The following is a 56,585-nucleotide window of genomic DNA, read 5'->3' as shown; positions in this document are numbered from 1 at the left end:
ATCAGCGTCAGCTGGACGTGTTCCTCGATCCGAACGATCCGAAGGTGATCGCTCAGGCGCTGGCAGACGGCATTCCGCAGAGCGTGATTGACGCGGCGCAGCAGTCGCCGGTCTACAAAATGGCGATGGACTGGAAGCTGGCCCTGCCGCTGCATCCGGAATACCGCACTCTGCCGATGGTCTGGTACGTGCCGCCGCTGTCGCCGATTCAGTCTGCAGCGGACGCGGGCGAGCTGGGCAGCAACGGCATTCTGCCGGATGTCGAAAGCCTGCGTATCCCGGTTCAGTATCTGGCGAACCTGCTGACCGCCGGTGACACCCAGCCGGTACTGCTGGCCCTGAAACGTATGCTGGCGATGCGCCACTTCAAACGTGCGGAGACCGTTGACGGCGTCATCGACACCCGCGCGCTGGAAGAGGTGGGCTTAAGCGAAGCTCAGGCCCAGGAGATGTACCGCTACCTGGCGATTGCTAACTACGAAGACCGTTTCGTGGTGCCAAGCAGCCATCGTGAGCTGGCCCGTGAAGCCTTCCCGGAAAAAAGCGGGTGTGGCTTTACCTTCGGCGACGGTTGCCACGGTTCAGACAATAAATTCAACCTGTTCAACAGCCGTCGCATCGACGCGATGGATGTGACCAGCAAAACGGAGCCGCACCAATGATTGAACTCGTCATTGTTTCGCGTCTGCTCGAGTACCCGGATGCTGCCCTTGTGCAGCATCAACAGGAACTCTTTGATGCACTCGCGTCATCGGAAAACCTGGACAAAGAGGATGCTCAGAAACTGGGCGTTTTCCTGCGTGACCTGTTAGCGCGCGATCTTCTGGATGCACAGTCTGACTACAGCCAGCTGTTTGACCGCGGCCGCGCCACCTCGCTGCTGCTGTTTGAACACGTTCACGGCGAATCCCGCGATCGCGGTCAGGCGATGGTGGACCTGATGGCCCAGTACGAGCAGCACGGTATGCAGCTCGACAGCCGCGAGCTGCCGGATCACCTGCCGCTGTACCTGGAGTATCTGGCGCATCTGCCGAAAGAAGAGGCGCTGGGCGGCCTGCACGATATCGCGCCGATCCTGGCGTTGCTGGGCGCGCGTCTGCAGCAGCGTGAAAGCCGCTATGCGGTGCTGTTCGATCTGCTGGTGAAGCTGGCCAACGCCTCGGTCGACAGTGAAAAAGTGGCGGAGAAAATCGCGGATGAAGCCCGGGATGACACCCCACAGGCGCTGGATGCGGTCTGGGAAGAGGAGCAGGTGAAGTTCTTTGCTGACCAGAGCTGCGGCGAGTCCGAAATCTCTGCTCACCAGCGTCGTTTTGCCGGTGCTGTTGCCCCGCAATATTTGAATATCTCTAACGGAGGACAGCAATAATGCACTTCCTGAATATGTTCTTCTTCGATATCTATCCGTACATTGCGGGTTCGGTATTTCTGATTGGTAGCTGGCTGCGTTACGACTACGGTCAGTACACCTGGCGCGCCGCCTCCAGCCAGATGCTGGATCGCAAAGGGATGAACATGGCATCGAACCTGTTCCACATCGGGATTCTGGGTATTTTTGCCGGTCACTTCCTCGGGATGCTGACCCCGCACTGGATGTATGAATCCTTCCTGCCGATGGATGTGAAGCAGAAGATGGCGATGATTGCTGGGGGGGCCTGCGGCGTGATGACGCTGGTAGGCGGCCTGATGCTGCTGAAACGTCGTCTGTTCAGCCCGCGCGTGCGCGCCACCACCACCGGGGCGGATATTCTGATCCTCTCTCTATTGATGGTGCAGTGTGCGCTGGGTCTGCTGACCATTCCGTTCTCTGCGCAACACATGGACGGCAGCGAAATGCTGAAGCTGGTGGGTTGGGCGCAGTCGGTGGTCACTTTCCACGGCGGTGCGTCTGAGCATCTCGACGGCGTGGCCTTTGTCTTCCGCGTGCACCTGGTGCTGGGTATGACCCTGTTCCTGCTGTTCCCGTTCTCCCGTCTGGTGCATATCTGGAGCGCGCCGGTGGAGTACCTGACGCGCAGATATCAGATTGTGCGCGCCCGCCGCTAATCCGCAGTTTTAATCGAAACCCCGCTCTGGCGGGGTTTTTTTTCGCCCCAGCCGAGGTTGTTGCCCGCCGCGGCGAGAAGAATCAAGGCCCCGCCGGCCAGTTGAGTAAGGTTCAGCGAGTGGCCAAACACCAGATTATCGACAATCAGCGCGACCACCGGATAGATAAACGACAGCGAGCCGATAATCGGGGTAGGGAGCTTCTGAATCGCGCTGTAGAGCAGCTGATACATGATCCCGGTGTGGATAATGCCGAGCGTCAATAAAATTCCCCACGGGAAATCGGCGGAGAAGGTCGGCATCTGCGCCAGCGGCAGGAGCATCACCACGCCGGTCAGGACCTGAATAAAGGCGATATGCTGCGGCGCGATACTTTTTAACCTGCGCGTGATGATGGCGGTGAGGGCATAGAAGAACGCCGCGCCCAGCGCCAGGCCGATACCGGCCAGCCATCCCGTTTCATGTCCGCCCGTCAGTTCGCTGGAGAGCAGAATCACCACGCCACCAAAGGCGAGGAGCAACCAGCCCCATTTCACCAGGCTGACCCGTTCGCCCAGCAGCATGCCCATCAGCACCAGCATGAAAGGCTGGGTGTTGTAGACCACCGTCGAGAGGCCGATAGAGATACGCTCAAAGGCGGCGAACAGCAGCAGCCAGTTCACCACCAGCGCGACGCCGCCGAGAACGGCGAGGCCCAGCGTGACTTTGGTTAACGGGCTGAACGGCTGTTTACTGAAACGGATAAAGAGAAACAGCGCGATGGCACCGATCAGACAGCGCCAGAACACCACTTCGGTCACCGGCAAACCGGAAAGTAAAACAAACGCGCCGATAGAGCCGGAAATCAGCATCGCCAGGCTCATTTGCCAGACGCCCTGTTGAATGTCACGCATCATACACCTCCTGATTAATGACCTTATTGTTGAAAAAAAGTGTCCGGTTTTACAGCGCTGAATTAAGGTAGTAAAGGTAATTTGCTTTTTTAAATTAGGTGGAATTTATGGATTACCTTATCGATGAGATCGACCGTCGGATTCTGGCCTGTCTGGTGGAAGATGCCCGCATGTCGCTGAAGGTGCTGAGTGGCCGGGTTGGGCTTACATCTCCCAGTACGGCAGAGCGATTAAAGCGGCTGGAAGAGCGGGGCGTCGTTCAGGGATATGGCGCGCGGGTCAACCTGGCGGCGTTAGGCTATACCCTGCAGGCGCTGGTGCGCGTGCGGCCATTGCCGGGGTTATTGCATAAGGTGGATAAATATATTCAGGCGATGCCGGAGTGTATTGAAAGCGACAAAGTGACCGGCGAGGACTGTTTTGTTATCAGGCTGGTGGTGCGCTCGATCGAGCAGCTGGATACGCTGCTGGATGGGCTGGCAGAACATGCCCAGTGCAATACGTCGATTGTGAAGAGTTCACCGGTGACGCGTCGGTTGCCGCCGTTGTAGGGATTTTGCCGGGTGGCGGCTGCGCCTTACCCGGCCTACGGGTATGGTGCGGTTTTCTATTTTTGTAGTATTTTTGTAGCCCCGGTAAGCGTAGCGCCACCGGGGAAAACAGGTGCGCAGAATCGGATGAAATTGTTGTTATTTTAGAAATCGGAGATTTGAAGCGATTTGGAAGTAATGGTGGTGGGGGAAGGATTACTCGGCTGCGCCTCGCCCTTCGGGTCGTTGCCTGCGGCAACGCTTTCTCGCTACGCTCGAATCGAACCCTGGTCGAAGCTTCTCATCCTTCCCTGCATCGGAAGAATATAAGGCAAAGTCTTTTTTTTGAGAGTCAGTATGCTTTGGAAGTGATGGTGGTGGGGGAAGGATTCGAACCTTCGAAGTCGATGACGGCAGATTTACAGTCTGCTCCCTTTGGCCGCTCGGGAACCCCACCAGGGGTAATTCACATTTTGAGGTAAAGCTTGAAGATGGTGGTGGGGGAAGGATTATTCGTCGCTTCGCTCCTCACCCTTCGGGCCGTTGCCTCTGGCAACGTTGTCTCGCTTTCGCTCGACTCGAACCTTAATCGAAGGTTCTCACCCTTCCCGATAAGTGCAAACTTCGCTACATCTCATCGGTGTTACCACATCGATGTGGTGAATAATGGTGGTGGGGGAAGGATTCGAACCTTCGAAGTCGATGACGGCAGATTTACAGTCTGCTCCCTTTGGCCGCTCGGGAACCCCACCACGGGGTAATGCTTTTACTGGCCTGCTTCCTTGCGGGAAGCGGGGCGCATCATATCAAATGACGCGCCCCTGTAAAGACTTCCTTTGCTAAATTGAATCGTTTGCCTGATTTTTGCCCATAAAGCCGCAAAGCTAATCAATTCATTTTATAAAGGATTAAAGAATAATCGTTCGGTTACCGTAGACAAAGACACGCTGCGCCAGCACCTGATACAGCGCCCGGCTTAACACATTTTTCTCGACGTCACGGCCGGCGCGCATCATATCTTCTGCCGTGTAGGTGTGATCGACATGAATCACGTCCTGCATGATGATTGGACCTTCATCCAGGTTGTCATTTACGTAATGCGCCGTGGCGCCAATGATCTTCACGCCGCGCTCGTACGCCTGGTGATAAGGACGCGCACCGATAAAGGCCGGCAGGAACGAGTGGTGAATATTGATGATCTTATTCGGGAACCGCGCGACAAAAGAGGGCGTCAGAACGCGCATGTATTTCGCCAGCACTACGTAATCCGGGTTATGCGCTTCGATGGCCTGCGCCATCAAATTATCATGCTCTTCACGGGTATGGCCTTCATGGCTGACCAGCTCAAACGGAATATCAAAGCGCTCGACCAGCGTGCGCAGCGTCTCGTGGTTGCCAATGACCGCGGCGATCTCCACATCCAGACCGCCGTAGTTGGCTTTCATCAGCAGATCGCCCAGGCAGTGCGCCTCTTTGGTGACCAGAATCACCACCCGGCGACGACCGGCTGGGGTCAGCTCGCGGACGGATCCTTCCGGCAGCGCGCCGTCCAGATCGGCCAGCAGCGTCACGTCGTTGAAAATCCCTTCCAGCTCGGTACGCATAAAGAAGCGGCCGGTACGGTGATCAACAAACTCGTTGTTCTGCACGATGTTCAGTTCATGCTTATAGCAAATGTTGGTAATACGGGCGATCAGCCCTTTCTGGTCGGGACAAATGGTGCGCAGCACTTTGCGTTGTGTTGATTGCATTGCCGGAAAATCCTTTGCGTGTTTGCTGAAACGGTGTCGTCAGGCCTTATTGCCCGCAACACTTTTTAAATTTTTTACCTGAACCACAGGGGCAGGGGTCATTACGACCGAACTGCGGACGCGTACCGTCAATATAGTACCACCGACCGCCTTCCTTTAAGAAACGCGAGCGTTCGATGATGGCACCAGCTTTCCCCTGTTCGGTAAAGCGGGCCACAAAGCTGACGAACCCCTCGTTCTCATCCTTGCCTGCCGCCGTTTCGTACTGGGTCAGCCCGGCCCATTGCGTGTTTGCAAATCCGGCCTCGATCTCCTGACGAAAATCAGCAGCATGGCACGATGGGTGCCAGGTCTTAATCAGGTAGTCTGCGTCCCGCATCACAAAAGCGGCATATCGGGACCGCATAAGTGAGGCCGGGTCCGGTGCAACCTGTTCACCAGTAAGATATCGCTGGCAACATAGGCTATACTCGAGAGCGCTACCGCAGGGACAGAGTTGAGACACGATTCTCTTCCTGAAACTAAAAAATGAATGGCGCATAACGCCAGGGTGGCACTATGTTAACTGAGCGGTTGCAATGACGCTATGCCAGGAATCCAGGGGACGTTAAACAGGGCTAATGAGAAAAGTTAAAATCGGACTGGCGTTGGGCTCAGGAGCAGCCCGGGGCTGGTCGCATATTGGTGTGATCAACGCCTTACAACGTTTAGGTATCGAAATAGATATTGTCGCAGGTTGTTCAATAGGTTCTCTGGTGGGGGCCGCTTATTCGTGTGGCAAACTCCCCGAGCTGGAAACCTGGGTACGATCTTTTAGCTACTGGGATGTCCTGCGCCTGATGGATCTCTCCTGGCAACGTGGCGGGTTGTTACGCGGTGAGCGCGTCTTTAACCGTTTCCGCCAGGTCATGCCCCTGACCGAATTCTCCAGCTGCCAGATGCCTTTTGGTGCGGTTGCTACCAACCTCAGCACCGGCCGGGAAATCTGGTTCACCGAAGGCGATATTCATCTTGCCGTCCGCGCCTCCTGTAGCATGCCGGGCCTGATGGCTCCGGTTCCGCACAATGGTTACTGGCTGGTGGACGGCGGCGTTGTCAATCCTGTGCCCATTTCCCTGACCCGCGCGATGGGGGCCGATATCGTGATTGCGGTCGATCTCCAGCATGATGCCCACCTGATGCAGCAGGACCTGATGCCGGTCAATACCCAAACGGATGACGGTGCACTCGACGATCTCGCCTGGCATGAAAAGCTGCGCGGACGTCTGAGCCGTGTGGCGACGCGTAAACGGGTCGCCGCACCGACCGCCATGGAGATCATGACAACCTCGATTCAGGTGCTGGAAAATCGCCTGAAACGCAATCGAATGGCGGGTGACCCGCCGGATATATTGATTCAACCTTTTTGTCCACAAATTTCAACGCTCGATTTCCATCGCGCAGAGGCGGCGATAACCGCTGGCGCACAGGCTGTCGAAAAGAAAATGGATGAATTATTACCTTTGGTGCGGGCTTCTGCCTGAGCACGCTTTTTTTGATTACTTCAGCAAAATCTGACAGGCGATAGTACCGATAGCATGCCACTATTGATCTATTGTCAGCGCCGGGAGAGACCATGACACAGCCATTAGCCGGGAAACAAATTCTGATAGTTGAAGACGAGCCTGTTTTCCGCTCATTACTGGATTCGTGGCTTTCATCATTGGGAGCAACAACAGCACTCGCGGGGGATGGCGTCGACGCCCTCGAAAAAATGGCGGGTCTGAAGCCCGATCTGATGATTTGCGATATCGCCATGCCGCGGATGAACGGTCTGAAGCTGGTGGAGCATTTACGTAACGCGGGGGACCAGATCCCTATCCTTGTTATTTCTGCCACCGAGAATATGGCCGACATCGCCAAAGCGTTGCGTCTGGGCGTACAGGATGTCCTGCTTAAGCCGGTGAAAGATCTTAACCGTCTGCGTGAAACTGTTCTCGCCTGCCTCTACCCCAATATGTTTAATTCCCGGGTAGAAGAAGAAGAGCGACTTTTTCAGGACTGGGATGCGCTGGTTAATAACCCCACCGCGGCGGCGAAGCTTTTACAGGAGCTGCAGCCACCGGTGCAGCAGAACATCTCCGGATGTAAAGTCAATTACCGTCAGCTGATGGCCGCCGATCAACCTGGCCTGGTGCTGGATATCGCTCCGCTATCCGATAACGATCTGGCGTTTTATTGTCTGGACGTTACCCGGGCGGGAGATAACGGCGTGCTGGCTGCGTTATTATTACGCGCTCTGTTTAATGGTTTGCTCCAGGAACAACTTTCTCATCAGGGGCAACGCCTGCCAGAGTTAGGGAGTTTACTTAAACAGGTTAACCAGCTGCTTCGTCAGGCAAGTTTACCTGGCCAATTTCCGTTACTGGTCGGTTATTACCACAGCGGCCTGAAAAATTTGATTCTGGTCTCTGCCGGACTTAATGCCACGCTTAATACTGGCGAACATCATATTCAGGTCAGCAACGGCGTTCCGTTAGGAACCTTAGGCAATACCTATCTTAATCAAATAAGCCACCGCTGCACCTCATGGCAATGCCAAATTTGGGGGGCAGGAGGACGGTTGCGCTTAATGTTGTCCACGGAATAATCAGTTGGAATTTAAACGGTAGATAGCTTTACCGTCGTTTCACCGGCAATGCTACTATCGTTGCAAGTTATCATTCGTATTTATCCTAATTAAGCGGTAGCGCGTCCTTTTCAGACCCGGACTTCATCCTCCGACTGATATACTAAACGCGTTATTAATGCAGACTAAAGTTCAAAACATGAACAGTTCAGGAGAGTTTCAATGGCTGCCGTAAATTCGAAAGTGACAAAGGCCGTTATCCCGGTTGCCGGGTTGGGAACCAGGATGCTGCCCGCAACGAAGGCAATTCCAAAAGAGATGCTGCCACTCGTTGATAAGCCATTAATCCAGTATGTGGTCAACGAATGTATTGCCGCCGGCATTACTGAAATTGTGCTGGTAACGCATTCATCCAAAAACTCTATCGAAAACCATTTCGATACCAGTTTTGAACTCGAAGCCATGCTGGAAAAACGTGTTAAGCGTCAACTTCTGCAGGAAGTGCAGTCTATTTGCCCGCCACACGTCACTATTATGCAGGTCCGTCAGGGGCTGGCAAAAGGTCTGGGCCACGCAGTGCTGTGTGCCCATCCGGTTGTCGGTAACGAGCCGGTAGCGGTTATTTTACCGGACGTTATTCTCGACGAGTTTGAATCCGATCTGTCCCAGGATAACCTGGCAGAAATGATTAAACGTTTCGATGAAACGGGCAGCAGCCAGATTATGGTTGAACCGGTTGAAGACGTGACCGCATACGGCGTTGTCGACTGCAAAGGCGTGGAGATGAACCCGGGCGACAGCGTGCCTATGGTAGGCGTGGTTGAGAAGCCAAAAGCCGACGTAGCGCCGTCTAATCTGGCTGTAGTAGGGCGTTATGTCCTGAGCGCAGAGATTTGGCCGCTGCTGGCGAAAACGCCTCCAGGCGCCGGTGACGAAATCCAGCTGACCGATGGCATCGATATGCTGATCGAGAAAGAGACCGTTGAAGCCTACCATATGAAAGGTAAGAGCCATGACTGCGGTAATAAACTCGGTTACATGCAGGCCTTTGTTGAATATGGTATTCGCCACCAGTCCCTCGGTGAAGAATTTAAAGGCTGGCTGAAAGAGACGCTGGGCATTAAAAACTAACCAGGCCCTGATGCGCTAAGCAAAAAAACCGGTGATAGCCTGGCTACACCGGTTTTTTTATGTGCTTTTTCAGCGAGGCTACCAGCCGCGGCGGAATAACGGACGCTTAAACGTTATATGACAGCATGTAACTGAATGTCACGCCGTATAAAATACAGGCATAAAAAAATCCCGCATTAAGCGGGATTTTTCGGATGATTCGCTGACTTATTCCTGAATCAGGAAGTCGTCCAGTTGTTTACCTTGCTCTTCCATGGCTTTTTTGATAACAGCTGGAGTACGACCCTGGCCGGTCCAGGTTTTAGATTCGCCGTTCTCATCGATATAGCTATATTTAGCCGGGCGCGCAGCGCGTTTAGCTTTGGTGCCAGTTTTAGCGGCAGCCATGCTGTTCAGCAATTCGTTTGGATCAATACCATCAGCGATCAGCATTTCACGATATTGCTGCAGTTTACGTGTACGTTCTTCGATTTCAGCAGCCGCGGCGTTTTCTTCTTCACGACGCTCGTTAACAACGACTTCTAATTTCTCCAGCATTTCTTCAAGCGTTTCCAGAGTACATTCTCTCGCCTGGGCACGAAGAGTACGGATGTTGTTCAGAATTTTAAGTGCTTCGCTCATTGTAGTAATCTCAAACTTATAATGTGGGGGGGTTTGTTGAAGTAATAATAGAGGCATAAATTGATATATGCAATAGGTCAGAATGTAAGGAATTCAAAAAACGCCTAATATTTGGCACTATTATTATTAACGCTAACTTAAATTCCAGCAGTGAAAAGCGTGCTGCGTTATCGAAAGATGCGCTGTAAACCCGGCGGCGAACTCTTTTTTTATGGGCAATTTTCTTAGAGATTATTGTTACCCCGGATAAATATCAACCTTTCGTATTAGTAATGAAAACACGGTTGCCTGCTGAAACTGTTAATTATTCCTGCTTCATTTCTGACCCTGTTCTGGCAATAAAATAACAGATTTTTCCTGAGGTTACCGTTTTAAAACCCTAATTCATTTCACGTTGTTACCGGCTTTCATCGCCGCCAGGCGTATATCCAGGCAGGGGATAACATGCTCCGGAATGGCCGTAAGGCGCGCTACAGCACGGAAGACCAGACAAAATATGGTACAATCGCGCATCGGTTATAATACACATTGATTAGGGTTTAACGGCCAATGGCACAACTGTATTTCTACTATTCAGCAATGAACGCAGGTAAGTCGACCGCATTACTGCAATCCTCCTACAATTACCAGGAGCGTGGGATGCAGACCCTCGTTTACACCGCCGAGATTGATGACCGTTTTGGTAGCGGAAAGGTTAGCTCGCGAATTGGTCTTTCATCTCCGGCAAAGCTATATAACCCGCAAACCAATCTGCTGGAAGAGATCCGTGCAGAAGTGGCCACTCAGGCTGTGCATTGTGTGCTGGTAGATGAGAGCCAGTTTTTAACGCGTCAGCAGGTGCATGAGTTATCAGAAGTGGTCGACGAGCTGGATATTCCGGTGCTCTGTTATGGCCTGCGTACGGATTTTCGTGGTGAGTTGTTTATTGGTAGCCAGTATTTACTGGCCTGGTCGGATAAACTGGTTGAATTGAAAACCATCTGTTTCTGTGGCCGCAAAGCGAGTATGGTGCTGCGCCTGGATCAGGCAGGCAAACCCTATGCAGAAGGCGAGCAGGTAGTCATTGGCGGTAATGAGCGTTATGTCTCCGTCTGTCGTAAGCATTATAAGGAGGCGCTGGTTGTAGGCTCCCTGACGGCCATTCAGGACGCCTGTCGTCGTTAGAGGCGCTATTTCACTTCTCTTTGTTCGTCCTCTGTTACAGACATAAAAAAACCCGCCGGAGCGGGTTTTTTTATTTAGCGATTAATTAAGCGCTTTTCTTCGCTTTCTTATCCGCTTTGACTGGCACGACTACAGCAGCAGGTGCAGCTGATGCAGGAACGCCTTCAGAATATTCACGGCCGTAGTAGGTATCCAGCAGAATCTGTTTCAGCTCTGCGATCAGTGGGTAGCGCGGGTTCGCACCAGTACACTGGTCATCAAAGGCATCTTCAGACAGCTTGTCTACGTGTGCCAGGAAGTCAGCTTCCTGAACACCGGCTTCGCGGATAGACTTCGGAATACCCAGTTCAGCTTTAATGCTGTCCAGCCATCCCAGCAGCTTCTCGATCTTCGCAGCAGTGCGGTCACCAGGTGCGCTCAGGCCCAGGTGGTCAGCAATTTCTGCGTAGCGACGGCGAGCCTGTGGACGGTCATACTGGCTGAATGCAGTCTGCTTGGTCGGGTTGTCGTTAGCGTTGTAACGGATAACGTTAGAAATCAGCAGGGCGTTCGCCAGACCGTGAGGAATGTGGAACTGTGAACCCAGCTTGTGCGCCATGGAGTGACACACACCCAGGAAGGCGTTCGCAAACGCGATACCGGCGATGGTGGCAGCACTGTGCACACGCTCACGGGCAACCGGGTTTTTAGAGCCTTCGTTATAAGACGCTGGCAGGTTCTCTTTCAGGAGCTTAAGCGCCTGCAGAGCCTGACCGTCAGAGAACTCAGACGCCAGCACAGAAACGTAAGCTTCCAGGGCGTGAGTCACTGCATCCAGACCACCGAACGCACAGAGTGATTTCGGCATATCCATTACCAGGTTGGCGTCAACAATCGCCATATCCGGGGTCAGCGCGTAGTCTGCCAGTGGGTATTTCTGACCAGTTGCATCGTCGGTTACAACGGCAAACGGTGTCACTTCAGAACCGGTACCGGAAGTGGTGGTGACGGCGATCATTTTCGCTTTCACGCCCATTTTCGGGAACTTGTAGATACGTTTACGGATATCCATAAAGCGCAGCGCCAGCTCTTCGAAGTGGGTTTCCGGGTGCTCGTACATAACCCACATGATTTTGGCTGCATCCATTGGGGAGCCGCCGCCCAGCGCGATAATCACGTCTGGTTTGAAGGAGTTGGCCAGCTCTGCACCTTTGCGAACAACGGACAGGGTTGGGTCAGCTTCAACTTCGAAGAATACTTCAGTTTCCACACCAGCAGCTTTCAGCACAGAGGTGATCTGGTCTGCGTAGCCGTTGTTGAAGAGGAAACGGTCGGTCACGATGAGCGCACGTTTGTGGCCATCAGTAATCACTTCATCCAGCGCGATTGGCAGAGAGCCACGGCGGAAGTAGATAGATTTCGGAAGTTTATGCCACAACATGTTTTCAGCTCGCTTAGCAACGGTTTTCTTGTTGATCAGGTGCTTAGGACCAACGTTCTCAGAGATGGAGTTACCACCCCATGAACCACAACCCAGAGTCAGGGAAGGCGCGAGTTTAAAGTTATACAGGTCACCGATACCACCCTGAGAAGCAGGGGTGTTGATCAGGATACGTGCGGTTTTCATCATCTGGCCGAAGTGCGCGACACGTTCAGGCTGGTTATCCTGGTCGGTGTACAGGCAGGAGGTATGACCGATACCGCCCATGGCGACCAGTTTCTCCGCTTTAACGACCGCGTCTTCGAAATCTTTGGCGCGGTACATTGCCAGCGTTGGAGACAGTTTTTCGTGAGCGAACGGCTCGCTCTCGTCAACGACACTCACTTCACCAATCAGGATCTTAGTGGAGGCCGGAACGGTGAAGCCTGCCAGTTCAGCAATTTTGTACGCTGGCTGACCTACGATGGCGGCGTTCAGCGCGCCATTTTTCAGGATGATGTCCTGAACGGCTTTCAGCTCCTGGCCCTGCAGCATGTAGCCGCCGTGGCTGGCGAAACGTTCGCGGACGGCATCATATACGGAGTCAACAACCACAACGGACTGCTCGGAAGCACAGATAACGCCGTTGTCGAAGGTTTTAGACATCAGAACGGATGCAACAGCACGTTTGATATCGGCAGTTTCGTCGATAACAACCGGCGTGTTACCTGCACCTACGCCGATAGCCGGTTTACCGGAGCTATATGCGGCTTTAACCATGCCAGGTCCACCGGTCGCAAGGATCAGGTTGATGTCAGGGTGGTGCATCAGTGCGTTAGACAGCTCCACAGAAGGCTGATCGATCCAGCCGATCAGATCTTTCGGTGCACCTGCAGCGATTGCCGCTTGCAGAACGATATCGGCCGCTTTGTTGGTCGCATCTTTAGCACGTGGGTGTGGAGAGAAAATGATTGCGTTGCGCGTCTTCAGGCTGATGAGCGATTTGAAGATAGCAGTAGAAGTTGGGTTGGTTGTCGGAACGATACCGCAGATGATGCCGATTGGCTCTGCAATGGTGATGGTACCGAAAGTGTCATCTTCAGACAGGACGCCACAAGTCTTCTCATCTTTATAGGCGTTGTAGATATACTCAGAAGCAAAGTGGTTTTTAATCACTTTATCTTCAACGATACCCATACCGGATTCGGCAACGGCCATTTTAGCGAGAGGGATTCGAGCATCTGCAGCAGCCAGAGCGGCGGCGCGGAAGATTTTATCAACCTGTTCTTGGGTGAAATTGGCATATTCACGCTGGGCTTTTTTTACGCGCTCTACAAGTGCGTTAAGCTCTGCGACATTAGTAACAGCCATAATGCTCTCCTGATAATGTTAAACTCTTTTAGTAAATCAGCTGCCCGACACGAAAACAGTATAGTCAGCGCCATTGCCACTTGCTTAACTTACATAAAAACAAGGTGTTAACGTTTTTATCGTTCCCCTGATTTACTAAAAGAGCCTCCCATCAGTAGCCTACGTTCAGATACTGAATCTCCGTGGTGGCGTAATCAAGATTACTCACTTCTGAGTACGGAAAACATGATCTGTATCAATTTATCCATAAGCTGATACCTTTCAGCAGGGGTATTTTGGGGCGTTGCATCAGATGTTAAATAATTGCAAAAGCAATTGAACCACAGGAATGCATTTAGTACACAAATATTTTACAGCGTCAAACCACTATAATTCGCAATATTGTGATGAAGTGCATGCGTAAAAAGCGTATCTTCTGCGCGGTTATTGCGATTGCCATACCTTTATCTTGAGTCTTGCTTATCAGCGGAGCTAACTGTGAGCCTATCGCTCTTTGATTTTCCAACCTATTTTAAGTTTTTTATCGGTCTGTTCGCGCTGGTCAACCCGGTGGGCATTATCCCTGTCTTTATCAGCATGACCAGCTATCAGACCGCGCTGGCCAGGAATAAAACCAACCTGACCGCAAACCTGTCGGTCGCCATCATCCTGCTAACCTCTCTCTATCTTGGCGACTCTATATTGCAGATTTTTGGCATCTCTATTGATTCGTTCCGTATTGCCGGCGGGATCCTGGTGGTGACCATCGCGATGTCGATGATCAGCGGTAAGCTGGGTGAGGACAAACAAAACAAGCAGGAAAAATCAGAGACCGCCATCCGTGAAAGCATTGGCGTGGTACCCCTGGCGTTGCCTTTAATGGCCGGACCGGGTGCCATCAGTTCCACCATCGTCTGGGGAACACGCTACCACAACCTGATGCACCTGATTGGATTCTCGATCGCCATCGCGCTGTTTGCGTTTTGCTGTTGGGGCGTATTCCGACTTGCCCCCTGGCTGGTGCGACTGCTTGGCCAGACCGGTATCAACGTTATCACCCGTATTATGGGTTTGCTGCTGATGGCGCTGGGGATTGAATTTATTGTTACCGGACTGAAATCCATTTTCCCGGGTTTATTAGGTTAACCATTTCAGATGAAAGCGCGGCGCTGATGGCGCCGTTTTTTTTGTCATTATCAGCAAATCATATAATGAAAGTTGAAAATCGCTTTAACTATAATAAATTTTACTAATAATTTTGTTTTATTAACTATCAACGACTTGTCATTCATCCCCGCATCGCATTGGTCACATTCCGCGCAACAAGACTGTTATTTTACTCACACCATACTCTGGGGCTTGCTGCGGGATAACTGAGATGATATTAGTAATTTGGTGAATGATTTAGATGAATGTGCTAAATAATAGACAGTTGTTAATTTTTTGTACAAACAACCCGTCGTCTCCAGCACAGCGACGCCATCGTCGAGAATACTTTCTATATCCTATTGAATAGCGGAAATATTTCCCGCTTTTGATGCGCGGCAGGGTAGCCCACAGCGTTACGGTAACTTCCGTAAAAGAGAATTGGTTAACAAATTTGCAAAATGTATTGGCACCCGAGAAAGCCATTTGGTACTTTCCGGCCTTATATTTTCCGCAGAAATTTTTTAGATGAGAATCTTTTTCATTAACGGTTCTGACCTAAAAGAATTAAGACAGGCCTCGACAGGGGAGGCCTGTAAAGAATCGACGCAAGGCGGCCAGACGAGCCGTTAGTAATAGTAAAGTCGGTGATAGCGAGAAGTAAAAACGCCTGACAGCAGCATAAACTCCTACGTTGTCAGGGAACCCCAAAAAGGGGAATTAAACAGGCTGGTAAAAAACCAGTAATTATAAAGAGTGGAGTATCAACACAATGTCCATCATCACAAAAAAAAGTCTGGTCGCGGCGGGGATCTTAACTGCGCTAATCGCGGGCAACGTTGCAATGGCTGCTGACGTACCTGCTGGGGTCCAACTGGCGGAGAAGCAAACGCTGGTGCGTAACAACGGTGCTGAGGTTCAGTCTCTGGATCCGCACAAAATTGAAGGTGTACCGGAGTCTAACGTTAACCGCGACCTGTTCGAAGGCCTGCTGGTCACTGACGTAGACGGCCACCCGGTTGCCGGGGTTGCTGAAAAATGGGAAAACAAAGACTTTAAAGTCTGGACCTTCCACCTGCGCAAAGACGCAAAATGGTCTGACGGTTCCCCGGTTACCGCACAAGATTTCGTTTATAGCTGGCAGCGTCTGGCGGATCCAAACACCGCTTCTCCGTATGCGAGCTATCTGCAGTATGGCCATATCGCCAATATCGATGACATCATCACCGGCAAAAAACCGATTACTGACCTCGGCGTCAAAGCGATTGATGATAATACCTTCGAAGTGACCCTGAGCGAGCCAGTACCGTATTTCTACAAACTGCTGGTGCACCCGTCCGTTTCCCCTGTTCCAAAAGCAGCGGTTGAAAAATTCGGCGAGAAGTGGACTCAGCCTGCCAATATCGTCACCAACGGCGCCTATAAGCTGAAAGCCTGGGTTGTTAACGAACGTATCGACCTGGAGCGTAATACCAATTACTGGGATAACGCCAAAACCGTTATCAATCAGGTCACCTACCTGCCAATCTCTTCTGAAGTGACCGACGTTAACCGCTACCGCAGCGGCGAAATCGACATGACCTATAACAACATGCCGATCGAACTGTTCCAGAAGCTGAAAAAAGAGATCCCGACTGAAGTCCACGTTGACCCGTATCTGTGTACTTATTACTACGAGATCAACAACCAGAAAGCGCCATTCACTGACGTTCGTGTCCGTACCGCGCTGAAGCTGGCACTGGATCGCGATATCATCGTCAATAAAGTGAAAAACCAGGGCGACCTGCCGGCCTACAGCTACACCCCACCGTATACCGATGGCGCGAAGCTGACCGAGCCAGAATGGTTCAAAATGACCCAGGAACAGCGTAATGCTGAAGCGAAGAAACTGCTGGCCGAAGCCGGTTACACCGCTGACAAGCCGTTGACCTTTAGCCTGCTGTACAACACCTCCGATCTGCATAAAAAACTGGCTATCGCCGTCTCCTCCATCTGGAAGAAAAACCTGGGTGCGAACGTGAAGCTGGAGAACCAGGAGTGGAAAACCTTCCTGGACAGCCGTCATCAGGGCACCTTTGATGTGGCGCGTGCAGGCTGGTGTGCGGACTACAACGAACCGACTTCCTTCCTGAACACCATGCTGAGCGACAGCTCGAACAACACCGCGCACTATAAGAGCGCAGAGTTCGATAAGCTGATCGGCGATACCCTGAAAGTCACTGACGAAGCGCAGCGCGCTGAGCTGTATTCGAAAGCAGAACAGCAGCTCGATAAAGACTCTGCGATCGTGCCGGTTTACTACTACGTGAACGCCCGTCTGGTGAAACCGTGGGTAGGTGGTTATACCGGTAAAGACCCGATGGATAATATCTACGTTAAAAACTTGTATATCATCAAGCATTAATGGCAATGAGTGGGGCGGGCAGTGCTCGCCCCACGGTGTCTACTCATCGTAATATTATATAGGCACACGCCAGAAGGTACGGGCAATGTTGAAATTTATCCTACGTCGCTGTCTTGAAGCGATTCCAACGCTATTTATTCTCATAACGATCTCCTTCTTTATGATGCGTCTCGCACCGGGTAGTCCATTTACCGGTGAACGTACGCTGCCGCCAGAAGTGATGGCGAATATCGAAGCGAAATACCATTTAAACGATCCGATCTCCACCCAGTATTTCAATTATCTGAAGCAGCTGGCGCACGGCGATTTTGGGCCGTCATTCAAATATAAAGACTATTCCGTAAACGATCTGGTGGCGTCCAGCTTCCCCGTTTCGGCTAAATTAGGTGCCGCGGCATTTTTACTGGCCGTTATTCTTGGCGTCACGGCGGGTGTAATAGCCGCGCTGAATCAAAATACCAAATGGGATTACGCCGTTATGGGGGTGGCAATGACCGGGGTCGTCATACCGAGTTTTGTCGTCGCGCCCTTACTGGTCATGATATTTGCTATTACCCTGAAGTGGTTGCCCGGCGGCGGCTGGAATGGCGGGGCGCTGCAGTACATGATCCTGCCGATGGTGGCGCTGTCACTGGCCTATATTGCCAGCATTGCGCGTATCACCCGTGGTTCGATGATTGAAATTTTGCACTCAAACTTCATTCGTACCGCGCGCGCCAAAGGGCTGCCGATGCGTCGGATTATTTTCCGTCACGCATTAAAACCTGCGTTATTGCCGGTTCTCTCTTATTTAGGCCCGGCGTTCGTCGGTATCATTACCGGTTCAATGGTTATCGAAACCATTTATGGTCTGCCGGGTATCGGCCAGCTGTTTGTTAACGGCGCCCTGAACCGCGACTACTCCCTGGTATTGAGTCTGACCATCCTCGTCGGTGCGCTGACCATTTTCTTTAACGCGATTGTTGATGTGCTGTATGCCGTCATCGATCCGAAAATCCGCTACTGAGACTGGAGCTCGCCATGATGTTAAGTAAGAAAAATAGCGAGGCGCTGGAAAACTTCAGTGAAAAACTGGAAGTCGAAGGACGCAGTCTCTGGCAGGATGCCCGCCGTCGCTTTATGCACAACCGCGCGGCGGTTGCCAGCCTGATTGTGCTGGTGATTATCGCCCTGTTTGTGACCTTAGCGCCGATGCTGTCGCAGTTCAGCTACTTCGACACCGACTGGGGCATGATGTCCAGCGCGCCGGATACCGAATCGGGCCACTACTTTGGCACCGACTCCTCCGGGCGTGACCTGCTGGTCCGCGTGGCCATCGGCGGACGTATTTCGCTGATGGTGGGGATCGCCGCGGCCTTCGTGGCGGTGATTCTGGGTACCCTGTACGGATCGCTGTCCGGCTATCTCGGCGGCAAAGTGGATTCGGTGATGATGCGTATCCTTGAGATCCTCAACTCATTCCCGTTCATGTTCTTCGTGATCCTGCTGGTGACCTTCTTCGGTCAGAACATCCTGCTGATCTTCGTTGCCATCGGCATGGTCTCCTGGCTGGATATGGCGCGTATCGTGCGCGGCCAGACCCTGAGCCTGAAGCGCAAAGAGTTTATCGAAGCGGCGCAGGTCGGCGGGGTCTCTACCGGCAGCATTGTGGTGCGTCATATCGTGCCGAACGTGCTGGGTGTGGTGGTGGTGTATGCCTCCCTGCTGGTGCCGAGCATGATCCTGTTTGAATCCTTCCTCAGCTTCCTTGGTCTCGGAACCCAGGAGCCGCTGAGTAGCTGGGGTGCGCTGCTGAGCGATGGCGCGAACTCCATGGAAGTATCACCGTGGCTGCTGCTGTTCCCGGCAGGTTTCCTGGTCGTGACACTGTTTTGTTTCAACTTTATCGGCGATGGCCTGCGTGATGCCCTCGATCCGAAAGACCGTTAAGGAGCGCCGCCATGACCATTATTGAAACGGCATCTGCGCCACAAACCCATCAGCAGGGCAACGCTCTGCTGGATGTGAAAGATCTGCGGGTCACCTTTAAAACGCCGGATGGCGATGTAACCGCGGTAAACGATCTCAACTTTAGCCTGCGGGCGGGGGAGACGCTGGGGATCGTGGGTGAATCCGGTTCCGGTAAATCCCAGACCGCCTTTGCGCTGATGGGCCTGCTGGCGCAAAACGGCGTCATCGGGGGTTCCGCCACCTTTAACGGCAGACAGATCCTCAACCTGCCGGAGAGCGAGCTGAACAAGCTGCGTGCCGAGCAGATCTCAATGATTTTCCAGGATCCAATGACCTCCCTGAACCCCTACATGCGTGTGGGCGAGCAGCTGATGGAAGTGCTGATGCTGCATAAAGGACTGGGCAAAGCTGCTGCTTTTGAAGAGTCAGTTAAGATGCTGGATGCGGTGAAAATGCCGGAAGCGCGTAAGCGTATGCGCATGTTCCCACACGAATTTTCCGGCGGGATGCGCCAGCGTGTGATGATCGCCATGGCATTGCTGTGCCGGCCAAAACTGCTGATTGCCGATGAACCGACCACCGCGCTGGACGTAACCGTTCAGGCGCAGATCATGACCCTGCTGAACGAGCTGAAGCGCGAGTTCAACACGGCGATCATCATGATTACCCACGATCTGGGCGTGGTCGCCGGGATCTGCGACAAAGTGCTGGTGATGTATGCCGGTCGTACCATGGAGTACGGTAAAGCGCGCGATGTGTTCTACAACCCGGCGCACCCGTACTCTATCGGCCTGCTGAACGCCGTTCCGCGTCTCGATGCGGAAGGGGAGTCGCTGCTGACGATTCCGGGCAACCCGCCAAACCTGCTGCGTCTGCCAAAAGGCTGTCCGTTCCAGCCTCGTTGTCCGCATGCGATGGAGATCTGCAACAGCGCGCCACCGCTGGAAGAGTTTGCCCCAGGCCGTCTGCGTGCCTGCTTTAAGCCGTACGAGGAGCTGGTATGACTGTCATTGACGAAAAACGTAATGTCCTGCTCGAAATCGCGGATCTGAAAGTCCACTTTGACATTAAAGACGGCAAGCAGTGGTTCTGGCAGCCGGCAAAAACCCTGAAGGCCGTGGATGGCGTGACCCTGCGTCTGTATGAAGGGGAGACCCTGGGCGTGGTGGGTGAGTCCGGCTGCGGCAAATCCACCTTTGCCCGCGCGATTATTGGCCTCGTAAAAGCCACCGACGGTAAAGTGGCCTGGCTCGGTAAAGATCTGCTGGGAATGAAGCCTGACGAGTGGCGCGCCGTGCGTAGCGACATTCAGATGATTTTCCAGGATCCGCTGGCCTCCCTGAACCCGCGTATGACCATCGGCGAGATCATCGCCGAACCGCTGCGCACCTACCATCCGAAGATGCCGCGTACGGAAGTGCGCGATCGCGTCAAAGCGATGATGATGAAAGTGGGCCTGCTGCCAAACCTGATTAACCGCTATCCGCACGAGTTCTCAGGCGGCCAGTGTCAGCGTATCGGGATTGCCCGCGCGCTGATCCTCGAGCCGAAACTGATTATCTGTGACGAACCGGTCTCGGCGCTGGACGTATCCATCCAGGCGCAGGTGGTTAACCTGTTGCAAAAACTGCAGCGTGAGATGGGGCTGTCGCTGATCTTTATCGCCCACGACCTGGCGGTAGTGAAGCACATCTCCGATCGCGTGCTGGTGATGTATCTTGGTCATGCGGTAGAGCTGGGCACCTATGATGAGGTGTACCACAACCCGCTGCACCCCTACACTAAAGCCCTGATGTCTGCGGTGCCGGTGCCGGATCCGGATCTGGAGAAGAATAAACAGATCCAGCTGCTGGAAGGGGAACTGCCGTCGCCGATCAATCCGCCATCCGGCTGTGTGTTCCGTACCCGCTGCCCGATTGCCGGGCCGGAGTGCGCGAAGACGCGTCCGGTGCTGGAAGGCAGCTTCCGCCATGCGGTCTCCTGCCTGAAGGTCGATCCGCTCTGAGTGGATTACAGGTAATAAAAAAAGGCTGCATTCGCAGCCTTTTTTTTTATTCACGCCAAAGTATGTGGCACAGCTTATGGTCTTTCTCGCGACACAGCAGGACGCGGGCAAAGATGTCGTTAATCTCACCGCCGTCGGTATCCGCCAGACCAATAACGACCTCAGCGAAGAAGTCCGGGTTCAGGTCATAATCGACGTGCTCTTCCCAGTCTTCAGAGGGGTCGAACAGCTCGGCGCCGCCGCGCTCTTCAAACTGCAGATTGAAGAGGATCACATCTGCCGGGTCGAGATTATCGACGGCCAGCTCAAGAAAGATATCGTAGGCCTGCTCGAGCGTTTCGTCTTCGGTCAGGCGATTGTTCAGATCCATTTCCATGATGACTACCTGTTTAACATCGTTGGTTGGGCACGTTTTACAGCAACGGACTAAAGAAGTAAAACAGTCGTTCGGTAATTCGCTGCCACAGCGGTCTTTTCACCCACAGCCGCGCGTCCAGCAAGCGTGAGCGGGAGATATAGTCGTCCTGGACGGCGGCTAAATCGCCACCAAAACCCGCATCATCGATCACCAGGGTAATCTCAAAATTGAGCCACAGGCTGCGCATGTCCAGGTTAACCGTCCCCACCAGGCTGAGCTCGCCATCCACCAGCACGCTTTTGGTATGCAGCAGGCCACCCTCGAACTGGTAAATCTTCACCCCGGCGGCCAGCAGTTCGCTAAAGAAGGCCCGGCTGGCCCAGCCCACCAGCACCGAATCGTTCTTGCGAGGCAGGATGATGCTGACGTCCACCCCGCGCTGGGCGGCAGTACAGATGGCGTGCAGCAGATCGTCGCTCGGCACAAAGTAGGGAGTCGTCATGATCAGGTATTCGCGGGCGGAATAGGCTGCGGTGAGCAGCGCCTGATGAATGAGATCTTCCGGGAAACCGGGACCGGAGGCAATGGTGTGGATGGTATGCCCGCTGGCCTGCTCAAACGGCATGATGTTGGCATCAGGAGGCGGGGGCAGAATGCGCTTGCCGGTTTCGATCTCCCAGTCGCAGGAGTAGACCACGCCCATCGCGGTGGCGACCGGGCCCTCCATACGCGCCATCAGGTCGACCCACTGGCCCACGCCGGCGTCCTGTTTAAAGAAGCGCGGGTCGACCATGTTCATACTGCCGGTATAGGCGATGTAGTTGTCGATCAGCACCATTTTGCGGTGCTGGCGCAGGTCCATCCTGCGCAGGAACACACGCAGCAGATTGACCTTTAACGCCTCGACCACTTCCACCCCGGCATTGCGCATCATCGACGCCCAGTTGCTGCGGAAAAAGGTCACGCTGCCGGCGGAGTCGAGCATCAGACGGCAGTGAATGCCCCGGCGCGCGGCAGCCATCAGGGACTCTGCAACCTGATCGGCCATCCCACCCGGTTGCCAGATGTAGAACACCATCTCAATGTTATGCCGTGCCAGCTGAATATCGCGAATCAGCGCATTCATCACGTCGTCGGAGGTGGTCATCAACTGCAGCTGGTTGCCTTTGACCCCGGCAATGCCCTGACGGCGTTCGCAGAGCTGGAACAGGGAGGCGGCGACGTCGCTATTCTCTTCGGCAAAGATATGCTTGCAGGATTTCAGATCGTTGAGCCATTTGGCCGTCGAGGGCCACATGGCGCGGGCGCGTTCCGCCCGGCGTTTACCGAGGTGCAGCTCGCCAAAGGATAAATACGCAATAATGCCAACCAGCGGCAGGATAAAAATAATCAACAGCCATGCCATGGCGGAGGGAACCGCTCTGCGCTTCATCAGGATGCGTAATGTTACACCTGCGATGAGCAGCCAGTATCCCAGAATGAGCAGCCAACTCACCACGGTGTAGAAGGTTGTCATAATAAAAAATCCTTTTGAAAGCGTATTGTTAAGAGTTTACGCGTCAGGATTTTTCTGGCAAATAAAAACGCCAGATAAAAGCGCTGGTTTGCCGCAGGCAAGGGTCTATAATGAGCGCTCTGTTTTGGGAAGAGTTGTTAACATGAAGCGCAGTAGAACAGAAGTAGGGCGCTGGCGCATGTTGCGACAGACAGGTCGTCGCAAAGCGCGTTGGCTGGAAGCACAATCCCGCCGTAATATGCGTATCCACGCCATCAGAAAATGCAGTATGAACCGTCATCGCAATGCGTTACTGTTCGCCGTTCAGGATTACTGAATGACACAAGGGCACCCTCTGAGGTGCCCGATGTTTTTTAAAGATTCGCGATTTCGAAAAGGAGGATGAAGTGTTTGCGGATTTTGGTGTACTTAATTTCTGGACCTATGTTGTGGGAGCCATTTTCATTGTTCTGGTTCCGGGTCCCAATACCCTGTTCGTCTTAAAAACCGGTATAGGTCACGGCGTGAAGAAAGGCTATCTGGCCGCCAGCGGCGTGTTTATCGGCGATGCGGTGCTGATGTTTCTCGCCTGGGCTGGCGTCGCGGCGCTGATCCAGACCACCCCGGTGCTGTTCAATATCGTTCGCTATCTCGGGGCATTCTATCTGTTATGGCTGGGCGGCAAGATGCTCTGGTCGGTGATTCGGCATAAGCAGCAGGGCGAAGCGGGCGGTATCGAACCAGCAAAAACCATCATGAAACGCTCGCTGGTGCTGAGTATGACCAACCCGAAAGCGATTCTGTTCTATGTCTCTTTCTTTGTGCAGTTTATTGACGTTCAGGCTAACAACACCGGCGTGGCGTTTATGATCCTCGCGATCACGCTGGAGATCATCAGCTTTATCTACATGAGCTTCCTGATTTTCTCCGGGGCATTCGTCACGCGCTATCTGAAGACCAAAAAGAAACTGGCGAAGCTGGGGAACGGGTTGATAGGTTTGTTGTTTGTCGGGTTTGCGGCGCGACTCGCATCCCTGCACTGACGAGAAAAGGCTCCTGATAAGGAGCCTTTTTTTATTCTAGAAAACTTTTTTAAACGGCTTCACCACGACGTTATCATATACGCCAGCTGCCACGTACGGGTCGTCCTGCGCCCAGGCCTGTGCCGCTTCGAGCGATTCAAACTCGGCAATGACCGTCGAGCCGGTAAAGCCGGCCGCACCCGGATCGTTGCTGTCGACGGCAGGCATAGGCCCTGCGGTCAGTAATCTGCCTTCATCATGCAGCAGTTGTAAGCGCGCCAGATGGGCAGGGCGTACGGAAAGGCGTTTTTCCAGAGAATCAGCAACATCTGCAGCGAAAATCACATAAAGCACAGCGGAGCTCCTTAACCGACAAAAGTGTGAATTACGTTATGTGAAAGTGCAGGGGACTGCAATGCAAAGATGGCAACATTGTTAAAACCCTGCTCACTGCGTGCCTTTTTTCGCCTGATGAACGGTTAATTCGGGTGAAGTTTAACTGGCTTATTGAATATGATTGCTATTTGCATTTAAAATCAGGGCCTGGCTTTTTAACTGAAACGATTATGACTTCAATGACCCTTGAACACCCTCGCCGCTTTCCCTGGCCGACGCTGTTGTCCGTCGGAATTCATGGAGCCGTCGTGGCGGGTCTGCTTTACACATCGGTACATCAGGTTATTGAAATGCCAGCGCCCGCGCAGCCGATTTCTGTGACCATGGTAACACCTGCGGAGCTGGAGCCCGTGCAGGTCGCACCACCACCGGAACCTGTTGCAGAACCCGAGCCGGAACCAGAACCAGAAATCGTTCCTGAACCGCCTAAAGAAGCGCCTGTGGTGATCCCGAAACCGGAGCCCAAGCCAAAACCGAAGCCGAAACCGAAACCAAAGCCGGTGAAAAAGGTGGAAGAGCGTCCGAAGCGTGAAGAGCGCCCGGTTGAGCCTCGCCCTACCCAGTCGGTTGAGAGAGCGGCCCCGGCTCGCCCGGTAATGAACTCTTCCCCGACCACCGCTAAGCCGGTCGCTGCGGCCCCTTCAGGCCCACGTGCGCTGAGCCGCAACCAGCCGGTATACCCGGCGCGTGCGCAGGCATTACGTATCGAAGGGCGTGTCCGTGTGAAGTTTGACGTGACCGCAGACGGGCGGGTGGATAATGTCGAGATTCTTTCCGCGCAGCCATCAAATATGTTTGAGCGGGACGTGAAGACCGCGATGCGTAAATGGCGTTACGAAGCCGGTAAGCCAGGCAGCGGGCTGATCGTGAATATTGTTTTCCGCCTCAACGGCGGGGCACAGATGGAATAAATAAAAAAAGCCTCCTGACGGAGGCTTTTTTTGGCCTGAACTCAGACCTGAGGCAGTGGACGCGGTTTCCCGTCGTTGTCGACGGCGACATAGATAAACAGCGCTTCGGTCGCTTTGTAACGCTGGCCAATAGGCTCAGAAGAGACCTTTTTCACCCACACCTCAATATTGATCGACACTGAGGTATTCCCGCGCTTCACGCAGCGCGCGTAACAGCAGACGACATCCCCGACTGCGACCGGGCGCAGAAAGGTCATACCATCGACCCGGACCGTCACCACACGGCCCTGAGCAATCTCTTTGGCGAGGATCGCCCCACCCATATCCATCTGCGACATCAGCCAGCCGCCAAAAATATCGCCGTTCGCATTGGTGTCGGCGGGCATTGCAAGTGTGCGTAATACCAGTTCGCCCTGTGGGGCGTTTGTTGTTGTCATTATGGACTCTACTCATTACGGAGGACTTCAGGCGGAATGCTACTATGATTTACAGCCAGAGAGAACAGAAGAAAACGCCAGGCTGATTAAGCCTGGCGGGGGGGATTACTGCTTGTCGTCCTGCGGCATATGACGGTAGATATAGATACCGCTCAGCAGGGTGAAAATCAGCGTTAAGGCAGTCAGGCCAAAGACCTTGAAGTTGACCCAGATATTCTGCGGCAGCCAGAAGGCAATATAGATATTCGCCAGACCGCAGAGAATAAAGAACACCGCCCAGGCGATATTCAGGCGCGACCAGACGCTCTGCGGCAGGGCCAGCTCTTTACCCAGCATGCGCTGAATAAGCGGCTTTTTCATGACCCACTGGCTGAACAGCAGGGCACCGGCAAACAGCACGTAGATGACGGTCACTTTCCATTTGATGAACTCATCGTTGTGGAAAAAGATGGTCAATCCGCCGAAAAAGGCCACCAGCACAAAGGTGATCAGGGCCATCTTTTCGACCTTGCGGTAGCGCACCCAGCTGTAGATCAGCACTATCGCGGTGGCGACGATCAGGGCGGTGGTTGCCGCATAGATGTCATACAGCTTGTAGAAGGCAAAAAAGACAACCAGGGGTAAAAAATCAAGAAACTGCTTCATTCTTCGATTCCATCATCTGCGACGGCCTGCGCAGACTGCCCAGGCCATCAGAAAAATTACTGACGAATTAACGTATACAGGCGGAACAAGTAGACGAGCAATACCGCTGAGATCAGGTTGCTCACCGTATTTGCCACCACAGCACCGACGTTCGGGGTCAATACGGCCAGGTTTGGGGCAAACAGCAGCAGCAAGGTTTTCGCCAGCAGCCAGCTCATCACCGCCGGAGCAACCAGACGCATATTAGACCATGCCAGCCGAATGCTGCTACGCATGGCGACAAAAATGCCCATTCGGTCCTGCACTACCATAATCGGCGCGAAGGCGAGCACGATTGCCAGGAGCACGCCTGGCACCACGACCAGCATAATCCCTAACTGCACCAGCATGGTGGTTAAAAAGATCAGAATAAACAGCTTCGGCAGCAGCGGCGCGCTGGCACCAATCGCACGCAGGGCGCTGACGCGATGCCCGGCCGAGACCAGCTGGATCATTAACAGCACGCCACCGGCCAGAATGGCATTGCCAATCAAACCGGAAAAGGTGGTCGCGGCAGAAGCGCGCAACAGGATCTGCTGCTGCTCTGGCGTCATATTTTGCACCATCTCAAACAGGCCGACGCTGCTGGCGATCCGATCGCCCTGGCTCAGGCTGGCAATCTGCTCCTCACTCGGCGAAAAGGCATGACCAAGTACCACCGTGATTAATGCGCATAACAAGGCGATCAGTAAAAAGGTAATGAACTGATTGCGGAAGAAATTCCCCGTGTCACGGTAGACAGACTTCGCCGTGATAGACATGCACTCTCCTTGAGTATTGCAGGTATTAATTAGCGGGCAATTGTACCCTGGATAACTGCCCGGTGGCAGTATCAAGGCTTGTATGGAAAAGCATATCTTTGTAAAGCGCCCGTAATGCGTCGCTGTAAATTTGCGCGGTTGTTATCACGCTGCGCTTTGTTTGGCTTAAACGGCAAAATTGATCCAGCTCCTGACCACCAATTTTTGCCGGTTGTTGAAAAAATTAATTTAGATCAATGAATGTTAAATTGCTGAATCTAATGTGATCCGGACGAGATCACTTAGTAATCATTTGTAGGTATATTCCGTTCCTCAATAAAATCATAACGAGGGAATGGATATGAAAAAAGCAGCGATGGCAGCACTGATTCTGAGCACGCTTTCCGGCGGCGCAATGGCCCACGAAGCAGGCGAGTTCTTTTTCCGCCTGGGAACCGCCACGGTACGCCCCACCGAAGGTTCGGACAACGTTCTGGGTCTGGGCGGCTTTAACGTCAGTAACAATACTCAGGCCGGGATGACCTTTACCTGGATGGCCACCGATAACGTCGGCGTTGAACTACTGGCGGCCACGCCGTTTCGTCACAAGGTCGGTACGGGCCCAACCGGGGATATCGCCACCGTTCACCATCTGCCGCCCACTCTGATGGCCCAGTGGTATTTCGGCGATGCGGGCAGTAAGGTTCGTCCCTATGTTGGTGCCGGGGTCAACTACACCACCTTCTTTGATGAGAAGTTTAACGACACCGGTAAAGCGGCGGGCCTTTCTGACCTGAGCCTAAAAGATTCCTGGGGCGCGGCAGGACAGGTGGGGCTGGATTACCTTATCAATCGCGACTGGCTGATTAACATGTCGGTCTGGTATATGGATATCGACACCGAGGTACGCTTTAAGGCGGGGGATCAGCAGCAAAATATCAGCACTCGCCTGGATCCGTGGGTGTTTATGTTCTCGGCGGGATATCGCTTCTGAGGAGAAGAAGGCCCCGAAGGGCCTTCTTTACTTATTTACGACCCAGTAACAGGCCAAGGACAATACCAACCGCGCCTGCGGCAATGAGGCCGGTAAGAGGATTATTTTTTACCGCGTCAGTAACATCAGTTACAACGTCACTGGCCTGCGCGGCATATTTGCGCCCGGCACCTTTTAACTGATGTTTTGGCGAGTCAACAAACTCACCAAACTGCTGCTGCGCAGCACCAGCCGCCTCATTCAATGTGTTCTTCGCTTTTTCACCAGCATACTGTGCATCATTATCAAGAATTTGGTCTGACATAACGTTCTCCTTTTGTAGTCAATGTAAAGCATAGACTCCACGGAGATATCCTGAAGAAAATGGGATTAATACGTAAAAGGGGGGGCCTGTCGCCACCCTGGCATTACTTCTGGATGAGATAGCGGATGGTGGGTCCATCCTGTTGAATATCTAACACTGTATAACCGTGGTTTCTGGCATCCAGCGGAATATTGTTGATGGATTGCGGACAATCGCTTACCACCTCAAGTATCTCGCCTTTTTTCAGCTGCGGCATTGCTTCAAGGGTCGCGACGGCCGGATAGGGGCAAGGCTCACCCACCATATCGAGGCGGTAGTCAGGAACGATCTCTTTCATGCGGCGTCCTCACGTAATTCAGTTTTCAGGGCAGCGCGACGGAAGAAGCGTTTCTCCTGCGCCAGTACCAGTAAAAAGGCGATCAACAGCATCAGGTAGGTCACCAGCAGCCCACCCAGCGGACCAAAGGTGTTGAGAAGGTTGACCTTGTCCCAGTTGGTCGCCAGCGCTGGCGCAAAATCATCCCACCAGTAAGCCAGTAAGGTGGAGCCAATCACGTTACCCAGCCCGACCCACCAGTAGTGGACCTGACCTTCCACCGCGCGGTACATCCAGCCCGTCTCGCAGCCGCCCGCCAGCACAATCCCGAAGCCAAACAGCAGTCCGCCGATAATGGCGTTCGGCCCGGCCCACATGATTTTTGGCGCCACCCCAAGCTGAACGTAGCTAAAAATGCCGATGGCGCTCACCGCCATCCCGGCGATGATCGCTTTGGCCATCATGGTGCGTCCGGTGATCCACATATCGCGAAACGCTGAGGTAAAGCAGATCTGCGCCCGCTCAATCAGCAGGCCAAAGCCGACGCCGAACAGCATCGCCAGCCCGAGTTTGGGCTGATCCAGCGCGGTACAGAGCGCCCAGGCCAGCATCCCAAAGAAGACCAGCATCCCGAGACGAAAGCGGCGACGCGCCTGATCCGGCTTCTGGGTCAGCGGCGAGGCGGCGCTGACCTTTTGTATTTTGAGCGGAATACGGAACAGGGGCAGCAGCGTAAAGCGTGCGCCAAAGTACGAGCCCACGGCAGTGGCCAGGGCAAAGAACCAGGCGTGGAGAGAGAACTGCGGAATACCGGTGAAGAAAGCGGCCAGGTTACAGCCCATCGCCAGACGCGCACCAAACCCGGCGATAATACCACCAGCAACCGCCTGGGCGATGCGGATCCGGCTTTGCGGCATGCGCAGTTTGACGTTGTTGGCCCACAGCGCGGCAGCAAAACAGCCGCCGAACATGCCGATGATCATCATCCCGTCGATACGGGTGAGCGGGGTGCCTTCAAGATGGATCAGTTTGAAGTAGCCCCACTCTTCGGTGTGAACGCCCGCCAGCTGCAGCAGCTGACCGCCCCAGCGGGTGAATTCGCCGGTCACGGCCCAGAAGGTGCCGGTGATGCCGAAGTAGTAGGTGGAGAGAATACCTGCTGCAATAACCGCAGGAACGGGGGACCAGAACTTAATTAAATAAGCCTGTTTAAAGTGTTGCCACGACATAGATAAGCCTCTGAACTCAGAAGGTTTAAGGGAGAACAATTAAAAGACGGGGGGGATAATACGCCGGGAAACACATTTGAACAGCGTTAAATGCACTAAAGCTCGAAGGGATCAATTTACGTTGTACGCCGTCTGGCAAAACCAGACGGCGGATTCATTACTGCGGACGGGTCGCCGCTTTCATGGCGCTGGCGAAGGCTTTCAGCTCGCGCAGCATCTGCTCAGGCTTATCGACGTTGTTTTCGATAATTTTCACGATCGCCGAACCGGAAATCGCCCCGGCAGCACCGGCACCCAGCGCCGCAGAGACCTGTTCAGGGGCTGAAATGCCAAAGCCCTGCAGCGGCGGCGCGGCATTGTACTCCGCCAGTTTCTCGACCAGATGGTGCAACGGCAGGGCGGCTTTGTTCTCCGCACCCGTTACCCCGGCGCGGGACAGCAGGTAGGTGTACCCGCGGCCGTGGGAGGCGATCTGGCGCAGCAGTTCGTCGTCGGCGTTCGGCGGACAGATAAAGATCGGGGCGACGTTATGTCGCATCGCCGCCTGGCGGAACGGGGCTGACTCCTCGACCGGCACATCGGCCACCAGTACCGAATCCACCCCCACGCGCGCGCACTCAGCGTAGAACTCGTCGATGCCGCGGTTAAATACCAGGTTGGCGTACATCAGCAGCCCGATGGGAATGGTCGGGTATTTCTGGCGAATAGTCGCCAGCATCTCAAAGCACTGGGTCGGGGTCACGCCTGCGGCGAATGCGCGCAGGGTGGCGGCCTGGATGGTCGGGCCGTCGGCCAGCGGGTCGGAGAAGGGAATGCCCAGCTCCAGCGCATCGGCACCGGCTTCAATCAGGGTGTCGATAATTTTCAGCGACTGCTCGGGAGAGGGATCGCCCAGAGTAACGAAGGGAACAAAGGCGCCTTCCTTGCGGGCTTTCAGCTCAGCAAACACGTTATCGTAACGTTCCATCAGATTTCCCCTCGTGCTTTCAGAATATCGTGAACGGTGAAGATGTCTTTATCACCGCGACCGGAAAGGTTAACCACCAGCAGCTGCTCTTTTTCCGGGTTGTCTTTGATCATTTTCAGGGCATGGGCCAGCGCGTGGGAGGACTCCAGCGCCGGAATGATCCCCTCTTTACGGCACAGGGTTTTGAACGCTTCCAGCGCTTCGTCATCGGTAATCGACACGTACTCGGCGCGGCCGATGCTGTTCAGGTAGGCGTGCTGCGGCCCGACGGACGGGAAGTCCAGTCCGGCAGAGATGGAGTATGACTCCTCGATCTGGCCTTCGTCGGTCTGCATCATCGGGGCCTTCATACCGAAGTAGATGCCTACGCGGCCGTGCTTCAGCGGTGCACCGTGCTCGCCGGTTTCAATCCCGTGACCCGCAGGCTCAACGCCAATCAGCCCTACACTGGTGTCGTCGATGAAATCGGCAAACATACCGATGGCGTTAGAGCCGCCGCCTACACAGGCGATCACCGCATCCGGCAGGCGACCCTCTTTTTCGAGGATCTGGGCCTTGGTCTCTTCGCCGATCATGCGCTGGAATTCACGCACGATGGTCGGGAACGGGTGCGGGCCGGCAGCGGTACCTAACATATAGTGGGCATTTTCATAGTTACCGGACCAGTCGCGCAGCGCCTCGTTACAGGCATCTTTCAGGGTGGCCGAGCCGCTGTATACCGGGATCACTTCCGCGCCCATCAGACGCATACGGAAGACGTTCGGCGACTGACGCTCAACGTCTTTGGCCCCCATGTAGATACGGCATTTCAGGCCGAGCAGGGCGCTGGCCAGCGCCGAGGCGACACCGTGCTGACCGGCACCGGTTTCGGCGATGATTTCAGTTTTACCCATCCGTTTTGCCAGCAGGGCCTGACCCAGCACCTGGTTGGTCTTATGCGCGCCGCCGTGGAGCAGATCTTCACGCTTCAGATACAGCGTGGTGTTGGTGCCCTCGGTCAGGTTACGGCATTTGGTCAGGGCCGTCGGACGACCAGCGTAGTTTTTCAGCAGATCGGTAAATTCAGCCTGGAAGAGCGGATCTTTTTGCGCGCTCACGAACGCCTCTTCCAGCTGGCGCAGGGCGGGCATCAGGATCTGCGGCACATACATACCGCCGAATTCGCCAAAGTAAGGGTTTAATAATGTGGTCATCTTCTCTTCCTTAATATGCACGCAGCGTTTTAAACACCGAAGCCAGCTTGCCGGCATCTTTGATGCCCGGCTGCGACTCAACGCCTGAATTGAAATCGAGACCTGCGCAGCCTGATTTGGCGGCTTCAACGCAGTTGTCCGGGCTTAAGCCTCCGGCGAGCAGGACGTTATCCAGCGTCTCCCCGTTGAGCAGCGACCAGTCAAAACGCTGCCCGGTTCCGCCATGGCCATTATCCAGAACGTATTTATCGATATGGTGCAGCGTGCGCGGCGGCAGAGTGTCGGCCACGCTCAGTGCTTTCCAGATTTGCACCTGCGGGTTCAGGGTTTCACGCAGGGTATCGATATAGCTCTGATCTTCACTGCCGTGGAGCTGCACGGCGGCGAGAGAAAGTGCCTCTGCCGTGGCAACCACCTTTTCGATGGCGGCATTGCGGAACACGCCCACGTACTGCAGTGGCGCGGCGGCGATCACCTCGCGCGCCTGGGTTTCGCTGACGTTGCGCGGGGAGGACTCAACAAAAATCAGCCCGCCGTAAATGGCACCTGCTTCATAGGACGCAGCGGCATCCTGAGGACGGGTCAGGCCGCAGACCTTGTTCTCACCCAGCAGGACGCGACGCACCGCCGCGCTGAGATCGGCCTGTTCCATCATCGCCGAACCAATCAGGAAGCCGTTGGCGAAGTGGCTCAGCTCGCGAACCTGGGCATAGCTGTTGATGCCGGACTCGCTGATTACCGTCACGCCAGCGCCCAGACGCGGCGCCAGCTGACGGGTGCGGTTCAGGTCGATAGAGAGATCGCGCAGATCGCGGTTATTAATACCTACCACCTTCGCCTCCAGGGCGATGGCGCGCTCCAGCTCCTCTTCGTTGCTCACTTCGGTCAGCACGCCCATGTTCAGGCTATGCGCCACCGCGGCGAGCTGGCGGTACTGTTCGTCGTCCAGCACCGAGAGCATCAGCAGGCAGGCGTCGGCCTGATAAAAGCGCGCCAGCCAGATTTGATACGGATCGATAATAAAGTCTTTGCACAAAATCGGCTGCGGGGCGATCCCGCTGACGATCGGCAGAAAATCAAAGCTGCCCTGGAAATATTTCTCATCGGTCAGCACCGAAATGGCCGAAGCGTGGTGCTTATAGATGGCAGCGATCTGAGCCGGGTCGAAATCATCGCGGATCACCCCTTTTGACGGGGAGGCCTTTTTTGCACTCCAGAATAAACGCGGTGCGCGCGCCCCGGAGGGCATCATAGAAACGACGGCTGCTTGGCACCACCTCGTTCTGGAAACTGGCGAGCGGTTGCTGCTCTTTACGGGCTTCAACCCAGATGGCCTTATCGGCAACGATTTTCGCTAATACGGTCTGCATTGTTTACCCTCTTGCCGCAAGTGCGGTCACTCGGTCGTAGGCTGCGCCAGAGCGCAACACATCCATCACTTTTTGCACGTTGACCTGGAGATCTTCTTCGCCGTGCAGACGCATCAGCATGGCGACGTTAGCGGCCACAGCGGCCTCATGCGCAGGCTCACCTTTACCTTGTAACAGGCGCGTCAGAATGTCACGGTTTTCTTCCGGGGTGCCGCCTGCCAGCTGCTCCTGGTGATATGGCGTTAAGCCAAAGTCCGCCGCTTCAAGCTGATAGCTTTTGATTTCACCGTTATTCAGTTCTGCCACCAACGTTGGCGCATGCAGGGAGACTTCGTCCATCCCGCCGCTGTGCACCACCGCGGCGCGCTGATAACCGAGCACACGCAGGGTTTCGGCAATCGGCAGCACCAGCTCCGGGCTGTAGACGCCAATCAGCGCCAGCGGCGGATGCGCCGGGTTGATTAGCGGGCCCAGCACGTTAAACAGGGTGCGGGTTTTCAGCTGCTGCCGCACCGGCATTGCGTGACGGAATCCGGTGTGATACTTAGGCGCGAACAGGAAGCAGACGCCCAGTTCGTCCAGCGCATCGCGGGATTTCTCGGCGTTCATGTCCAGGTTGATGCCGAAGGCGGCCAGCAGATCCGACGAACCGGAACGGCTGGATACGCTGCGGTTGCCGTGCTTCGCCACCTTCAGCCCACAGGCCGCGGCCACAAAAGCGCTGGCGGTGGAGATATTGATGCTGTTGCTGCCGTCGCCACCGGTACCGACGATATCCGCGAACAGATAGTCCGGGCGCGGGAACGGGGCAGCGTTTTCCAGCAGGGCGGTGGCGGCACCGGCAATCTCCTGCGGCTGCTCACCGCGCACTTTCATGCTCACCAGTGCAGCGGCCAGCTGCTCGGGCTTCAGTTCGCCGCGCACCACGGCGGAGAACAGCTGGTGGCTCTCCTGCTGGCTCAGGGTCTGCGCCTGATAGAGTTTCTCCAGAATCGGCTGCAGGCTGTTGGTCTGCTCCAGCTTCTGCAGCGCCCAGTTGAGGGTCTGCTCCAGCAGGCGCGCGCCCTGGGAGGTCAGAATGGATTCCGGGTGGAACTGCATGCCGCACACCCGGTCTGCATCGTGACGCACCGCCATTACCATCCCGTTGTAATGGGCGTTGATGGTCAGGCCCGCCGGGATATTGCTGCCCACCAGCGAGTGATAGCGCGCCACCGGCAGCGGGTTCATCAGCCCGGCGAACATCGCCTGGCCGTCATGTTCAATGCTGGAGGCTTTTCCGTGCAGGATCTCACCGGCCTGGCCGACATAACCGCCGTAGGCCTCGACAATGGCCTGGTGGCCCAGACAGATGCCGATGATCGGCAGCTTGCCGCGCATGCGGGTTAACAGCTCCGGCATACAGCCCGCTTCACTTGGCGCGCCAGGGCCCGGGGAGAGCATCAGCACCGGGTTTTGCATGGTGGCCAGACGGTCAATTAAGGTCTGGGCCGGAACATGGTTACGGTAAATCACCACGTTGTGACCGTTTGCACGCAGCTGATCCGCCAGGTTGTAGGTAAAGGAGTCGATATTATCGAGCAGCAGAATGTCAGCCATCAGAAAATCTCCTGTGCGTGATGGGCAGTCGCAATCGCGCGCAGTACCGCGCGGGCCTTATTGCGGGTTTCGTCAGCTTCAGACTGCGGAACCGAGTCGAGAACGATGCCTGCGCCCGCCTGAACGGTGGCGATGCCTTCTTCAACGTAGGCGGAGCGGATCACGATGCAGGTATCCAGATCGCCGTGGGCGGTGAAGTAACCCACCGCACCGCCGTAGCTGCCGCGACGGCGACCTTCGGCCTGGGCGATAAGCTGCATGGCGCGGACTTTCGGCGCACCGCTGAGGGTGCCCATGTTCATGCAGGCGCGGTAGGCATGCAGCACATCCAGGTCCTGACGCAGCTCGCCCACCACGCGGGAAACCAGGTGCATCACGAAGGAGTAGCGGTCCACTTTGGTTAAATCAGCCACGTAACGGCTGCCCGGGGTGCAGATACGCGCCAGGTCGTTACGCGCCAGGTCCACCAGCATCAGGTGCTCGGACATCTCTTTCTGGTCGGTGCGCATCTCCAGCTCGATGCGGCTGTCGAGATCGCGATCCAGGGAACCGTCGGCGCGGCGGCCACGCGGGCGGGTACCGGCAATCGGATAGATTTCAATCTGACGGCTGGTGGCGTCGTACTTCAGGGAGCTCTCCGGCGAAGCGCCGAACAGCGTAAAATCGTTATCCTGCATAAAGAACATGTACGGGCTGGGGTTGCTCTTCTTCAGCACGTCATAGGCTGCCAGCGGCGACGGGCAGGGCAGGGAGAAGCGGCGGGAGGGCACCACCTGGAAAATCTCGCCCGCGCGAATCGCTTTCTGCATCTGGCGCACTACTACGCCGTATTCATCGTCTGTCTGGCTAACGTCACAACGCATCTGCTCCACGCGCTGCACAGGCAGTTCCGGCGGGGCTTCATTCATCTGCTCCTGCAGCTGGGCGATGCGCTGCTCCAGACGCTGTTTTTCTGCCAGTAACGGCGTAAACAGGCTGGCCTGAATGCGGGTGTATTTTTTCTGGTGGTCGATCACCAGTAAGGTCTCTGCCAGGTAGAAGCAGTAGTCCGGGCAGCGGTTTCCCTGCTCCAGCTCCGGCAATTCTTCAAAACCGGCGACCAGGTCATAAGCAAACAGCCCGCCGAAGAACATCGCTTCGCGCTCATGTTCCGGCACGTTCACCAGGCCCTGCAGCAGGCGGAAGGCATCAAACACCGACAGCGAGCAGAGGCGGGCATCTTCGTCCAGCAGCTGGCTCACCGGCGGGAAGTGCAGGATCCGCTGGTCCGGGCGGTGTTCATTCTCAATACCCGCCGGCAGCACGCCATCCAGCAAACAGAGCAGCGCTGCGCCGTTTTCGGAGAGCGCCTGCAGGGTGACGGTGTTGCCCAGCGCGGTGATGCGCAGCGCGCTGTCGACCAGCAGCAGGCTTTTCAGGTCATCCTTACTGTCGATATCCGCAGACTCCAGCAGCAGCGTGGCAGGGCGCGCGCCGCAGACCTGATGGAACAGGGCGGTCGGGTTGTGGCGATACGCCGCCTCACGGGTCAGCAGTTCGAGGGTCGGTTTGGCTGTTTGCATTTTTTGTTCTCTTTATTCTGTTCATAAAAAAGCCCGCTCAGTGGCGGGCCAGGTATCTGTTTGCATGACGCAGACGTACGACACTGCCCGATATTCAGGAAGTGCGCCACCAGCTATGCAGAGTGAAATGTGCGGTCATTTTCAGATACCTCGTTGAGTGAACTTGCGTACTAGTTAACTAGTTCGATGGCGTAATGTCAACCCCCCGATTTCAGAATTTCACCACATACCGCTATTATGGCGGCGCAGATATTGAAGATGAGTGACGGGAGCCGCTTTGAGCGACACGAATTACGCAGTGATTTACGATTTACACAGCCACACTCAGGCCTCTGACGGCCTGCTTACGCCCGAAGAGCTTGTCCATCGCGCCCATGAAATGCGCGTCGGTACGCTGGCGATCACCGATCACGATACTACCGAGGCCATTGCGGCCGCGCGGGCGGAAATTGCCCGCACTGAATTGCCGCTTACACTGATAGCAGGCGTGGAAATTTCCACCGTCTGGGAAAACCATGAGATCCATATCGTCGGGCTGAACATCGATATTGAGAACCCGGCCATGCGCGCGTTCCTGGATGAGCAGAAAACGCGTCGCGTTTTGCGGGCAGAACTGATCGCCGAGCGGCTGGATAAAGCCCATATCCCCGGTGCCTGGGAAGGGGCACTCCGCCTGGCCAAAGGCGGCGCGGTCACCCGGGCGCACTTTGCCCGTTTTCTGGTCGAAGCCGGGAAAGCGAATAACATCGCGGATGTGTTTAAAAAATACCTTGCACGGGGGAAAACCGGATACGTTCCTCCCCAGTGGTGTACAATAGAACAAGCTATTGATGTCATTCATCATTCTGGCGGTAAGGCGGTGCTGGCCCATCCCGGGCGGTATGACCTCTCCGCCAAATGGCTGAAACGTCTGCTGGCATACTTCGCCGAACACGGCGGGGACGCGATGGAAGTCGCGCAGTGTCAGCAGGCGCCCAACGAGCGCAGTCAACTGGCTGAATATGCCCGCCAGTACGGCCTCCTTGGCTCCCAGGGCTCTGATTTCCATCAGCCTTGCCCCTGGATTGAGCTGGGACGGAAGCTCTGGTTACCCGCAGGCGTCGAGCCGGTGTGGCAACTCTGGGAGCAGCCAACGCCAATTGAAGAGAGGGAAGTATGAGTCAATTTTTTTATATCCATCCTGACAATCCGCAGCCGCGTTTGATTAATCAGGCCGTGGAGATCGTGCGTAAGGGCGGCGTTATCGTCTACCCAACCGATTCGGGCTACGCGCTGGGCTGTAAAATCGAAGACAAAAGCGCCATGGAGCGCATTTGCCGGATCCGTCACATCCCGAACGGGCACAACTTTACCCTGATGTGCCGCGATCTCTCCGAGCTATCGACTTACTCCTACGTGGATAACGTGGCGTTTCGGTTGATCAAAAATAACACGCCGGGTAACTACACCTTTATTCTTAAAGGGACGAAAGAGGTGCCGCGCCGCCTGCTGCAGGAAAAACGCAAAACGATCGGGATGCGCGTGCCGTCGAACCCGATTGCCCAGGCGCTGCTTGAGACACACGGCGAGCCGATGCTCTCAACCTCTCTGATGCTGCCGGGCAGCGACTTTACCGAATCCGATCCGGATGAGATCAAAGACCGTCTGGAGAAGCAGGTGGAGCTGATTATTCATGGCGGCTATCTCGGCCAACAGCCGACCACGGTGATCGATTTAACGGAAGATGCGCCGGTTGTGCTGCGTGAAGGGGTGGGTGACGTAAAACCTTTCCTGTAACTTCCTCTATTATGGGGCCATCTTATTAGCATAAATTTTTCGCTACTATGGCCCTGTTATTAATACCTCTCTTATTTCTTCGCACGTTTAATGTTTTGATGTTATCTGAAAATTAGCCAGTGTCCGAAATAAACCCATTTCCGCATGAATTTGTAGATGTACAATAAGCGAACACATTTTCTGATTTTTCCATGATCCGCAATGCGCTAACGAATCCGTCGCTTATACAGGCTTCCTATATGCGGTCGTTGATGGCGAGAAGAAGAGGGAGGTAGTCGCTGGTGGCTATAACAACATTCGTTCGTAAGATAAGTAAAGTCATTTATTTTATTACTTTATTTATAGTTGTAGGCCGCTTGATAGGTGACCCTGAGCTCTGGTTTAACGATGGCTTAGCCACACGCATTGGTCATTTTATTTATGGACCGGACGAGATTGGCGCGGATAATTTTTATGATCTGTATTTGTACATTCATATAATTACTATCTTGCCTGGGGCTATATTTATCTATGCTATGACAATGAAGTTAATCAAAAAATTAAGAAGCAAATAAAATGCCAATTCCTCCGTATATGCGGTTGAAAGACGATGGCGACGCAGATATTAAAGGATTTGTAGACGTCAAGGATCGTAAAGGAAGTATAGAGAGAATCGGGTTAAGCCACGGTATAAACCTGCCTGTTGTATGTAGGACAATAGGTAAGCTATCCACATAACAAAGTCTGACCGCCCCGCTATGCGACAGGCACAATCCATTGGCTTTACTTCAGGTAATACTCACCAGAACGCCGCCGCACAAAACTTGTTGAATCATTTAGTCTAAAATTCATGTAGTATGTGCGGCCATGAATCACCAGGCGCGACACATTGTCCGCCATGTTGTGTGCTATGAAAGAGTTGTAGATCAGCGAGTTAAGGTGTTTTGGAGCTTAACTTGTTGTTTTCGAAAGTATACCAGACGCCTGTGAAGGCGACACCTGAAGGAAGCTCAATGAGCGAGAAATTACAGAAAGTGCTGGCCCGCGCCGGCCACGGTTCACGCCGTGAAATCGAAACCATCATCGAAGCAGGTCGTGTGAGTGTGGACGGTAAAATCGCCACCCTGGGCGATCGTGTGGAGATCGTACCAGGCCTGAAAATTCGTATCGACGGCCACCTGATCTCGGTGAAAGAGTCTGCCGAGCAAATTTGCCGCGTGCTGGCCTATTACAAACCGGAAGGCGAACTCTGCACCCGCAACGATCCGGAAGGGCGTCCGACCGTGTTCGACCGCCTGCCAAAACTGCGCGGTGCGCGCTGGATCGCTGTAGGTCGTCTGGACGTGAACACCTGCGGTCTGCTGCTGTTTACCACCGACGGTGAGCTGGCGAACCGACTGATGCACCCAAGCCGTGAAGTGGAGCGTGAATACGCGGTTCGCGTGTTTGGTGAAGTTGACGAGAACAAAATCCGCGATCTGTCTCGCGGCGTGCAGCTTGAAGACGGCCCGGCCGCCTTTAAAACCATCAAATTTACCGGTGGTGAAGGCATTAACCAGTGGTACAACGTGACCCTGACCGAAGGCCGTAACCGTGAGGTGCGTCGTCTGTGGGAAGCCGTTGGCGTGCAGGTTAGCCGCCTGATCCGTGTGCGTTACGGTGACATTCTGCTGCCGAAAGGGCTGCCGCGTGGTGGCTATACCGAGCTGGATTTAACCCAGACCAACTACCTGCGTGAGCTGGTGCAGTTGACGCCGGAAACCACCTCCAAGGTGGCGGTGGAAAAAGATCGTCGTCGCATGAAGGCGAACCAGATCCGCCGGGCTGTCAAACGTCACAGCCAGGTCAGCAGCAATAATCGCCGCTCTGGCAGCCGTAACAACAACGGCTAAAAAAACAAAACCCGGCATCGCCGGGTTTTTTTGTTAATAGTCGATACCGATTTGCGCTTTCACGCCGGCATCAAAGGCGTGTTTGACAGGGCGTAACTCGCTCACCGTATCTGCCATCTCCAGAATATCCCGATGACAGCCGCGCCCGGTGACAATCACCGTCTGGTGTGCCGGACGGTTGTTCAGCGCATCCACGACCTCCTGCAGGGGCAGGTAGTCGTAGGCCACCATATAGGTGATCTCATCCAGCAGCACCATGTTGAGCGACGGGTCGGACAGCATGCGCTTCGCCTGCTCCCAGACGGCCAGACAGGCGGCGGTGTCGGTATCGCGGTTCTGGGTATCCCAGGTAAAACCGGTCGCCATCACCTGAAACTCCACTCCGTGAGGCTCGAGCAGATTACGCTCGCCGTTCGGCCACTCTCCTTTGATGAACTGGATCACGCCGACTTTTTTGCCCGTGGCCAACGGCGCGGGTCGCCGTACCAAAGGCGGCAGTAGTTTTGCCTTTCCCGTTGCCAGTGAAGACGATAATAATTCCGCGTTCATCCTGTGCGGCGGCAACGCGGGCATCGACCTGCTCTTTCAGGCGCTGCTGGCGCTGCTGATGACGTTCATCACTCATTGCGATATTCCTGGTTTACGGCCGGGTTGGGCATCAAAGGTCATGCCGGTTTTCCGACGACTATCGTCGCCCATCAGCCACAGATAGAGCGGCATGATATCGGCAGGGGTTTTCAGTTTAAGTGGATCTTCCGTCGGGAACGCGCTGGCGCGCATGCCGGTGCGGGTACCGCCAGGATTAATACAGTTCACGCGCAGGTGGCGGCTCTGATACTCCTCCGCCAGCACCTGCATCATCCCTTCGGTGGCAAATTTCGAGGCGGCATAGGCACCCCAGTTGGCTCTCCCCTGGCGCCCGACGCTCGATGAGGTGAACACCAGCGAGCCGGAATCGGACTGCAGTAATAAAGGAAGCAGTGCCTGGGTGAGGAAAAAGGTGCCGTTGACGTTCACCTGCATAACCTGCTGCCAGATCTCCGGGGTCTGCTCATCCATCGGGCGCACTTCACCGAGGAAGCCTGCATTGTGCAATACCCCGTCAAGACGCGGATAATCTTCTGCAATACGTTGGGCAAGCTGCTGGCACTCTTCTGGGGTGCAGGTTAACAGGTCGAGAGTGTATTCATGCGTCGGCGCGCCGCCCTCGCTGGCGATCGCCTGTGCGACGTCGCGCAGTTTTTCTTCATTACGCCCCAACAGAATGACGCGTGCGCCATGGCGGGCGTAGGTCAGCGCCGCCTCACGGCCAATACCGTCGCTGGCACCGGTGACCAGAATAATACGGTTTTGCAGTAGATCTTTTTTGGGTTGATAGTGCAAGGTCACTCCTCTGGCGCGCGTTGGCGCGGCCCATGCTGTGCGGTCTCTTTTCGGCTTTATGCCCGAAAGCGCGCCTGATTACAATCAGTCTACCGGTGAGTTCGCTGTAAAATTAACAATTTGCAAATATTTCATTCATAAATAAACATTCCTGAAGACGCCTCGCAAGGGTATCGTCAGGTGCGAGACGCCTGGCGGAGGCTGTTGTACACTGGGTGAGAAAACAAGTGGTTAAACCAAGGTGGACGCGTGGAATTACTTTCTGAATACGGTTTATTTCTGGCCAAAATTGCAACGGTGGTGATTGCCATTGCGGTGATCGCAGTGCTGATTGTCAACCTGACGCAGCGCAAACGTCAGCGCGGCGAGTTGCGGATTACCCGGTTAAGCGAGCAGTACACGGAGATGCAGGAAGAGATGTCGGTGGCGCTGCTCGACGCACATCAGCAAAAACTGTGGCACAAAGCGCAGAAGAAAAAGCACAAGCTTGATGCGAAAGCCGCAAAGCAGAAAGCAAAGCTGGAGCAACGCCCGGAAGCGGCAAAGCCGCGGGTTTATGTGCTGGATTTCAAAGGCAGTATGGATGCGCATGAGGTCTCATCCCTGCGCGAAGAGATCACCGCCGTGCTGGCTGTCGCGAGAGCTGAAGACCAGGTGGTGCTGCGTCTCGAAAGCCCCGGCGGGGTGGTGCACGGTTACGGGCTGGCCTCCTCGCAGCTGCAACGCCTGCGCGACAAGCAGATCCCGCTGACGGTGGCGGTCGATAAGGTCGCCGCCAGCGGTGGCTACATGATGGCCTGCGTGGCCGATAAAATCGTCGCCGCGCCTTTCTCTATTATTGGTTCCATTGGCGTAGTGGCGCAGATCCCGAACTTCAATCGTTTCCTGAAAAACAAAGATATTGACGTTGAGTTGCACACGGCGGGGCAGTACAAGCGCACCCTGACGCTGCTCGGCGAAAATACCGAAGAGGGACGGCAGAAGTTCCGCGAGGATCTCAATGACACCCATCAGCTGTTTAAAAGCTTTGTGCATCAGATGCGGCCTTCGCTTGATATCGAGCAGGTGGCGACCGGCGAACACTGGTACGGCACCCAGGCACTGGAGAAGGGGCTGGTGGATCAGGTAGGGACCAGCGACGATCTGCTGCTGGGGCTGATGGAGGGCCGCGAGCTGGTAGGCGTGCGCTATACCCGGAAGAAAAAGCTGATGGATCGCTTTACCAACAGCGCTGCGGAGAGTGCGGACCGACTACTGCTACGCTGGGTGCAGCGCGGACAAAAACCGCTGCTGTGAATAAAAAACGCGAGGCCAGTGCCTCGCGTTTTGCATTAATCAACCAGATGGTATTTATCCGAGAGCGCATGGGCCAGGTATTTAAACATGTTGAATACCGCCGTGCTGCGTGGGGTGGGTAACCCCCTGCTCATCAAGAAAGTAATCGCCGCTGAACACCAGCACGCCGTTGCGCTGTTCCACACCGGTGGCTTCGATCCCTGCCAGGGTGTCTTCATGTTCACGAATGAGTTTATTTGCTTCGGCAAGCAAGGTTGCGCGGTCAATGGGTTGGGTAGTTTGCTGCATTATCCCCTCCTTAAACAGTGACATTAGTCTACGCCGCCGCGGTCCCCGGAGCAAATTTTCCCCGTTTTCAGGCATGCTGAGCAAGACGGACAGCGCTGGCGTGATTTGCTTTTGCATGCTAATAAAGTTGCGTAACGGATTTTATCAGGTAGAGTGTGCGCTTTCGTCATTCTGGCAATAGATTTGCTTGACATTCGACCTAAATCTCGTCGTGCAGTCACACCGGAGCGAGAAAAAGCCCGTAAACTCAACCACCTGGCTAAGGTCGTTTTTGGCGACTGGTCCGAAAGGGGGTTGATATCCACTGATGGCGTCGTTATATAGATGTCTCGTCGCCAGTGGAAGGTGAACTCACGCGACGTATTCCTGGAAGAAACAAATTAGGTAAAGGTGAATATGGGTAAAGCTCTCGTTATCGTTGAGTCCCCGGCAAAAGCCAAAACGATCAATAAGTATCTGGGTAGTGACTACGTGGTTAAGTCCAGCGTCGGTCATATCCGCGATCTGCCGACCAGTGGCTCAGCCAAGAAGAGCGCCGACTCTACCTCCACCAAAGGGGCCAAAAAGCCTAAAAAGGATGAACGTAGCGCGCTCGTAAATCGCATGGGGGTTAACCCGTGGGATAACTGGCAGGCACAGTACGAAGTGCTGCCGGGTAAAGAGAAAGTCGTCTCCGAGCTGAAACAGCTGGCGGAAAAAGCCGACCACATCTATCTCGCAACCGACCTTGACCGCGAAGGGGAGGCCATTGCATGGCACCTGCGGGAAGTGATCGGGGGGAGATGACACCCGCTACAGCCGCGTGGTGTTTAACGAAATTACTAAAAACGCGATCCGTCAGGCTTTTGAAAAGCCAGGCGAACTGAATATCGACCGCGTTAACGCTCAGCAGGCGCGCCGCTTTATGGACCGCGTCGTGGGTTACATGGTCTCTCCACTGCTGTGGAAAAAGATCGCCCGTGGCCTGTCAGCAGGCCGCGTACAGTCTGTTGCCGTGCGTCTGGTGGTTGAACGTGAACGCGAAATCAAAGCGTTTGTGCCAGAAGAGTTCTGGGAAATCGACGCCAGCGTCACCACGCCAGGTGGCGATACCTTGCCGCTGGAAGTGTCGCATCAGAACGATAAGCCGTTCCGCCCTGAAAACCGCGAACAGACGATGGCCGCGGTCGCGCTGCTGGAGAAAGCCCGTTATCAGGTGCTGGATCGTGAAGACAAACCGACCAGCAGCAAGCCGGGCGCACCCTTTATCACCTCCACGCTGCAGCAGGCGGCAAGTACCCGTCTGGGTTACGGCGTGAAGAAAACCATGATGATGGCTCAGCGTCTGTATGAAGCGGGTCACATTACCTATATGCGTACTGACTCCACCAACCTGAGCCAGGACGCAGTGAACATGGTGCGTGATTACATTGGCGATAACTTCGGTAAGAAGTATCTGCCGGAGAGCGCCAACCAGTACAACAGCAAAGAGAACTCGCAGGAAGCGCACGAGGCGATTCGTCCTTCTGACGTGGCTGTTCTGGCGGAATCCCTGAAGGATATGGAAGCCGATGCGCAGAAACTGTATCAGCTGATCTGGCGCCAGTTTGTTGCCTGTCAGATGACGCCAGCGCAGTACGACTCCACCACGCTCACCGTCGGTGCGGGTGATTTCCGCCTGAAAGCGCGTGGCCGTATTCTGCGTTTCGATGGCTGGACCAAAGTGATGCCTGCGCTGCGCAAGGGTGATGAAGACAAAACCCTGCCAGCGGTCAACGCCGGGGATGAACTCTCCCTGGTTGAACTGACCCCGGCCCAGCACTTCACCAAGCCACCGGCACGCTTTAGCGAAGCCTCGCTGGTGAAAGAGCTGGAAAAACGCGGTATCGGTCGCCCGTCCACCTATGCGTCGATCATTTCGACCATCCAGGATCGCGGCTATGTGCGTACGGAAAACCGCCGTTTTTATGCCGAGAAAATGGGTGAAATCGTCACCGATCGCCTGGAAGCTAACTTCCGCGAGCTGATGAACTACGACTTCACCGCGCAGATGGAAAACAGCCTGGACCAGGTGGCTAACCACGAAGCCGAGTGGAAGAAGGTGCTCGACAGCTTCTTCGGCGACTTCACCAACCAGCTGGAAAAAGCAGAGAAAGACCCTGAAGAGGGTGGCATGCAGCCGAACCAGATGGTGCTGACCAGCATCGACTGTCCGACCTGCGGCCGCAAGATGGGGATCCGTACCGCTACTACCGGCGTGTTCCTCGGCTGCTCAGGCTATGCCTTATCCCCGAAAGAACGCTGCAAAACCACCATCAACCTGGTGCCGGAAAACGAAGTGCTGAACGTGCTGGAAGGCGACGATGCGGAAACCAACGCATTACGCGCCAAACGCCGCTGTAATAAGTGCGGCACGGCAATGGACAGCTACCTGATCGATCCGAAACGTAAACTGCATGTCTGCGGTAACAACCCGACCTGTGACGGTTACGAGATCGAAGAGGGCGAGTTCCGCATTAAGGGCTATGACGGTCCAATCGTGGAGTGTGAAAAATGTGGTTCTGAAATGCACCTGAAGATGGGGCGTTTTGGTAAGTACATGGCCTGCACCAACGACGAGTGTAAAAACACGCGTAAAATCCTGCGTAACGGTGAAGTGGCTCCGCCGAAGGAAGATCCGGTTCCATTGCCGGAGCTGCCGTGCGAGAAGTCCGACGCCTACTTCGTCCTGCGTGACGGTGCGGCGGGCGTCTTCCTGGCGGCCAACACCTTCCCTAAATCACGTGAAACCCGTGCACCGCTGGTGGAAGAGCTGTACCGCTTCCGCGATCGCCTGGCTGAGAAGCTGCGCTATCTGGCCGATGCGCCACAGCAGGATCCTGAAGGTAATAAAACGGTTGTGCGTTTTAGCCGTAAAACCAAGCAGCAGTATGTTGCTGCTGAAAAAGACGGTAAAGCGACCGGCTGGTCAGCATTTTATGTTGACGGAAAATGGGTTGAAGGCAAGAAATAAGCCTTAATTACCGCAACTTACCTTTGCAAGGGCCGGACTTCCGGCCCTTTTTTATTGCCTGGTTATTATTTTTTGTTCCGGGCTATACAGCAATGATATAAATGATATAGTGGTTATAGTTAACCCATTTCTTATTATCAAATCGTCTTAAGCGATTGCCCGTGTGCGCTCAATCGGATGGTCCGGCATGAAACTACAGCAGCTTCGCTATATCGTTGAGGTGGTCAACCACAACCTTAACGTCTCCTCGACCGCAGAAGGTCTTTATACCTCGCAACCCGGCATCAGTAAGCAGGTCCGCATGCTTGAAGATGAGCTGGGGATCCAGATTTTTGCCCGCAGCGGGAAACATCTTACCCAGGTGACGCCGGCAGGGCAGGAGATCATCCGTATCGCCCGCGAGGTGCTGTCGAAGGTCGATGCCATCAAATCCGTGGCAGGCGAACACACCTGGCCTGATAAAGGCTCGCTGTATATTGCCACTACCCACACCCAGGCGCGGTATGCGCTGCCGGGCGTCATTAAAGGGTTTATTGAGCGTTATCCTCGCGTGTCGTTGCATATGCATCAGGGCTCGCCGACGCAGATTGCCGAAGCGGTTTCGAAAGGCAATGCGGATTTTGCCATCGCCACCGAAGCGCTGCATCTTTATGACGACCTGGTGATGCTACCTTGCTATCACTGGAACCGCTCGATTGTGGTGACCCCGGAACACCCGCTGGCGGCCAAAACCTCGGTGTCGATCGAAGAGCTTGCCCAGTATCCGCTGGTCACCTACACCTTTGGCTTTACCGGCCGCTCGGAGCTGGACACTGCCTTCAATCGCGCTGGGTTAACGCCACGAATCGTCTTTACCGCCACCGATGCCGATGTGATTAAAACTTACGTGCGGCTGGGGCTGGGGGTAGGGGTGATTGCCAGCATGGCAGTGGATCCGGTCGCCGATCCTGACCTGGTGCGCCTGGATACCCAGGGGGGTGTTTGGCCACAGCACCACCAAAATTGGTTTCCGCCGCAGCACCTTCCTGCGCAGCTATATGTATGATTTCATTCAACGATTTGCGCCGCATTTAACCCGCGATGTGGTGGATACGGCAGTGGCGCTGCGTTCTAACGAAGACATCGAAGCGATGTTCAAAGATATTAAGCTGCCAGAGAAATAATACCCTGCGGTATCTTTCCTGCGGGAAAGATACCGTTATTCCCGTTTTAACCTGAATTAGAATCCTTCTCTTTTATCCTTTCATTTATCACAGTAACCATAGGGTTACAGCGCTTTTTATCCGACTCTGTTACAAAAAGGCAACTAAAATAGAAAATAAATAGCCGCTACGCAAATTCCCCGTTTCATTTATATCTATCTGCTCAAAAGAATAAATATTTCACCGTATACGATTCGTAAATTCGCTGGATTTTCAACTAAAGTTTCTTTAGGATTTATCTCAGTGATGATTACTTATACCAATTGTTTGGTAGCCAAATGATAAGCAAAGTCGATTGTACGAGGTTAGCAATGCCGTCAGGAAGTCATGAGCCGCAACGGGATACAGGGCTCAAGCGCAAAGCCTGGTTGGCGGTATTTCTCGGTTCCACGCTGTTTTGGGTGGTGGTGGCGTTACTGATCTGGAAATTCTGGGGTTAACTATGACGGTACAGGGGCGCAGTGAAGCAGTGAAACCTATGTGTCAGCAACGTGACACTCGCCGCAAGGTCCGTAAAGAAGTGACAGGTCAGGTGCCTGCTTCCTGGACGCTGTCACCGCAGCAGCAAGCCTTCATTGATTCGTTCGCAGAAGACGATACAAAAAAACAATAATTCTGCCGCTCAGGCGTAGTGCATAAATAATCCGGTGCGCTTTTGTACTCTTTAATAAATACACTTCAGCAATACCGAACTGAGCCAGACTCAGCCGTAAACAAATAAATAAAGACGGGTGTCACAATGATGAATAATATATCCGGAGTCAAATACTGGTCGTGGATCGCCGCGTTCTCTCTGTCGATTCTCTTCTGGTACCAGCTTATCTGGCTCACCCTACACTGAAAAATAAAGCCTCGCTCAAGCGGGGCTTTTTCTTTTTGACCTCGCCATTCCTCTGCAAATTTGTCCATTTGGGTTGTTATCAAATCGTTACGGTGACGATGTGTTATCTTTAATTACGGCCCTGATAAACGTCAGGGTATCGCAATCCCGGTAATTAAGGAGGAGCTTATGTCGTTAACCTTACGCGAAGCCAGTAAGGACACATTGCAGGCCGAGAACAAAACCTATCACTACTACAGCCTGCCGCTGGCCGCCAGGGAACTTGGAGACATCGCCCGTTTACCCAAGTCGCTTAAAGTGTTACTGGAAAATCTCCTGCGCTGGCAGGATGAGGTCTCTGTCACCGCCGAAGACATTCACGCTCTCGCCGGGTGGCTGCAAAATGCCCATGCCGACCGGGAGATAGCCTATCGCCCCGCCAGGGTGCTGATGCAGGACTTTACCGGCGTCCCGGCGGTGGTCGATCTGGCGGCAATGCGCGAAGCGGTTAAACGTCTCGGCGGCGATACCGCCAAAGTAAACCCGCTTTCTCCGGTGGATCTGGTCATTGACCACTCGGTAACCGTGGACCACTTTGGCGATGATGATGCGTTTGAAGAGAACGTGCGCCTGGAGATGGAACGTAACCACGAGCGGTATGTCTTTCTGAAGTGGGGCCAGCAGGCCTTCAGCCGCTTCAGCGTCGTTCCACCCGGCACCGGCATCTGCCACCAGGTCAATCTCGAATACCTCGGTAAGGCGGTGTGGAGCGAACTGCAGGATAAAGAGTGGGTGGCCTACCCGGATACACTGGTCGGCACCGACTCGCACACCACCATGATCAACGGTCTTGGCGTGCTGGGCTGGGGGGGTAGGGGGTATCGAAGCCGAGGCCGCCATGCTTGGCCAGCCGGTGTCGATGCTGATCCCTGACGTGGTCGGCTTTAAGCTGACCGGCAAACTGAGCGAAGGCATCACCGCCACCGATCTGGTGCTCACCGTGACCCAGATGCTGCGTAAGCACGGCGTGGTAGGCAAATTTGTTGAATTCTACGGTGACGGCCTCGATTCGTTGCCGCTGGCTGACCGGGCCACTATCGCCAACATGGCGCCGGAGTATGGCGCGACCTGTGGCTTCTTCCCGATTGACGGCGTGACGCTGGAATATATGCGCCTCAGCGGGCGCAGCAGCGAAAAGGTCGAGCTGGTTGAAGCCTATGCCAAAGCGCAAGGGATGTGGCGTAACCCGGGTGATGAACCGGTGTTCACCAGCACGCTGGCACTGGATATGGGCGAGGTTGAAGCCAGCCTCGCCGGGCCGAAACGTCCCCAGGATCGGGTGGCTCTGCCTGATGTGCCGAAGGCGTTTGCCGCCAGCAATGAGCTGGAGGTTAACACCGCGCAGAAAGATCGCCGCCCCATTGATTACGTCATGAACGGTCATCAGTACCAGCTGCCGGACGGCGCGGTGGTGATCGCGGCTATTACCTCCTGCACCAACACCTCTAACCCCAGCGTGCTGATGGCGGCCGGTCTGCTGGCGAAAAAAGCGGTCACCCTCGGCCTGAAACGCCAGCCATGGGTAAAAGCCTCGCTGGCTCCCGGCTCCAAAGTGGTGTCCGATTATCTGGCCCAGGCCCGGCTGACGCCATACCTGGATGAGCTGGGCTTTAACCTGGTCGGCTACGGGTGTACTACCTGTATCGGTAACTCTGGGCCGCTTCCCGATCCTATCGAGACGGCGATCAAGCAGGGCGATCTGACGGTCGGGGCGGTGCTCTCGGGTAACCGTAACTTCGAAGGCCGTATCCATCCGCTGGTGAAAACCAACTGGCTGGCATCACCGCCGCTGGTGGTGGCCTATGCCCTGGCCGGGAACATGAATATCAACCTCGCAACCGAACCGCTGGGGCACGATCGCAAAGGGGATCCGGTTTATCTGAAAGATATCTGGCCGTCGGCGCAGGAGATCGCCCTCGCGGTAGAAAAAGTCTCCACCGACATGTTCCGCAAAGAGTATGCCGAAGTGTTCGAAGGCACGGCGGAGTGGAAAAGCATCGAGGTGGCGCGTTCGGATACCTACAGCTGGCAGGATGATTCCACCTACATCCGCCTGTCGCCTTTCTTTGACGAGATGCTGGCGGAACCCAAACCGCTGGAAGATATCCACGGTGCGCGCGTGCTGGCCATCCTTGGCGACTCGGTGACCACCGACCACATCTCCCCGGCGGGCAGCATTAAAGCGGATAGCCCGGCTGGGCGGTATCTGCAGAGTCGTGGCGTGGAGCGACGCGATTTCAACTCCTACGGCTCGCGTCGCGGTAACCATGAGGTGATGATGCGCGGCACCTTCGCCAATATCCGCATCCGCAACGAAATGGTTCCCGGCGTTGAAGGCGGGATGACCCGCCATCTGCCGGGCACGGAAGTGATCTCGATTTACGATGCTGCCATGAAGTATCAGCAGGAAGGCACGCCGCTGGCGGTGATCGCCGGGAAAGAGTATGGTTCCGGCTCCAGCCGCGACTGGGCAGCAAAAGGGCCACGGCTGCTGGGCGTGCGCGTGGTGATCGCAGAGTCGTTTGAGCGTATCCACCGTTCGAACCTGATCGGGATGGGGATTTTACCGCTGGAGTTCCCGCAGGGGACATCGCGTAAAACGCTGGGGCTGACGGGGGAAGAGCGCATTGATATTGCGGATCTGCAAAGCCTGACGCCGGGTGCCACCGTACCGGTCAAACTGACGCGTGCGGATGGGCAAACCGAGGTCGTGAACTGTCGCTGTCGAATTGATACCGCGACCGAGCTGACCTACTACCAGAACGACGGCATTCTGCACTATGTGATTCGTAACATGCTGAATTAAAACGCTGTGGCCAGCCCGGCACGCCTTGCGCTGCCGGGCTGTTAATCTTACTCGCTCAGCAGATGTCCAAGCTTCGCCGCTTTGGTATCCAGATAGTGCTCGTTGTTCGGGTTACGGCCCACGATCAGCGGGACACGTTCAACGATATTGATACCGGCTTCGGTGAGGATCTCGACCTTACGCGGGTTGTTGGTCAGAAGACGCACTTCGTCCACGCCCAGCAGCTTGAACATATCGGCGCACAGGGTGAAATCACGCTCGTCGGCAGCAAAGCCTAACTGGTGGTTCGCTTCCACGGTGTCGTACCCCTGATCCTGCAGGGCATAGGCGCGGATCTTGTTCAGCAGGCCGATATTACGGCCTTCCTGACGGTGATACAGCAGGATGCCGCGGCCTTCTTCCGCGATATGCGACAGGGCGGCTTCCAGTTGAAAACCACAATCGCAGCGCAGGCTAAACAGGGCGTCACCCGTCAAACACTCGGAATGGACGCGAGCAAGCACTGGCGTCTGGCCGGAGGTGTCCCCGAACACTAACGCCACGTGATCCTGCCCGGTTGCCAGTTCTTCAAAACCCACCATCAGGAAATCGCCCCATGGGGTTGGCAGATTGGCTTCTGCCACACGTTTAAGCTGCATGTGATTCTCCAGAAAATGCTGACACGCCTTGTGTCTGTTGCCTGTTTGGCTGTCGGTATTGTCTTATTTTGCCACAAGCTGCGCGGGTTCACCTAATCACCGCCAGCTTAACGAACGTTAAACGCACAATCCGACATTTTTACGCAGCTCTGATTTTTCGGTTATGATTGTGGGGCTTATCGATAAAAGGAGACGACATGCTTTCAATTGCCCGCCGTACGGCGGTTGGCGCAGGGATATTGCTGATAATGCCTGTGGCTGTATGGATATCCGGCTGGCAGTGGCAGCCGGGCACAAATAGCGGATGGTTGAAGGCGCTGTTCTGGATCACGGAGACGGTCACCCAACCCTGGGGCATCATTACGCACACCCTGTTATGCGGCTGGTTTTTGTGGTGCCTGCGTTTTCGTCTGCGGGCGGCCATTATGCTCTTTGCCATTCTCGCCGGCGCGATCCTGATCGGCCAGGGGCTTAAATCTCTGGTGAAAGATCGGGTTCAGGAGCCGCGTCCGTTTGTCGTCTGGCTGGAAAAAACTCACCATGTCCCGGTCAACGACTTCTACAATTTAAAGCGTAAAGAACGCGGTGAGCTGGTGAAAGAACAGCTTACTGAACAACAGGCTGTGCCGACGTTTTTACGCAAGCACTGGCAAAAAGAGACCGGGTTTGCTTTCCCATCCGGACACACGATGTTCGCTGCAAGCTGGGCATTGCTGGGGGTAGGGTTGCTGTGGCCGCGTCGGCGCACGTGGACCATCGCCTTTCTGCTGGTCTGGGCGACGGGTGTAATGGGAAGCCGACTGCTGCTCGGCATGCACTGGCCGCGGGACCTGGTGGTTGCCACCCTGATGTCGTGGCTGCTGATCACCTGCGCCACCTGGCTTGCTCAGCGCGTCTGCGGCCCACTCACGCCGCCGACAGAAGAGAAGCGGGAAATAGCCGACAGAGACCAGGAAAGCTGACTGCGGTTGAAATTCTCATATTTAGCCGCAGATCTAAGCGTGGCGCGATGCTTTTTCCATTTCGCGCCCGTCCTGAAAATGGTAGTTTATAAGGCTGGCTACGCGATGTTGAATACTCTTTATTCGCTCAAACCACATAACGGGAAGTAATGTGAAATATTTACTCATTTTCTTACTGGTACTGGCGATTTTTGTCATTTCCGTCACATTGGGTGCGCAAAACGATCAACAGGTAACCTTCAATTATCTGCTGGCGCAAGGCGAATATCGGATTTCCAGCCTGTTGGCGGTACTCTTTGCGGCGGGCTTTGCGATCGGCTGGCTTATTTGCGGCCTGTTCTGGCTGAAAGTTCGGGTTTCACTGGCCCGCGCCGAACGTAAAATTAAACGTCTTGAATACCAAATTGCGCCCCCGACCGAAGTTCCGGTAAGTTCAGGTGTGCCGGTAGCGAAGGAATAATCGACGATGCTGGAGTTGTTGTTTCTGCTTTTGCCTGTAGCCGCAGCCTATGGCTGGTATATGGGCCGCAGAAGTGCGCAACAAACAAAACAGGATGAAGCTAACCGCCTTTCACGCGACTATGTCGCCGGGGTTAACTTCCTTCTGAGCAACCAACAGGATAAAGCGGTAGACCTGTTCCTCGAGATGTTGAAAGAGGATACCGGCACCGTTGAGGCCCATCTTACTCTCGGCAATCTGTTCCGTTCCCGTGGTGAAGTTGACCGCGCCATCCGCATCCACCAGACCTTAATGGAAAGCGCCTCATTAACCTATGAGCAGCGTCTGCTGGCCGTACAGCAGTTGGGCCGCGACTATATGGCGGCAGGCTTGTACGATCGCGCCGAGGAGATGTTCAACCAGCTGGTGGATGAAACGGATTTCCGGATCAGCGCCCTGCAACAGCTTCTGCAGATTTATCAGGCCACCAGCGAATGGCAGAAAGCGATCGATGTTGCGGAACGTCTGGTGAAGCTGGGCAAAGATAAACAGCGCGTTGAAATCGCCCATTTCTACTGCGAACTGGCCCTGCAGCAGATGGGCAATGAAGACATGGATAAAGCCATGGCGCTTCTGCGCAAGGGCGCTGCCGCCGATCGCAGCAGCGCGCGCGTCTCCATCATGATGGGACGCGTGTACATGGCGAAAGGGGATTACCAGAAAGCGGTAGAGAGCCTGCTGCGGGTCATCGACCAGGATAAAGAGCTGGTTAGCGAAACCCTGGAGATGCTGCAAACCTGCTATCAGCAGCTGGGTATGGCCGAAGAGTGGGTGGCATTCCTGCGCCGCTGCGTGGAGGAGAACACCGGGGCCTATGCGGAGCTGATGTTGGCGGATGTGGTCCAGGAGCATGAAGGCAGCGACACGGCGCAGGTTTACATTACCCGCCAGCTGCAGCGTCATCCCACCATGCGCGTGTTCCACAAGCTGATGGATTACCACCTGCACGATGCGGAAGAGGGGCGAGCCAAAGAGAGCCTGATGGCGCTGCGCGACATGGTTGGCGAGCAGATCCGCAGCAAGCCGCGCTATCGCTGTCAGAAGTGCGGTTTCACCGCCTATACGCTCTACTGGCACTGTCCGTCGTGCCGCGCATGGTCCACCATTAAGCCGATTCGCGGCCTCGATGGGCAGTAATTTTTAAAAAAATCGCACTTTAGTTACAACATACTGTTGATGAGTTGTTAGGCTGGCCGGTGCGCGCTGTGGTCCGGCAGGAATGAAAATGGAACCTGTTAATTTCATTGACGCACAGGTAGAATGCACGCCGTTTAACATTCCCGCGCCGATGCGGCGCCCATCGACGAGAAGGTCCGGTCATGACGTCTGTAGCTCCCTCTTCTTCCCGTGCAGTTACTGAATCTCCTGTTGTTGTCGCTCTGGATTACAACAATCGCGATAACGCGCTTGCGTTCGTTGATCGTATTGACCCGCGCGACTGCCGCCTGAAAATCGGCAAAGAGATGTTTACGCTCTTTGGCCCGCAAATCGTGCGCGACATGCAGCAGCGCGGTTTTGATGTCTTTCTGGATCTGAAATTCCACGATATTCCTAATACCACGGCCCATGCGGTAGCCGCGGCGGCCGAGCTGGGCGTCTGGATGGTGAACGTCCATGCCTCAGGGGGGGCGCGGATGATGACCGCAGCCCGTGAAGCCCTGCAGCCTTTCGGCAAAGATGCACCGTTACTAATTGCCGTTACCGTGCTGACCAGTATGGAAGCCAGCGACCTGCTGGATCTTGGCGTCACGCTGTCACCGGCTGAGCATGCCGAGCGTCTGGCGCGCCTGACGCATAGCTGCGGCCTGGATGGCGTTGTGTGCTCAGCCCAGGAAGCGGTGCGCTTCAAAAGCGTCATCGGCCAGGACTTTAAGCTGGTCACCCCGGGCATTCGTCCTCAGGGCAGTGATGCCGGCGATCAGCGCCGCATTATGACCCCTGAGCAGGCGCTGGCGGCGGGCGTGGACTATATGGTTATTGGTCGTCCGGTGACTCAGTCTGCGGATCCGGCACAAACCCTGAAAGCCATCAACGCATCACTTAATAAGGGGGGCGTAATGCGCGATACCAACAGTCGCCTGGTTTATTCGACCGACACCGGGCGCATCGATGAACCGAAAGCGGTCGCTGAGCGCCCGAAAGGCGACGGCATTGTGCGAATTCAACGCCAGACCAGCGGGCGTAAAGGGAAGGGTGTCTGTCTCGTGACCGGCATTGATGCCGACGATGCCACCCTGGCATCCCTTGCCGCCGAACTAAAGAAAAAGTGCGGCTGTGGCGGAGCCGTCAAGGATGGCGTCATTGAGATCCAGGGCGACAAGCGGGATCTGATTAAATCCCTGCTGGAAGCAAAAGGGATGAAAGTGAAATTAGCGGGCGGTTGACGCGTATCAGAAACAAATAAGCCACGGCCTGAGCCGTGGCTTAATATTCTTATGTTCTGCTAAGACCAGAAACAGCAAGGCCTTATAAATGACTGCGATGGCAATCGGTATTTATTTACTTGCTAACCTCGTGACCGATAATCCCACCCACCGCGGCACCACCTAAGGTACCCAGGGCACTACCATCAGTTAAGACTGAACCACCGATTGCGCCAGCACCGGCACCAATCGCGGTGTTACGACTCTGTTTACTCATGCCGGAGCATGCGCTCAGTGACAACGCCAGCGTGACAGCCAGCATAGCAGCGGATAATTTTTTGCTGTTAATAGACATAACTCATTCTCCTGAAATAGTGATCCACGGAAATAGCTCTGCTTAAATAAGTGTAAAACTCTTAAGCCAGTTTTCCATGAAACTGTTCGCGCAGGCGTTACAAAATCACGCAGGTGATAGTCACTTCCTGTTATATCGCTAACATTAATTCTACGTCTTTATCACTGATCCAACAGGTAAATAGTCTTAAAGGAATGGTCAGAATAATCTCAGAGCGGCAGGGCAGGGAAGAACGCCCGACGAGACGGGCGTAGAGGTAGGCTCAGGCAGGTTTTTTAACGATATCGACGATCAGGCCGTCGTGCTGCAGCGTCTCGCTGTGGGCCGCTTTGATGCCCTCATCGGTGATCACCCGACTGAAGCGGGAAACAGGGCCCATAGTGTAGGGATGCACCGCACCAAATTTGGTGCTGTCGGTCAGGACAATGGCCTCAGCGCCTTTCTCCAGCACCGCGTTAACCACGTCCGAACGCATCATGTCCCGCCCGGTAAAGCCGGTCTCCGGCTGCCAGCCATCGATGCCGATAAAGGCCTTGCTGAAATGAACCTGCTGCACATACTGACGCGTCAGCGGGCCAACCATACTTTCGCTTTTTTTCTGATAGATGCCGCCCAATAAAATCACTTCGCTGCGCGTCTCTTTCAGAAGGTGAGCAATGTAGCTGCTCACCGTTACGATGGTCACTTCCTCTTTCTGCT

The 56,585-nt window shown here is 54.8% G+C and carries 52 protein-coding genes, 2 tRNA genes, 2 other RNA genes, 9 pseudogenes and 1 other annotated feature (2 of these 66 running past the window's edge); of the genes and pseudogenes, 35 read left to right on the top strand and 30 right to left on the bottom strand.

Annotation, left to right across the window (positions count from 1 at the left end; genetic code table 11):
* The 3 genes in view from narH to narI are tightly spaced (each overlapping or abutting the next) and all read left to right on the top strand, a layout consistent with a single transcriptional unit that may run on beyond the window.
* On the top strand, positions 1–662 hold the end of the coding sequence (gene narH / locus AAHB66_RS13290; RefSeq protein ID WP_032611297.1) for a nitrate reductase subunit beta. It extends 874 nt beyond the left edge of the window; 662 of the gene's 1,536 nt are visible here — the last part of the coding sequence; the start codon falls outside the window, past its left edge; its stop codon occupies positions 660–662.
* Entirely contained in the window at positions 659–1,369 is a 711-nt protein-coding gene (gene narJ / locus AAHB66_RS13285) for a nitrate reductase molybdenum cofactor assembly chaperone (RefSeq protein WP_347113245.1), read from the top strand. The genes narH and narJ overlap by 4 nt, the downstream gene beginning before the upstream one ends.
* Positions 1,369–2,046 (top strand): respiratory nitrate reductase subunit gamma, encoded by a 678-nt coding sequence (narI, locus tag AAHB66_RS13280; RefSeq protein ID WP_106993195.1) that lies wholly within the window; start codon positions 1,369–1,371, stop codon positions 2,044–2,046. Before narJ ends, narI begins: the two co-directional genes overlap by 1 nt.
* Here the strand turns inward: narI and AAHB66_RS13275 are convergent.
* Positions 2,043–2,939, bottom strand: a complete 897-nt coding sequence (locus AAHB66_RS13275; protein WP_347116485.1) for a DMT family transporter — start codon at positions 2,937–2,939, stop codon at positions 2,043–2,045. The two genes, narI and AAHB66_RS13275, sit on opposite strands and share 4 nt — an antisense overlap.
* 107 nt (positions 2,940–3,046) lie before the next feature.
* Between AAHB66_RS13275 and AAHB66_RS13270 the strand changes: the two genes are divergently transcribed.
* Positions 3,047–3,490 carry an Lrp/AsnC family transcriptional regulator gene (locus AAHB66_RS13270; protein ID WP_166182709.1) on the top strand — a complete coding sequence of 148 codons (444 nt, stop codon included), beginning with the start codon at positions 3,047–3,049 and terminating at the stop codon, positions 3,488–3,490.
* Between the two features lie 178 nt (positions 3,491–3,668).
* Here the strand turns inward: AAHB66_RS13270 and AAHB66_RS13265 are convergent.
* The 6 genes from AAHB66_RS13265 to AAHB66_RS13240 form a co-directional block, all read right to left on the bottom strand.
* A non-coding RNA gene (locus AAHB66_RS13265) (RtT sRNA) lies at positions 3,669–3,795 on the bottom strand.
* Between the two features lie 46 nt (positions 3,796–3,841).
* A tRNA-Tyr gene (locus tag AAHB66_RS13260) sits at positions 3,842–3,926 on the bottom strand.
* Between the two features lie 35 nt (positions 3,927–3,961).
* A non-coding RNA gene (locus AAHB66_RS13255) (RtT sRNA) lies at positions 3,962–4,093 on the bottom strand.
* Positions 4,094–4,136: 43 nt separating this feature from the next.
* A tRNA-Tyr gene (locus tag AAHB66_RS13250) sits at positions 4,137–4,221 on the bottom strand.
* A gap of 156 nt (positions 4,222–4,377) precedes the next feature.
* Positions 4,378–5,220, bottom strand: coding sequence for a formyltetrahydrofolate deformylase (gene purU / locus AAHB66_RS13245; protein ID WP_142489837.1), 843 nt, complete (start codon positions 5,218–5,220; stop codon positions 4,378–4,380).
* A 46-nt stretch (positions 5,221–5,266) separates the two neighbouring features.
* Positions 5,267–5,725, bottom strand: a complete 459-nt coding sequence (locus tag AAHB66_RS13240; protein WP_347113244.1) for a YchJ family protein — start codon at positions 5,723–5,725, stop codon at positions 5,267–5,269.
* A gap of 115 nt (positions 5,726–5,840) precedes the next feature.
* On the opposite strand from AAHB66_RS13240, the gene rssA reads away from it, so the two are divergent.
* The 3 genes from rssA to galU all read left to right on the top strand — a co-directional run bounded on the left by rssA (position 5,841) and on the right by galU (position 8,959).
* Complete coding sequence (rssA, locus tag AAHB66_RS13235) at positions 5,841–6,743, top strand: patatin-like phospholipase RssA (protein ID WP_166182707.1); 903 nt, start codon at positions 5,841–5,843, stop codon at positions 6,741–6,743.
* A 92-nt stretch (positions 6,744–6,835) separates the two neighbouring features.
* Positions 6,836–7,849: a two-component system response regulator RssB gene (rssB, locus tag AAHB66_RS13230; protein ID WP_347113243.1), complete on the top strand. Its 1,014-nt coding sequence runs from the start codon at positions 6,836–6,838 to the stop codon at positions 7,847–7,849.
* A 201-nt stretch (positions 7,850–8,050) separates the two neighbouring features.
* Positions 8,051–8,959 carry a UTP--glucose-1-phosphate uridylyltransferase GalU gene (galU, locus tag AAHB66_RS13225; protein WP_347113242.1) on the top strand — a complete coding sequence of 303 codons (909 nt, stop codon included), beginning with the start codon at positions 8,051–8,053 and terminating at the stop codon, positions 8,957–8,959.
* A gap of 207 nt (positions 8,960–9,166) precedes the next feature.
* Here galU and hns read toward each other — a convergent pair whose 3' ends face one another.
* Positions 9,167–9,580, bottom strand: a complete 414-nt coding sequence (hns, locus tag AAHB66_RS13220) for a histone-like nucleoid-structuring protein H-NS (RefSeq protein WP_347113241.1) — start codon at positions 9,578–9,580, stop codon at positions 9,167–9,169.
* 549 nt (positions 9,581–10,129) lie between these two features.
* Here hns and tdk point away from each other — a divergent pair.
* Positions 10,130–10,744 (top strand): thymidine kinase, encoded by a 615-nt coding sequence (gene tdk / locus AAHB66_RS13215; RefSeq protein WP_285111319.1) that lies wholly within the window; start codon positions 10,130–10,132, stop codon positions 10,742–10,744.
* Between the two features lie 85 nt (positions 10,745–10,829).
* Here the strand turns inward: tdk and adhE are convergent, their stop codons facing one another.
* Entirely contained in the window at positions 10,830–13,514 is a 2,685-nt protein-coding gene (gene adhE, locus AAHB66_RS13210; protein ID WP_347113240.1) for a bifunctional acetaldehyde-CoA/alcohol dehydrogenase, read from the bottom strand.
* Between the two features lie 477 nt (positions 13,515–13,991).
* Here adhE and AAHB66_RS13205 point away from each other — a divergent pair, with 477 nt between their 5' ends.
* The 6 genes from AAHB66_RS13205 to oppF all read left to right on the top strand — a co-directional run bounded on the left by AAHB66_RS13205 (position 13,992) and on the right by oppF (position 20,998).
* On the top strand, positions 13,992–14,639 hold the full coding sequence (locus tag AAHB66_RS13205; protein ID WP_333849287.1) for a YchE family NAAT transporter: 648 nt from the start codon (positions 13,992–13,994) through the stop codon (positions 14,637–14,639).
* Positions 14,640–15,411: 772 nt separating this feature from the next.
* Complete coding sequence (gene oppA, locus AAHB66_RS13200; RefSeq protein ID WP_347113239.1) at positions 15,412–17,043, top strand: oligopeptide ABC transporter substrate-binding protein OppA; 1,632 nt, start codon at positions 15,412–15,414, stop codon at positions 17,041–17,043.
* 85 nt (positions 17,044–17,128) lie between these two features.
* Complete coding sequence (oppB, locus tag AAHB66_RS13195) at positions 17,129–18,049, top strand: oligopeptide ABC transporter permease OppB (protein WP_106993181.1); 921 nt, start codon at positions 17,129–17,131, stop codon at positions 18,047–18,049.
* A 14-nt stretch (positions 18,050–18,063) separates the two neighbouring features.
* Positions 18,064–18,972 (top strand): oligopeptide ABC transporter permease OppC, encoded by a 909-nt coding sequence (gene oppC, locus AAHB66_RS13190; protein WP_347113238.1) that lies wholly within the window; start codon positions 18,064–18,066, stop codon positions 18,970–18,972.
* Between the two features lie 11 nt (positions 18,973–18,983).
* Complete coding sequence (locus AAHB66_RS13185) at positions 18,984–19,997, top strand: ABC transporter ATP-binding protein (RefSeq protein WP_347113237.1); 1,014 nt, start codon at positions 18,984–18,986, stop codon at positions 19,995–19,997.
* The gene (oppF, locus tag AAHB66_RS13180; RefSeq protein ID WP_106993178.1) at positions 19,994–20,998 is read left to right on the top strand and encodes a murein tripeptide/oligopeptide ABC transporter ATP-binding protein OppF; all 1,005 of its coding nucleotides are present in this window, start codon (positions 19,994–19,996) and stop codon (positions 20,996–20,998) included. Before AAHB66_RS13185 ends, oppF begins: the two co-directional genes overlap by 4 nt.
* A 46-nt stretch (positions 20,999–21,044) precedes the next feature.
* On the opposite strand, the gene AAHB66_RS13175 is transcribed toward oppF, so the two are convergent.
* The gene (locus tag AAHB66_RS13175; protein WP_347113236.1) at positions 21,045–21,374 is read right to left on the bottom strand and encodes an HI1450 family dsDNA-mimic protein; all 330 of its coding nucleotides are present in this window, start codon (positions 21,372–21,374) and stop codon (positions 21,045–21,047) included.
* Positions 21,375–21,411: 37 nt separating this feature from the next.
* A complete protein-coding gene (gene cls, locus AAHB66_RS13170; RefSeq protein WP_032611248.1) occupies positions 21,412–22,872 on the bottom strand; it encodes a cardiolipin synthase in 1,461 nt (486 codons plus the stop codon).
* 142 nt (positions 22,873–23,014) lie between these two features.
* On the opposite strand from cls, the gene AAHB66_RS13165 reads away from it, so the two are divergent.
* Together AAHB66_RS13165 and leuE are read left to right on the top strand one after the other, a co-directional pair.
* Positions 23,015–23,188, top strand: a complete 174-nt coding sequence (locus tag AAHB66_RS13165; RefSeq protein WP_098946243.1) for a YciY family protein — start codon at positions 23,015–23,017, stop codon at positions 23,186–23,188.
* A 70-nt stretch (positions 23,189–23,258) separates the two neighbouring features.
* Complete coding sequence (leuE, locus tag AAHB66_RS13160; RefSeq protein WP_337014744.1) at positions 23,259–23,894, top strand: leucine efflux protein LeuE; 636 nt, start codon at positions 23,259–23,261, stop codon at positions 23,892–23,894.
* Between the two features lie 36 nt (positions 23,895–23,930).
* Here the strand turns inward: leuE and AAHB66_RS13155 are convergent, their stop codons facing one another.
* Complete coding sequence (locus AAHB66_RS13155; protein ID WP_032611245.1) at positions 23,931–24,227, bottom strand: YciI family protein; 297 nt, start codon at positions 24,225–24,227, stop codon at positions 23,931–23,933.
* Positions 24,228–24,448: 221 nt separating this feature from the next.
* On the opposite strand from AAHB66_RS13155, the gene tonB reads away from it, so the two are divergent.
* Positions 24,449–25,180, top strand: a complete 732-nt coding sequence (gene tonB, locus AAHB66_RS13150) for a TonB system transport protein TonB (RefSeq protein ID WP_347116484.1) — start codon at positions 24,449–24,451, stop codon at positions 25,178–25,180.
* A gap of 41 nt (positions 25,181–25,221) precedes the next feature.
* Here the strand turns inward: tonB and yciA are convergent, their stop codons facing one another.
* From yciA to AAHB66_RS13130, 4 genes and pseudogenes are all read right to left on the bottom strand, one after another.
* Positions 25,222–25,617 carry an acyl-CoA thioester hydrolase YciA gene (gene yciA / locus AAHB66_RS13145; protein ID WP_106993174.1) on the bottom strand — a complete coding sequence of 132 codons (396 nt, stop codon included), beginning with the start codon at positions 25,615–25,617 and terminating at the stop codon, positions 25,222–25,224.
* 105 nt (positions 25,618–25,722) lie between these two features.
* Positions 25,723–26,262: a septation protein A gene (locus AAHB66_RS13140; protein ID WP_333849295.1), complete on the bottom strand. Its 540-nt coding sequence runs from the start codon at positions 26,260–26,262 to the stop codon at positions 25,723–25,725.
* Positions 26,263–26,318: 56 nt separating this feature from the next.
* A complete protein-coding gene (locus AAHB66_RS13135; RefSeq protein WP_347113235.1) occupies positions 26,319–27,062 on the bottom strand; it encodes a YciC family protein in 744 nt (247 codons plus the stop codon).
* 25 nt (positions 27,063–27,087) lie between these two features.
* A pseudogene (locus tag AAHB66_RS13130) lies at positions 27,088–27,168 on the bottom strand (YkgJ family cysteine cluster protein); the annotation flags it as partial.
* 234 nt (positions 27,169–27,402) lie between these two features.
* On the opposite strand from AAHB66_RS13130, the gene ompW reads away from it, so the two are divergent.
* Positions 27,403–28,035 (top strand): outer membrane protein OmpW, encoded by a 633-nt coding sequence (gene ompW / locus AAHB66_RS13125; protein WP_347113234.1) that lies wholly within the window; start codon positions 27,403–27,405, stop codon positions 28,033–28,035.
* 31 nt (positions 28,036–28,066) lie between these two features.
* Here the strand turns inward: ompW and AAHB66_RS13120 are convergent, their stop codons facing one another.
* From AAHB66_RS13120 to AAHB66_RS13085, 8 genes and pseudogenes are all read right to left on the bottom strand, one after another.
* Positions 28,067–28,339, bottom strand: coding sequence for a CsbD family protein (locus AAHB66_RS13120; protein WP_347113233.1), 273 nt, complete (start codon positions 28,337–28,339; stop codon positions 28,067–28,069).
* Between the two features lie 103 nt (positions 28,340–28,442).
* Positions 28,443–28,676: a sulfurtransferase-like selenium metabolism protein YedF gene (yedF, locus tag AAHB66_RS13115; protein ID WP_203360840.1), complete on the bottom strand. Its 234-nt coding sequence runs from the start codon at positions 28,674–28,676 to the stop codon at positions 28,443–28,445.
* Complete coding sequence (gene yedE, locus AAHB66_RS13110; RefSeq protein WP_347113232.1) at positions 28,673–29,884, bottom strand: selenium metabolism membrane protein YedE/FdhT; 1,212 nt, start codon at positions 29,882–29,884, stop codon at positions 28,673–28,675. The genes yedF and yedE overlap by 4 nt, the downstream gene beginning before the upstream one ends.
* A 157-nt stretch (positions 29,885–30,041) precedes the next feature.
* Complete coding sequence (trpA, locus tag AAHB66_RS13105; RefSeq protein WP_347113231.1) at positions 30,042–30,851, bottom strand: tryptophan synthase subunit alpha; 810 nt, start codon at positions 30,849–30,851, stop codon at positions 30,042–30,044.
* Positions 30,851–32,044, bottom strand: a complete 1,194-nt coding sequence (trpB, locus tag AAHB66_RS13100; protein WP_337014753.1) for a tryptophan synthase subunit beta — start codon at positions 32,042–32,044, stop codon at positions 30,851–30,853. The genes trpA and trpB overlap by 1 nt, the downstream gene beginning before the upstream one ends.
* A gap of 10 nt (positions 32,045–32,054) precedes the next feature.
* Positions 32,055–33,414, bottom strand: a pseudogene (trpCF, locus tag AAHB66_RS13095) (bifunctional indole-3-glycerol-phosphate synthase TrpC/phosphoribosylanthranilate isomerase TrpF).
* A gap of 3 nt (positions 33,415–33,417) precedes the next feature.
* Complete coding sequence (trpD, locus tag AAHB66_RS13090) at positions 33,418–35,013, bottom strand: bifunctional anthranilate synthase glutamate amidotransferase component TrpG/anthranilate phosphoribosyltransferase TrpD (RefSeq protein ID WP_347113230.1); 1,596 nt, start codon at positions 35,011–35,013, stop codon at positions 33,418–33,420.
* Positions 35,013–36,575 carry an anthranilate synthase component 1 gene (locus AAHB66_RS13085; RefSeq protein ID WP_347113229.1) on the bottom strand — a complete coding sequence of 521 codons (1,563 nt, stop codon included), beginning with the start codon at positions 36,573–36,575 and terminating at the stop codon, positions 35,013–35,015. The genes trpD and AAHB66_RS13085 overlap by 1 nt, the downstream gene beginning before the upstream one ends.
* 23 nt (positions 36,576–36,598) lie before the next feature.
* Positions 36,599–36,693, bottom strand: a sequence feature (Trp leader region).
* 159 nt (positions 36,694–36,852) lie between these two features.
* Between AAHB66_RS13085 and rnm the strand changes: the two genes are divergently transcribed.
* The 5 genes and pseudogenes from rnm to rluB all read left to right on the top strand — a co-directional run bounded on the left by rnm (position 36,853) and on the right by rluB (position 40,222).
* Entirely contained in the window at positions 36,853–37,734 is an 882-nt protein-coding gene (gene rnm, locus AAHB66_RS13080; protein ID WP_347113228.1) for an RNase AM, read from the top strand.
* Positions 37,731–38,351, top strand: coding sequence for an L-threonylcarbamoyladenylate synthase (locus AAHB66_RS13075; RefSeq protein ID WP_347113227.1), 621 nt, complete (start codon positions 37,731–37,733; stop codon positions 38,349–38,351). The genes rnm and AAHB66_RS13075 overlap by 4 nt, the downstream gene beginning before the upstream one ends.
* Positions 38,352–38,632: 281 nt before the next feature.
* Complete coding sequence (locus AAHB66_RS13070; protein ID WP_347113226.1) at positions 38,633–38,905, top strand: hypothetical protein; 273 nt, start codon at positions 38,633–38,635, stop codon at positions 38,903–38,905.
* 1 nt (position 38,906) lies between these two features.
* A pseudogene (locus tag AAHB66_RS13065) lies at positions 38,907–39,035 on the top strand (type VI secretion system tube protein Hcp); the annotation flags it as partial.
* Between the two features lie 308 nt (positions 39,036–39,343).
* Positions 39,344–40,222 carry a 23S rRNA pseudouridine(2605) synthase RluB gene (rluB, locus tag AAHB66_RS13060; RefSeq protein WP_337014759.1) on the top strand — a complete coding sequence of 293 codons (879 nt, stop codon included), beginning with the start codon at positions 39,344–39,346 and terminating at the stop codon, positions 40,220–40,222.
* A gap of 33 nt (positions 40,223–40,255) precedes the next feature.
* On the opposite strand, the pseudogene cobO reads toward rluB, so the two are convergent.
* Both cobO and AAHB66_RS13050 read right to left on the bottom strand, forming a co-directional pair.
* Positions 40,256–40,847, bottom strand: a pseudogene (cobO, locus tag AAHB66_RS13055) (cob(I)yrinic acid a,c-diamide adenosyltransferase).
* Complete coding sequence (locus AAHB66_RS13050) at positions 40,844–41,605, bottom strand: YciK family oxidoreductase (protein WP_347113225.1); 762 nt, start codon at positions 41,603–41,605, stop codon at positions 40,844–40,846. Before AAHB66_RS13050 ends, cobO begins: the two are co-directional and overlap by 4 nt.
* Before the next feature lie 249 nt (positions 41,606–41,854).
* On the opposite strand from AAHB66_RS13050, the gene sohB reads away from it, so the two are divergent.
* Positions 41,855–42,901, top strand: a complete 1,047-nt coding sequence (sohB, locus tag AAHB66_RS13045; protein WP_347113224.1) for a protease SohB — start codon at positions 41,855–41,857, stop codon at positions 42,899–42,901.
* 35 nt (positions 42,902–42,936) lie between these two features.
* On the opposite strand, the pseudogene AAHB66_RS13040 reads toward sohB, so the two are convergent.
* Positions 42,937–43,189: pseudogene (locus AAHB66_RS13040) on the bottom strand (YciN family protein).
* Positions 43,190–43,585: 396 nt separating this feature from the next.
* Here AAHB66_RS13040 and topA point away from each other — a divergent pair.
* From topA to acnA, 6 genes and pseudogenes are all read left to right on the top strand, one after another.
* Positions 43,586–46,181 (top strand): annotated as a pseudogene (gene topA / locus AAHB66_RS13035) (type I DNA topoisomerase).
* A gap of 187 nt (positions 46,182–46,368) precedes the next feature.
* Positions 46,369–47,344: pseudogene (gene cysB, locus AAHB66_RS13030) on the top strand (HTH-type transcriptional regulator CysB).
* A 317-nt stretch (positions 47,345–47,661) separates the two neighbouring features.
* The gene (locus tag AAHB66_RS13025; RefSeq protein ID WP_347113223.1) at positions 47,662–47,823 is read left to right on the top strand and encodes a YmiA family putative membrane protein; all 162 of its coding nucleotides are present in this window, start codon (positions 47,662–47,664) and stop codon (positions 47,821–47,823) included.
* Positions 47,824–47,825: 2 nt separating this feature from the next.
* On the top strand, positions 47,826–47,996 hold the full coding sequence (locus AAHB66_RS13020; RefSeq protein ID WP_347113221.1) for a hypothetical protein: 171 nt from the start codon (positions 47,826–47,828) through the stop codon (positions 47,994–47,996).
* Between the two features lie 129 nt (positions 47,997–48,125).
* A complete protein-coding gene (gene ymiC / locus AAHB66_RS13015) occupies positions 48,126–48,224 on the top strand; it encodes a small membrane protein YmiC (protein WP_337016595.1) in 99 nt (32 codons plus the stop codon).
* Between the two features lie 168 nt (positions 48,225–48,392).
* A pseudogene (gene acnA, locus AAHB66_RS13010) lies at positions 48,393–51,069 on the top strand (aconitate hydratase AcnA).
* A gap of 47 nt (positions 51,070–51,116) precedes the next feature.
* Here acnA and ribA read toward each other — a convergent pair.
* Complete coding sequence (ribA, locus tag AAHB66_RS13005) at positions 51,117–51,707, bottom strand: GTP cyclohydrolase II (protein ID WP_106993149.1); 591 nt, start codon at positions 51,705–51,707, stop codon at positions 51,117–51,119.
* Positions 51,708–51,904: 197 nt separating this feature from the next.
* Here ribA and pgpB point away from each other — a divergent pair, with 197 nt between their 5' ends.
* From pgpB to yciH, 5 genes and pseudogenes are all read left to right on the top strand, one after another.
* Positions 51,905–52,669 (top strand): phosphatidylglycerophosphatase B, encoded by a 765-nt coding sequence (gene pgpB, locus AAHB66_RS13000; protein WP_347113219.1) that lies wholly within the window; start codon positions 51,905–51,907, stop codon positions 52,667–52,669.
* Between the two features lie 151 nt (positions 52,670–52,820).
* A complete protein-coding gene (locus AAHB66_RS12995) occupies positions 52,821–53,129 on the top strand; it encodes a LapA family protein (RefSeq protein WP_347113218.1) in 309 nt (102 codons plus the stop codon).
* Positions 53,130–53,135: 6 nt separating this feature from the next.
* A complete protein-coding gene (gene lapB, locus AAHB66_RS12990; protein WP_347113216.1) occupies positions 53,136–54,305 on the top strand; it encodes a lipopolysaccharide assembly protein LapB in 1,170 nt (389 codons plus the stop codon).
* A gap of 182 nt (positions 54,306–54,487) precedes the next feature.
* Positions 54,488–55,210 (top strand): annotated as a pseudogene (gene pyrF, locus AAHB66_RS12985) (orotidine-5'-phosphate decarboxylase); the annotation flags it as partial.
* Positions 55,211–55,225: 15 nt separating this feature from the next.
* Complete coding sequence (yciH, locus tag AAHB66_RS12980) at positions 55,226–55,552, top strand: stress response translation initiation inhibitor YciH (RefSeq protein WP_347116483.1); 327 nt, start codon at positions 55,226–55,228, stop codon at positions 55,550–55,552.
* 115 nt (positions 55,553–55,667) lie between these two features.
* Here the strand turns inward: yciH and osmB are convergent, their stop codons facing one another.
* Together osmB and AAHB66_RS12970 are read right to left on the bottom strand one after the other, a co-directional pair.
* On the bottom strand, positions 55,668–55,886 hold the full coding sequence (osmB, locus tag AAHB66_RS12975; protein ID WP_032611163.1) for an osmotically-inducible lipoprotein OsmB: 219 nt from the start codon (positions 55,884–55,886) through the stop codon (positions 55,668–55,670).
* Positions 55,887–56,148: 262 nt separating this feature from the next.
* On the bottom strand, positions 56,149–56,585 hold the 3' portion of the coding sequence (locus AAHB66_RS12970; RefSeq protein ID WP_347113214.1) for a DNA-binding transcriptional regulator YciT. It continues 319 nt past the right edge of the window; 437 of the gene's 756 nt are visible here — the last part of the coding sequence; the start codon falls outside the window, past its right edge; it ends in the stop codon at positions 56,149–56,151.

Source organism: Leclercia sp. S52, from assembly GCF_039727615.1.
Classification (GTDB): domain Bacteria; phylum Pseudomonadota; class Gammaproteobacteria; order Enterobacterales; family Enterobacteriaceae; genus Enterobacter; species Enterobacter adecarboxylatus_B.
Note: the sequence above shows the minus strand (reverse complement) of the source record. Positions and strands in the feature narration are given on the sequence as shown.

Excerpts from the sequence above, each read along its gene's own strand:
- AAHB66_RS13275 (WP_347116485.1), bottom strand. The coding sequence starts at position 2,939 with ATGCGTGACATTCAACAGGGCGTCTGGCAAATGAGCCTGGCGATGCTG.
- galU (WP_347113242.1), top strand. The coding sequence starts at position 8,051 with ATGGCTGCCGTAAATTCGAAAGTGACAAAGGCCGTTATCCCGGTTGCC.
- purU (WP_142489837.1), bottom strand. The coding sequence starts at position 5,220 with ATGCAATCAACACAACGCAAAGTGCTGCGCACCATTTGTCCCGACCAG.
- AAHB66_RS13025 (WP_347113223.1), top strand. The coding sequence starts at position 47,662 with ATGATAAGCAAAGTCGATTGTACGAGGTTAGCAATGCCGTCAGGAAGT.
- yedE (WP_347113232.1), bottom strand. The coding sequence starts at position 29,884 with ATGTCGTGGCAACACTTTAAACAGGCTTATTTAATTAAGTTCTGGTCC.
- AAHB66_RS13270 (WP_166182709.1), top strand. The coding sequence starts at position 3,047 with ATGGATTACCTTATCGATGAGATCGACCGTCGGATTCTGGCCTGTCTG.
- AAHB66_RS13085 (WP_347113229.1), bottom strand. The coding sequence starts at position 36,575 with ATGCAAACAGCCAAACCGACCCTCGAACTGCTGACCCGTGAGGCGGCG.
- AAHB66_RS13185 (WP_347113237.1), top strand. The coding sequence starts at position 18,984 with ATGACCATTATTGAAACGGCATCTGCGCCACAAACCCATCAGCAGGGC.
- adhE (WP_347113240.1), bottom strand. The coding sequence starts at position 13,514 with ATGGCTGTTACTAATGTCGCAGAGCTTAACGCACTTGTAGAGCGCGTA.
- AAHB66_RS13120 (WP_347113233.1), bottom strand. The coding sequence starts at position 28,339 with ATGTCAGACCAAATTCTTGATAATGATGCACAGTATGCTGGTGAAAAA.
- oppF (WP_106993178.1), top strand. The coding sequence starts at position 19,994 with ATGACTGTCATTGACGAAAAACGTAATGTCCTGCTCGAAATCGCGGAT.
- rssB (WP_347113243.1), top strand. The coding sequence starts at position 6,836 with ATGACACAGCCATTAGCCGGGAAACAAATTCTGATAGTTGAAGACGAG.
- rluB (WP_337014759.1), top strand. The coding sequence starts at position 39,344 with ATGAGCGAGAAATTACAGAAAGTGCTGGCCCGCGCCGGCCACGGTTCA.
- rssA (WP_166182707.1), top strand. The coding sequence starts at position 5,841 with ATGAGAAAAGTTAAAATCGGACTGGCGTTGGGCTCAGGAGCAGCCCGG.
- oppB (WP_106993181.1), top strand. The coding sequence starts at position 17,129 with ATGTTGAAATTTATCCTACGTCGCTGTCTTGAAGCGATTCCAACGCTA.
- narJ (WP_347113245.1), top strand. The coding sequence starts at position 659 with ATGATTGAACTCGTCATTGTTTCGCGTCTGCTCGAGTACCCGGATGCT.
- trpB (WP_337014753.1), bottom strand. The coding sequence starts at position 32,044 with ATGACCACATTATTAAACCCTTACTTTGGCGAATTCGGCGGTATGTAT.
- yciH (WP_347116483.1), top strand. The coding sequence starts at position 55,226 with ATGCGCGATACCAACAGTCGCCTGGTTTATTCGACCGACACCGGGCGC.
- ymiC (WP_337016595.1), top strand. The coding sequence starts at position 48,126 with ATGAATAATATATCCGGAGTCAAATACTGGTCGTGGATCGCCGCGTTC.
- ompW (WP_347113234.1), top strand. The coding sequence starts at position 27,403 with ATGAAAAAAGCAGCGATGGCAGCACTGATTCTGAGCACGCTTTCCGGC.
- AAHB66_RS13075 (WP_347113227.1), top strand. The coding sequence starts at position 37,731 with ATGAGTCAATTTTTTTATATCCATCCTGACAATCCGCAGCCGCGTTTG.
- AAHB66_RS13165 (WP_098946243.1), top strand. The coding sequence starts at position 23,015 with ATGAAGCGCAGTAGAACAGAAGTAGGGCGCTGGCGCATGTTGCGACAG.
- AAHB66_RS13140 (WP_333849295.1), bottom strand. The coding sequence starts at position 26,262 with ATGAAGCAGTTTCTTGATTTTTTACCCCTGGTTGTCTTTTTTGCCTTC.
- osmB (WP_032611163.1), bottom strand. The coding sequence starts at position 55,886 with ATGTCTATTAACAGCAAAAAATTATCCGCTGCTATGCTGGCTGTCACG.
- AAHB66_RS13135 (WP_347113235.1), bottom strand. The coding sequence starts at position 27,062 with ATGTCTATCACGGCGAAGTCTGTCTACCGTGACACGGGGAATTTCTTC.
- trpA (WP_347113231.1), bottom strand. The coding sequence starts at position 30,851 with ATGGAACGTTACGATAACGTGTTTGCTGAGCTGAAAGCCCGCAAGGAA.
- lapB (WP_347113216.1), top strand. The coding sequence starts at position 53,136 with ATGCTGGAGTTGTTGTTTCTGCTTTTGCCTGTAGCCGCAGCCTATGGC.
- tdk (WP_285111319.1), top strand. The coding sequence starts at position 10,130 with ATGGCACAACTGTATTTCTACTATTCAGCAATGAACGCAGGTAAGTCG.
- narI (WP_106993195.1), top strand. The coding sequence starts at position 1,369 with ATGCACTTCCTGAATATGTTCTTCTTCGATATCTATCCGTACATTGCG.
- AAHB66_RS13020 (WP_347113221.1), top strand. The coding sequence starts at position 47,826 with ATGACGGTACAGGGGCGCAGTGAAGCAGTGAAACCTATGTGTCAGCAA.
- yciA (WP_106993174.1), bottom strand. The coding sequence starts at position 25,617 with ATGACAACAACAAACGCCCCACAGGGCGAACTGGTATTACGCACACTT.
- ribA (WP_106993149.1), bottom strand. The coding sequence starts at position 51,707 with ATGCAGCTTAAACGTGTGGCAGAAGCCAATCTGCCAACCCCATGGGGC.
- AAHB66_RS13175 (WP_347113236.1), bottom strand. The coding sequence starts at position 21,374 with ATGGAAATGGATCTGAACAATCGCCTGACCGAAGACGAAACGCTCGAG.
- oppA (WP_347113239.1), top strand. The coding sequence starts at position 15,412 with ATGTCCATCATCACAAAAAAAAGTCTGGTCGCGGCGGGGATCTTAACT.
- pgpB (WP_347113219.1), top strand. The coding sequence starts at position 51,905 with ATGCTTTCAATTGCCCGCCGTACGGCGGTTGGCGCAGGGATATTGCTG.
- hns (WP_347113241.1), bottom strand. The coding sequence starts at position 9,580 with ATGAGCGAAGCACTTAAAATTCTGAACAACATCCGTACTCTTCGTGCC.
- yedF (WP_203360840.1), bottom strand. The coding sequence starts at position 28,676 with ATGAAAGAGATCGTTCCTGACTACCGCCTCGATATGGTGGGTGAGCCT.
- tonB (WP_347116484.1), top strand. The coding sequence starts at position 24,449 with ATGACCCTTGAACACCCTCGCCGCTTTCCCTGGCCGACGCTGTTGTCC.
- trpD (WP_347113230.1), bottom strand. The coding sequence starts at position 35,013 with ATGGCTGACATTCTGCTGCTCGATAATATCGACTCCTTTACCTACAAC.
- oppC (WP_347113238.1), top strand. The coding sequence starts at position 18,064 with ATGATGTTAAGTAAGAAAAATAGCGAGGCGCTGGAAAACTTCAGTGAA.
- cls (WP_032611248.1), bottom strand. The coding sequence starts at position 22,872 with ATGACAACCTTCTACACCGTGGTGAGTTGGCTGCTCATTCTGGGATAC.